The following is a 57,671-nucleotide window of genomic DNA, read 5'->3' on the forward strand; positions in this document are numbered from 1 at the left end:
ACCCGGAACGCATGCGCCGCGCCTTCCTGCGCATATTCGGCTATCCGCCGCAAGCGATCAGGCGCGCACAGCGGCGGCAAGAAGCTCTGTATCTTTGAAGTTGAGGCGGGAGCAACGCCATCGAAGAAAGAAAAAACCAAGTTACCTAAAGAAAAAAGTCGGAACAAAACACAAACACAAAGCCATCAAGCCCGCACCAACCTCACCCGAGTAATCTCCGAAGGCGCCAACAACCGCTTAGGCGGCCCCCAATACCCCGTCCCCCGGCTGGTATACACCCACAAATTGCGCAGTTTGTTAAGCCCGGCAACGTAAGGCTGCTGCAACGGCACAAAAAAATTCCACGGAAAGAACTGCCCTCCGTGGGTATGTCCCGACAACTGCAGATCGAACCCTGCATCGGCCGCCGCAGCCGCCGAACGCGGCTGATGCGCCAGCAGTATCCTGGCGCCGCTGACCGGCGCGTTGCGGATCGCCGCATGCGGATCGCTGCGATGGCTTTCGTCGAAATGATGCGCGGTGAAATCGGTCACGCCGGCCAGCACCAGCGCCGCGCCGCCGTGGTCGAGCACGACATGCTCGTTCATCAGCACGGTCAGGCCGAGGCGCCGCACTTCGGCTATCCACGCGTGGGCATTGGAATAATACTCATGGTTGCCGGTAACGAAATAAGCCCCGTGACGCGACCGCAACTGCGCCAGCGGCGCGGTGTGTTCGGACAATTGCTGCACGCTGCCGTCGACCAGATCGCCGGTGATCGCCACCATGTCCGCCTCCAGCCCGTTGACCTTATCGACGACGGCACGCAGGTAACTGCGCTTGATAGTCGGGCCGATGTGGATGTCGCTGATCTGGATGATGGTGAAGCCGTGCAGCGCGTCCGGCAGATTGGCGATCGGCACGTCCACATCGACCACCGCCGCCAGCCGGCGCGCATTGACATAACCAATCGCCGTCAACAGCAAAGCGCAGCCGATCACGGCCCAGGCGGTGCTTTCGACGATCTCCGGCATCGCTGCATGGAAGAGCGGCAACGCCAGCAAGGCGACCTCGCGCACGATAGTCAGCAGCAACAGCGATGAAAACAATCCCATTGTCAACATGCCGATCCACGACAGCCGGTCGGCCCAGCGCTGGTTGCGCATGGCGCGCGACAACAACGCAGCCGGAATCAGGAAATACGACAGCACCAGCAACACGCCGCCGACAATCTGCCAGCCGGTATCGACGTCGAGCGCGGGCAGGATGCGCCAGCCTATCCACGCATGCAAGGCGCCCAGTATGGAGAGCACAAGAACGATGGTGAAGCGTGACGGCATGGGAACTCGCAAAGGAATGTGTTGGCGTGCATGTTGGTATGCATACGGCGTTTTCAATGGCTGTCTTGCATTGCTGACGCTAGCCTGAAGAATTGATGATCGGATTGCCATCTTTTCCCGACCCGCGCACCGATGCGGTGCAAGCTCGCAAAAAAATACTTGCAGGAGCACGCAATATCCGAGGCCGACCTCGGTCGCGCTCAGAACCGATAAAGCGCCGCCGGATTGTCGACCAGTATGCGCCTGCGCAGCTCCGACGACGGCGCCCACGCCGACAGCAGATCGAGCAGGTCGCGATTGGACGGCGGCGGATTGCGCCCCGGATGCGGCCAGTTGCTGGCCCACAAGCAACGCTCGGGAAATTCATGCACGAAGATTTGCGCCAGCGCGCCGACGTCTTCGTAGCCCGGCGCACCGGTTTGCGAAGTCTCGTACGGCGCCGACAGTTTGATCCAGCAGCGCCCGCTCTCCAGCAGGCGCAACAAGCTGCGCATGCCGGCATGATCGCGCGCGACCGGCTTGAGGAATTTGCCGTTGTGGTCGATCACGAGCCGGCACGGCAAGGCGCCGAGCACGTCTTCATATTGCGCAAAATCGCGGCCGTCGATTTGCAGGTTGATGTTCCAGCCCAGCGGCGCGATCTTGGCGGCCAGCGGTTCCAGCATGTCCCAGCGCATCACGCCGCCGCCGTTGGCGATCATCATGAAACGCACGCCGCGCACGCCGGCGGCATCCATGCGCGCCAGTTCGCTTTCATCCGTCTCCAGCGGAATGGCGACGATGCCGCGCGCGCTGCCTTGCGCCTGCTCCAGCGCATCGAGGGTGCAGCGGTTGTCGAAGCCGTAGCCGGTCGGCTGGACCACGACGGCGCGCGTCAGGCCGAGCTGCTCCTGCTCGCGGCGATAGTCCTGCCATAAGGCTTGCGGCGGCGTCGAGATTGCCGTCGGCGCCAGCGCGAAGCGCGTGTAATCGTAAATATGGATGTGGCAGTCGCAAGCGCCGGTCGGCGTCGGCAAGTCGGTGGAAGTCATGGCGAGCCCCCTTGGCTGGAACTGGCTGAAACAAAACGCGCCAAGCGACCGGCCCGGTCGGCATTGACGGCGCCGTCCGGCAGGCGGCCGGCGACAATCGCGGCGACCTGGTTGACGGTGTCCATGGCCTGATGCTCGGCGGCTTGCGGCGTCAATCCGCCGATATGCGGCGTGGCGATCAAGCGCGGATGGCGCGCCAGCAGCGGCGACGGCATCTGGTCGGGCGCCATGCCGACATCGATGGCGCAAGCGGCGATGTCGCCGTTGTCGAGCGCATGCAGCAGCGCCGTTTCATCGACCAGTTCGCCGCGCGAAGCGTTGATGAAGATGGCCGACGCCTGCATCTTCGCAAACGCCGCCGCATTGAACAACTGCATCGTCTCGGCGGTGGCCGGGGCCAGGCAGACCACATAGTCGGCTTGCATCAGCAGATCGTCGAAGCCGGTCGCCACATGCGCCGGCTCGACGATGGCGGCGTAGGGATCGGCCACCAGGATTCTCATGCCGAGCGCCTGCGCGATGCGGCACAGGTATTGTCCGATGGTGCCGTAGCCGGCCACGCCCAGCGTCGCGCCGCGCAGTTCTCGGCCCATTCTGACTGCAGGCACGATGCCGTTGCGATACGCCAGCGCCGACTCGCTGACGTTGCGACTGAGATCGAACATGACGGCCAGCACCCACTCCGCCACCGAGGCGGCAAATCCGGGCGTGGCGCGCGTGACCAGTACGCCGTTGCGGCTGCGGCGACGACGTCGATGTTGCGGATGTCGACGGCGCCTCGGCAATAGGCGACCAGTTGCGGCAACCGGTCGAACACCTCGGCGGTCGCCGCCGGAATGCGCGATGCGACGATGATGTCGCAGCCTGCGGCTTCGCGCACCAGGTCGGCCGGCGTCAGCGGCGTCTCGCTCCGGTTCAGGCGCACCTCGCCCAATGCCTGCAGGCGCGCCAGCGGCTTGTCGCCATAGTAGTTGGCGCGTGTCTCGGGCGAGTACGCGAGATAAATGTCGGCCATGTCTCTGAATGAAGAATGATTTAGCGCAGCTTGATTTCGACGTAGCGATTGCGCGGCTCGGGTGCGCCTTTCTTCGCCGGTACGCGCGGCTCGCGAGAACCCTTGCCGATGACTTCGACGCTGATGAGGTCGACTTTAGCACGTATCAGTTCGCGCTCGACCAACTTGGCGCGCCGCACCGATAAGGCATCGTTGAAGGCTTCGTTGCCGATGTTGTCGGCATGGCCGATCAGGATGAACTCGCCGGCCGGGAACTGCCTGAACTCTCCAATCGCCTGAGTAAGGAATCGACGCGAGGCGGGCGTCAGGCGATCGGTGCCCGGTTCGAACAGCAGCACATAGGTGCGCGATCGCATCGGCAGGTTCTGCATCACCGACGCATAGCGCTGCCCGACTTCGGCGTCTGTGAGTGTGAGCGTCTTGCCGGCCTTGCCGCCTTGCGTCTCGACCGAGGTGTAAGGCGTGGCAAGCGGGGTTTCGCCGCTGGCAGTCCTGACCACGATGCTGCTGGACGAGCCGTCCTGCTGCGGCAACAGGACAAAGTGCTCTTTCTGGCCGGCGCAAACGGCAAGAAATGATTCCCAGTCCCATGATCTGCTTCTTGATCCGTTTCTTGTTGTCGATGCGACAATGAACAGCGCACAACCGTTTTGGCAGGATATTATAGTGTCGATGTTGTCGCAAGGAAGTATTTCCGGCCGTCAAGCCCTCCGCCGGAAACCGCCGTGGAAGTGCCTTTGCAAGGTTCTTGCATGGCTTTCATGGCAAATTTTCCCGGCCCACCCTGTCAATCTTTACCCGAGAAGAGGATAATGCAGGGTCAAGCTGATTTATCAAGGGTTGGCCGTCCGGATCGTTGTTTTCCTCCGGGATCCCCTCGCGCGCGGTCGCCATCATTCATTACGGAAGTACTATTTTGACTACGACAAGAAGCAAACGCTGGAGTGGCAACATTGAATCCCTGAAAGCCGGTTATCTGGGAGGAGTCCTCGAACAGATGACCATTTACGGAGAACGCGTACAGTTCGCGCTGGTGACTTCCGGCAACGGTCCGCATTATCAGTTGACCAATACCGCCGGCAAGAAAATGGCTTTCGACGGCAACCATCACCTGCATCATCCGGAAGACGGTGAATTCGTGCCGGGCAACGCCACCGGGGTGTTTACGCTGGACCAGATCAGGCTGGCCAAGGCAGGCGGCGGAAAAACCACCCGCAGCCTGAGCACCGGCCGCGTCACGCGCTCCAGCGGTGTGCGCGCGCCAAGCGCCGCGACCCGCGCCAAGGAACTGGTCGATAGCGAAAAATACGAATACTTCAAGGCCAACCGTGCAACGCTGCCCGACACCATCGGCGAACATTCGGAAGAAATCACCACGCTGATGCGCGGCGGCATGCCGGCAGAACAAGCCTTCGGCGAAATCATCAAGAAGTACTTCTGAACGAAGACTCGCGGACGCCGTTCGCAGATGAAAAACGGGAGCTCTGCGGCTTAATGCCGTTCAATCAAGTGCAGAAGCTCCCTACCGCATTGTCAGTCCATCGCAACCATCGTCCTGACGAAAGTCAGGACCCGGCGTCGTATCGGGCGTCTTCAATAAATTTCCGGCACCACGATTTCGCTTGACACTTCGCGGCGGAAATAATCGTCGTGGCGCACGCGTTCCGGCAGCGAAATCGGCGCATGCTCGATTTCCGCATACGGCATCAGGTTCAGCAGATGATGGATGCAGTTCAGGCGCGCCTTTTTCTTGTCGACCGCCTGCACCACCCACCACGGCGCTTCCGGGATATGGGTGCGTTCAAGCATGATTTCCTTGGCCTTGGTGTAATCCTCCCAGCGGCGGCGCGATTCGAGGTCCATCGGACTCAGTTTCCACTGCTTGAGCGGATCGTGGATGCGGCTCAGGAAGCGCATGTGCTGTTCTTCGTCGGTGATCGAGAACCAGTATTTGATCAGTTGGATGCCGGAGCGCGCCAGCATGCGTTCGAACTCGGGCGCGGAACGGAAGAACTCCTCGTACTGGTCGTCGGTGCAAAAGCCCATGACGCGCTCGACGCCGGCGCGGTTGTACCAACTGCGGTCGAACAGGACGATTTCACCGGCGGCCGGCAGGTGCGACACGTAGCGCTGGAAATACCATTGCGTGCGTTCGCGGTCGTTCGGCGCCGGCAAGGCGGCCACGCGGCAAACACGCGGATTGAGGCGCTGGGTGATGCGCTTGATGACGCCGCCCTTGCCCGCCGCATCGCGGCCTTCAAACAGGATCACCACCTTGTGGCCGGTGGCGACCACCCAGTCCTGCAGCTTGACCAATTCGGCCTGCAGGCGAAACAGTTCGCGGAAATACAAACGACGATCGGCCTTGTCCTGCTCGGTCTTGGCGTCGACGCCGCCAGCCAGTTCTTCTATGGTGCGGTCTTCGATTTCCAGTTCCAACTCTTCGTCGTAGCTGTCGGCCAGCTCGCGGTGTATACGGCGCACCAGTTCTTCGTCGTTCATTTTTTCTCCATCGGGGGGATGACGGCCCGGATCGGTGTCCGGCCTGTCGGTTGGCACCGTTGGAACATACCTGAGGATTATGACCTTCAGGTGACAGAAGCATCGTTTATTGCTTGCCGGAATTATTTATCGTGTCCTGGCGCGCCTGCCATTCCCGTAAGGCGATGCGATAGCGCTCCAGCGCATTCTGGTAAATATCGAAGATGCAGGGATCGCAACCGCTCTGGCAACAGTCCTCCAACTCGGGCTCTCTTGGTGGAACCGGCTGTGGATCGTCGACGGGAATGAAGTTCGGCATGGCGGACAGCGTGGCAAATATCCGGATTATAAAATTCTTTCCAGGCATCAAGCTCATGCGAGCTTCCAGTGTGTTGCCAACGCGTCGCGATACGCAAATATTTGCCGAGAAAAACATACTACCCGGCAGTCCAAACGTATTTTCCAGTAGCATGGGGGCGTAGGAATCCGTTCAGCTAAAGACGCGAGAATAAACGAACACCCTGTTATGAGCGTACCGCAGCAACCGAAGAAAACCATTTCTGAAAACACCGGCCGCGATTCCGCCCTGGTTTTCAGGGCGAAAATATTTTTCGTCATCGTCTGCATCTCGCTGCTCGCGGTCGACGGCTGGCAAGCCTGGAAAGCGCGCACCGAACGACTCAACGAGACCGAAACCAGCATCGTCAACATGGCGCGGGCGCTGGCCCAGCACGGCGACGATACGCTCAAGGCGGCCGACCTGATCCTCTCCGGCACGGTCGACATGCTGGAATCTGAGGGCATCGGCGACGCGCTGAAACCGCGCATGCACAAGTTGCTGAAGAAACGCGTGAGCGAACTGGCGCAACTGGCGGGGCTGCTCATCCTGGACGCCGAAGGCAATGCCATCGGCGACTCCAACGATACGCCGTTCAGCGGTAATGTCAGCGGCCGTGCCTACTTCCGATACCATCGCGACCACCCTGACCGGAGACCGTATGTCGGGCCGCTGATCAAGAATCCCGCTGGCGCCTGGCGCCTGACCGTGTCGCGCCGCTTCGACTATCCCGACGGACGTTTTCGCGGCGTGGTGCTGGCGGCGATCGACATCGATTACTTCCGCAATTTCTATAACACTTTCAATATCGGCAAGAACGGCCTGATCATCCTCGGGCTGAATGAAGGCACGATGCTGGTGCGCCGCCCCTTCTTCGACAGATATGTCGGCGTTGATCTGAACAACGTGCCGATCTTCCGCGACTACGTCGCCAAAAACCATGACGGCACGCACACCACGCCATCCACCGTCGACGGCAAGGACAGGATCAATGCCTATCGGCATTTCAACCAGTTCCCGCTGTTCGTGGCGATCGCATTGTCCAAGGAAGAAGTGCTGGACGGCTGGGCGGAAGACACCCTGCACCATACCGCCGGCATCCTGATTCTGATCCTGATCCTGGCGCTGCTGGGCAACTGGCTGCTGCGTCAGATCAAGCTGCGCCTGGAAACCGAGGCGGAGTTGATGGTCGCGCGCGACAACCTCGACCAGCTCAACAAACATCTGCAAAACCTGGCGCTGGAAGACAGTCTGACCGGCCTCGCCAACCGCCGCCACTTCGATATCGGGCTCAGCGAAGAATTCGCCCGCGCGCTGCGCAACAATGACTCGCTGGCGTTGATCATGCTCGACGTCGACTGGTTCAAGCAGTACAACGATATTTACGGCCACCGTGCCGGCGACGACTGCCTGCGCCGTATCGCCGATCTGATCAATAAGGTGCCGCATCGGCTCGGCGACATGGCGGCCCGTTATGGCGGGGAAGAAATGGTGGTGCTGCTGCCGCAGACGACGCTGGAATCGGCCGCCGTCATCGCTGAACGCATCCGCGCCGGCATCGTCGCGCTCGACATCCGCCACGCCGCCAGTCCCCTGACCGTCGTCACGGTCAGCGCCGGCGTCGCGGCGATCCGCCCGAAGCGGCAATCGGACCAGCCCGAACAACTGGTGGAGCAAGCCGACCGCGCGCTGTATGTTGCCAAAGCCAAGGGGCGCAATTGCGTGGCGCGCCATGACGACGTCGCTATCGACAGCGCTTATCCCTGACCGGCGTGGCACAATGCAGCACGTTCTATGTCAATGAATCACGCAATCCATCACGCCATGAATCAGGAACACCTTCTCAAACTGGTCAGCATGGAAATGCCCTATGGAAAATACAAGGGCCGGCTGCTGGCCGACCTGCCCGGCCATTATCTCGGCTGGTTCGCGCGCGAAGGGTTTCCGCGCGGAGAACTGGGCAGCTTGCTGGCGCTCATGTACGAGCTGGATCACAACGCCTTGCGCCACTTGCTCGATCCCCTGCGCAAAGATGCCCGCGACCCTTGAACGCCGTCAGGGAACGATGGTGGTGAACAGGTAAACCGCAAAGATCACCAGATGCACCATGCCTTGCATGACCGTGGTACGGCCGGTGCTCAGCGAAAAACCGGCGACGATGAACGACAGCATCAGCAATACCGTCGATTTGATGTCCAGGCCGAGCGACAACGTCCAGCCGGTCGCCAGCGACACCACCGCCACGGCCGGAATGGTCAGCCCGATGCTGGCCAGCGCAGAGCCGATCGCAAGATTGAGGCTGGTCTGCAAACGATTGGCGCGCGCCGCGCGCACCGCCGCGAGGCCTTCGGGCAGCAGCACGATGGCGGCGATGATGATGCCCACCACCGACTTCGGCGCACCCAGATTGTCGAGCGCCGTTTCCAGCGTCGGCGCCAGCGATTTCGCCAGCAACACCACTGCGCCCAGGCAAGCCAGCAGCAATAGCGCGCTGGCAATGGCAACCTTGTCGGACGGCGGTTCAGCGTGGACTTCTTCATCGGCGGCGGCGTTTTCGGGCAGGAAATAGTCACGGTGACGCACTGTCTGCACCAGCACAAAGGTGCCGTACAAGACCAGCGAGATCACCGCAATGAAGGCCAATTGGCTGGCGCTGTAAAACGGCCCGACCTTGGTCAGCGTGTAGTTCGGCAAGACCAGCGTCAGCACCGCGATCGCCGCCAGCGTCGCCAGCGATGCGCTGACGCCGTGTTGGCCGAACGATTGTTCGCGATGGCGGCTGGCGCCCACCAGCAGGCAAATGCCGACGATGCCGTTGAGGATGATCATGATGGCCGCGAACACCGTGTCGCGCGCCAGTCCCGTGGTCGCCTCCCCGCCAGCGAGCATCAGAGAAACGATCAGCGCCACTTCAATCAATGTCACCGCCAGCGCCAGCACCAGCGTGCCGAACGGCTCGCCGACCTTGTGCGCCACTACTTCGGCGTGGTACACCGCCGCCAGCACGCTGGCCATCAGGCCCGCCACCAGAAAGGCGGCGAACCAGCCGCCGGGTTGCAAACCGTTGGCGGCATAGACCAGCCAGCCAATGACGGGTGAAACGATGGACCACAACGGCAGCGACGGGGAAATTTTCATGAGATTTTCTATCGTTGTCAGAACGGTGGATGAAATACCGGTGCCGCAGGCGCGTGTCGGCACGCCATACCTGGCGGAAAAAGATAATAACCGATGTGTGCGGCGGCTTCGTTGCCGCCATCACGGGAAAACGCGACGGTCTGTGTCCAGCCTATGCGGACGGCCAGGGCGTCAGGATTTCGGCACCGTCGGCGGTCACGGCGATCATGTGCTCCCACTGCGCCGACAGCGAGCCGTCGCGCGTGACCACGGTCCAGCCGTCGGCCAATTGCTGCACGCCGCGCGCGCCCATATTGATCATCGGTTCGATGGTGAAGGTCATGCCCTGCCGCAACAGCAACCCTGAGTTGCGCGTGCCGTAATGCAGCACCTGCGGCTCTTCGTGATACACCTTGCCGATGCCGTGTCCGCAATATTCGCGCACCACGGAATAACCGGCCGCTTCGGCCAGCGTCTGGATCGCGTGGCCGACGTCGCCCAGGCGTACGCCCGGCCGCACCGCGGCGATGCCGGCCAGCATGGCGTCGAGCGTGGTCTGCACCAGGCGCGCAGCTTCCGGTTCGGGTGTACCGACGAAGTACATGCGACTGGTGTCGCCATGCCAGCCGTCCTTGATCACGGTGACGTCAATGTTGAGGATGTCGCCGTCCTTGAGCACATCCTTGGTGCTGGGAATGCCATGACACACCACGCTATTGATCGACGTACATAAGGTTTTAGGGAAACCGTGGTAGCCGATATTGGCGGGCGTGGCCTTCTGCACCTTGCGGATGTAATCGTGGCAGCGCCGGTCGAGTTCCTCGGTCGTTACACCGGGCGCCACATATTTGCCGATCATCTCCAGCACTTCCGCCGCAAGGCCGCCCGCCACACGCATCATGGCAATCTGTTTTTCGGTTTTGATGGAGACTGCCACGACGATCCTCGGTTGGGAAAAGGTCTCTATTATCCCCGATCAGGTCCATAGTGCGCACGAGGCGGGCTTTTTTCATTCCCATCTCCCTTCATCTCCCCTTCCTGAAGCCCGCGCCGGCACCGCCGATAGTTGCTTTGCGGCTATCAGGAATCGACTGATACCCCAGTGCAAGTTTCTCCAATAAGCTCCGTCTCACATCGGGCATAGCGGACTGACTTGCGCGGTTCCGGAACAACCCCAGTTCCGGCGCCCCGCCGGCATCCCTGCCTGATGGCCAGAAACATTCGCGATGCCGCTGATATCCCGTGCTCGTTCTGCGGCATCGCTGAGTCGTCCGTCGTCAGTCAGGAGAACACCATGAAATGGTTTTACGATCTCAACATCACAAAAAAACTGATCTCAGTCTTTTTCATCATCATCGCCCTGGAGACGGTGCTGGGAACCTTCGCCATCCGCGAGCTGGGCCACGTCAACGAGGCGTCGACCGAGATCGCCACCAACTGGCTGCCGAGCATCCGCTCCCTGTCGGAAATAAAACTGTCGCTGGCCCGCATCCGCAACATCGAGCTGCAACACATCCTGGCGTCCTCGCCCAAGGAATTCGACGAGATCGAGCGCAACGGCGACCAATTTATCGCCGCGCTGGCCAAACAGCAACAGGAATATCAGACGGAAATCAGCGAGCCGGAAGAAAGAGCCGTCTATCCCGAGGTGGAAAAGGCAATCGTCGTGTTCCTCGCCGAGCACAAGAAAATCCTCGACCTCTCACGCGTGAACAGAAACGAAGAAGCCCGCGTCGTGCTGAAAGGCGAATCCACCGTGACATACCGCACCCTGATCGGACAGCTTGAGCGCCTGGTTAAAGTCAACGAAAAAGGCGCGACTATTTCCAATACGAACGCCGACGCCACTTACAACAGTTCGCGTCTGTGGATCATCTTGATGCTGGCGATCTGCATCGGCCTCGCCATGTCCCTGGCGGTCTGGATTTCGCGCGTGATTTCGCGCCCCCTGAACGAAGCCCTGGAAGTGGCGCAGCGCGTCGCCGGCGGCGACCTCACCGCCACGATCAATCCGGCGGGCAAGGATGAAACCGGCCGGTTGCTCGCTGCCCTCAAGGGCATGAACGACAACCTGCTGAAAATCGTCGGCGAAGTACGTATCGGCACCGACACCATCGCCACGGCATCCAATGAAATAGCCAGCGGCAACATGGACCTGTCCTCGCGCACGGAACAACAAGCCGGTTCGCTGGAAGAGACCGCCTCCGCCATGGAAGAACTGACTTCGGCCGTCAAGCAGAATGCCGATAACGCATGCCAGGCCAACCAGCTTGCCGTGACCGCATCCGAAGTGGCGATCGCCGGCGGCGATGTGGTCGGCAAGGTGGTCGACACCATGGGTTCGATCAATGATTCGTCGAAGAAAATCGTCGACATCATCAGCGTGATCGATGGCATCGCCTTCCAAACCAATATCCTGGCGCTCAACGCTGCGGTGGAAGCTGCGCGCGCCGGTGAACAGGGTCGCGGTTTTGCCGTGGTCGCCAGCGAAGTGCGCAACCTGGCCCAGCGCAGCGCCGCTGCCGCCAAGGAAATCAAGGTCCTCATTGACGATTCGGTCTCCAAGGTCGATACCGGCAGCAAGCTGGTCAAACAGGCCGGCGCCACCATGGACGAAGTCGTCAACAGCGTCCGGCGCGTGACCGACGTCGTCAGCGAAATCACGGCTGCCAGCCAGGAACAAAGCCAGGGCATCGAGCAGATCAACCGGGCCATCACGCAGATGGACGAAGTCACCCAGCAAAACGCAGCATTGGTGGAGCAGGCCGCCGCCGCCGCGCAGTCGATGCAAGAGCAGGCCGGCAGACTGTCGGAAGTGGTCGGCATCTTCAAGCTCGACGAACGCAGCGCAGTGAGTAAATCGAGCGCAGCCATATCCAGGCGCACCATCGACATCACGCCGTCCGACGCAGCGGCCAGATCCGGCAAGCAACCCGCACTGGCGAAAAACACCAGGCCGACGCTGAAACCGCCTGCCACGACCAACGATGACGGGACTTCGTGGGTACAGTTCTGATTGCAGGTGAATCCCTGCTCCGCACAACTTAGAGGTATTTCCGTGGACGCATTCCAAAAAGAAATCGACGAACGCACCAACCTGACCGCCAGCAACAAGTTCGAGCTGTTGCTGTTCCGCCTCGGCAGCGCCGGTGGCGGTGATATCGGAGAGCTGTTCGGCATCAACGTCTTCAAGATCCGCGAGATCGTGCCGATGCTGCCGATCACCACGGCTGCCGGCACCAAGCCGCCATTGCTCGGCATGGTCAATATCCGCGGCCAGGTGATCTCGGTGATCGACTTGCCGGCGGTGACCGGTTGTACGCCGAAGACAGGCCTGAACATCCTGCTGATCACCGAGTATGCGCGCAACACGCAAGCCTTCGCGGTGGAGTCGGTGGAAGAAATCGTGCGCCTCGACTGGAGCCAGGTGCTGTCGGCGGAAGCCAGCGCCGGGGGCGACCTGGTCACCAGCATCGCGCGCCTGGACACCAACGTCGACGGCGGACGCCTGGTGCAGGTGCTGGATGTGGAACAGATACTCGACCTCATCTCGCCGGTCAGGCAATCGCTCGACCATAGCCATGCCGGTGAACTCAAGAGCCTGATCAAACCCGGCGCCGTCGTACTGGCGGCGGATGACTCCAAGGTGGCGCGCGCCTTGATCGAAGAAGGATTGCACGCGCTAGGCGTCCCCTGCATCATGACCAGGAGCGGCAAGGAAGCCTGGGAAAAATTGCAGTCGCTGGGCGCGGAGGCGCAACGCGAGGGCAAACAGATCGCCGACAAGGTGGCGCTGCTGCTGACCGACCTGGAAATGCCGGAGATGGACGGCTTCACGCTCACGCGCAACGTCAAGGCCGATCAGCGCTATAAGAGCATTCCGGTGGTGATCCATTCCTCGCTGTCGGGTTCCGCCAACGAAGACCATGTGCGCAGCGTCGGCGCCGACGGCTACGTCGCCAAGTTCGCCATCGACGAACTTGCAGCCACGCTCAGGAAGACGTTGCTGCGTTGACGCCGCCTATTTGCAAGGGATAAGGAATTCCCCGATACCGGAGCAAGGAGAACTTTCCTATCATTCCTGCATCTCCTCCTGCAACCCAGCAGCAACGCACATTGAAAGTAAGTGACCGCCATGGATTTCATCGCCAGCCTGTTTCAGCAAGACATGTTCTTCGCCGTCGTGTCCTATCTCACCGTAGGCCTGATTTTCCTGGCCTATTTCCGGTATCGGGAGAAAAAATGGGAGCATGACCTGGAACAGTATCGGATCAAGGACGTGAAGCCGGCTGGCAACAGTCCGAAAATGCGCACTGCGGAAATCTACGTGCTCAACCGGAACGCCGGCAAAGCACCGTCGCAAGTATCGACGTCGGAAGAAGAAATGCAAGTCGTCGCCGGCGAAACCATGACCCCTGAATCGCAAGAGCAGACTCACACCATGCCGTCGAAAGCAGCTCAATAAACCTTCGCGCTTCAGACGGCGACGCGATCCCTGCCATCGGCTTTGGCGCGGTACAGCGCCTGATCCGCGACATCGATCAGATCCTTGGCTTCCATCCCTTTTTCCACTGTCTTCAGAGAGCAGATACCCAAGCTGACCGTCACGATGCCGCCGGGGTTGCCCGAATGCGGAATCTCCTGCGCGCGCACTGCCAGCCGTATCTGTTCCGCAATCTCCACCGCTCCCGCCATGTCGCAATCCGGCAGAATGATCGCGAACTCCTCGCCGCCATAGCGCGCGGCCAGATCGCCGCTGCGCCGCTCCCCGGACAGAATCGACTGGCCTATCCTGCGTAAGCACTCGTCGCCGGCCAGGTGGCCATACAAGTCGTTGTAGAACTTGAAGCGGTCGGCATCTATCATGATCAACGACAGGCTGTCGCCGCTGCGTACAGCGCGACTTATTTCCCTGAGCAGTGCAGCATCGAACTGGCGCCGGTTGGCCAGGCCTGTCAGGCCGTCCTGCATGGCCATCCTGGCCAATGTCAGATTCAGCCTTTCCACCTGCGCGCGCGCTTCGTTCGCCTCGTTCTCGACAACGACGCGTTGATCGATCTGCGCCACCACGCGGCGCCCCATGAACGCAAAGCCGATCACCAGCACCAGAACGCCCGCCATGTGTATATAGGCATCAGTACGCCACCCGGATAGAACCTCGTCGTTGGACAGCGCCGCCGCCACGAACATCGGATAGTTCTTCAGGCGACGATAGCCGTTGATGCGCAGCACGCCATCCTGCGAAGATTTGATGAGCGCAATGCCACTGGCCTTCTTTGACGCGTAATCGCTAAAAATCACCGTGCCCACCATGCTTTTACCGATCGAGTCCTCGCGCAGCGGACGCCGGAACACCATGGTGCCGCTGTCGAGCGCCAAGATGATGGCGCCAGACTTGCCGATATCGAAGCTGTCATAGAAGCGTTGGAAATACGCCATGTCGACAGTGGCCAGCACCACCCCGCCGAAACTGCCGTCGGCGCTGGCGATGCGGCGCGTGACGGTGGCCACCCATTTGCCGCTGGAACGGCTCCTGATCGGCGGACCGACATAAGGCCCCGGGTCGGAATGGTCGCGGTGATAAATGAAATACGCACGATCGGCGCTGCTCCGGCGACGATCGATTGCCGGCCGCGAATTGACCACCCAGCGGCCGTCCCGGTCGTAAACGGAGATGCCGTCGAGCTGCGGCAGCTCCAGCGCCTGCAACACCAGCAGGCGATGCAGGCGTTCCAGCGCGGCCGGGCCGACGCCATCCCCCCTGATGCGCTCCAGCACTCCGATCAGCACCGTATCGGCTGCCTTGAACGTATCGTCGGCATGCTGAGCCAGCGCACGCGCCATGTTGGTAACGGCAGTACCCGCCTCGCGCTCCTGGATTACCCGCGCCTGCCAGGTACGCCAGGCATCCAGGCCGATCAGCGAGATACACGCCATCAACACGAAGGCAGAAGCCAGCAACGCGGTGGGAGAGCGCTTGTAGTAATGCATGGGTCTCCGGCTTGTTGTGGCTGCAGTCTCAGACGCTTGCTTGCCGTTTGATGACATTCTTGCGCGTATCCACTTGAATATCGGTGTTTTCATCACTGGGCCAGCTTGAAGACACTGACGTTTTCGACCAGCTTTCCCGTCTCGCGCCGCAGGTTGTCGGTAGCGGCGGCGGCTTGCTCCACCAGCGCGGCGTTCTGTTGGGTCATCTGATCGATCTCGCCGATGGCGCGCGTGACTTCGCCGATGTCTTCGCTCTGGCCGGCACCGGCCGCGGCAATATCGCGCATGATGACGGCCACGCTGCCAATGGCGGTTTCGATGCTGGCCATGGCGCTGCCGGCCCGGGTCACCAGTTGGTCGCCGTGGTTGACGTTGGTCACGGATTCGGCAATCAGCGCCTTGATTTCGCGCGCTGCCTCGGCGGAACGCTGCGCCAGATGCCGCACCTCGGTGGCCACGACGGCGAAGCCGCGTCCCTGCTCGCCGGCGCGAGCCGCCTCCACCGCGGCGTTGAGCGCCAGGATATTGGTCTGGAAGGCGATGCCATCAATCACGCCGATAATGTCGGCCACCTTGTGCGAACTGGCGCGGATCGATCCCATCGTCGCCACCACCGAACCGACCACCTGGCCGCCCTGGCCTGCCTGCGACGATGCGTTGTCGACCAGGCCGCCGGCTTCGCGCGTGTGGCCGGCGTTGTTGCGGATGCTGGCGGTGAAATTGTCCATCGTGGCGCGCACCTGCTCCAGCGCACTTGCCTGCGATTCGGCACGCGCGGACAGGTCGCTGTTGCCGGCGGCGATCTGGTGCGAAGCGATGTTGATGCGTTCGGCGCCGGTGCGCACGTTGCCGACGATGGCCGCGAGCCCCTGCGCGATGCCGTTGATGGCCTGGGTCAGTTGGCCGATTTCATCGCGCCGGCCCACATGGATCATGGTGGTCAGGTCGCCCTTGGCCAGTTGCTGCGCTGCCGCCGTAGCCTCGACCAACGGCCGCGTCACCATGCGCTGCGCGAGCAAATACATGCCGGCGATGCCGGTCGCCAGCAGCGCCAGCGCAATGGCGCCATAGCGTAGCGGCAGCGCTGCAATGTCGACCGGCCTGCCCCCGCCGGGCAGCGCCGCAATCGCTGCCGAACATGCCCATGCATATGCGCCGAGCACGGCACCGGCGATAACGAACGCCAGTATGCTGATGCGTGCGCCAATGCCGATCTGGAACCGCTTGCTGACGTCAATGCCGACATACAGCACCGCCACCACGCGTCCCTGCGCATCGCGCACGGGATCGTAGCGCGTCATGTATTGGCGGCCGAACAGTTGGGCGAAGCCGGTATAGCTGCGCCCGGCCAGCAGGTCGCGATAGCCCGCGTGCGCATGGTCGAGCAGGGTGCCGATGGCGCGCTCGCCGTTTTCTTTTTTGACCGAGGTGGACACGCGCACGAAGTCCTTGCCGCGCTGGACGAAAATGGTGGCGCTGCCGCCGGTGGCGGCGGAGAAATGGTCAATATGGCGGAAATCGAGATTCAGGACATCCGCACCGTTGCGCAAGACCGGCGTCATCTCCGTGCCGACCGCGACCTGTTCTTTATCGTCCAGGACGAAGACACCCGGAAAACTACGCGCCAGTTTGCCGGCCAGTTGGTCGATTTGATAAGCAAGCGGCAGAAAGCTGTTCATTACTGAAACTCCCTTCCCGTAGTTGCGATTCTTGTTCTGATTCTACGATGGCCGATTGTAGACCAACGCGGCGCTTCCGCCGCAACTCCTGCCTAAAAACGAAAAAAATTGTTTGTGCGGATGTCTGCTTGTCCGTGCCTCAGATGTTGGAATGTGCGACGCCGATATCCGCATCGCTCGCGGCTGCGGCAGCCGTCGCCCACTTCGGAAAAACAAACACGATGGCGGCCGAGGGCACGCTGATGATTGCGAGGATGTGCTGCAAACCCTTGAATACATCCGCATAGACATCAACCGACGCGACGCAGTTTTCCATTACGACGAACGCCGGCGTATCGGTTTCGTCGTTGTATGCGATCATTCCGGTCGCGCCGCGTATGCCATCGAAAACGCGCGTGGTGCAGAACCATCTGGTCGCAATATTGCGACCGCAAGGAGCCTGGTCATGAATCATATTGATTGCATCGTCATCGGCGCCGGCGTCGTCGGCCTGTCGATCGCACGCGAGTTTGCGCTGGCGGGACGCGAGGTCGTCATCGTCGAATCAGCCGATAGCATCGGCAACGGCATCAGTTCGCGCAACAGCGAGGTGATCCATGCCGGCATTTATTATCGGCCCGGTTCACTCAAGGCGCGCTTGTGCGTAGAGGGACGCGCACTGCTGTATCGCTATTGCGAAGAACACCATGTCGCCCATCGCCGCTGCGGAAAGCTGCTGGTCGCCACCGGCGCCTCCCAATCGGATCGGCTGCACGCTATCGCGGCGCATGCCGCGCGCAACGGCGTGCACGACTTGCGCCCCATCGACGCGGCACACGCGAAAGAACTGGAACCCGCGCTGCATTGCACGGCCGCACTGCTGTCGCCGTCCACCGGTATCGTCGACAGCCACGCGCTCATGCAGCAACTGCTGGCCGACGCCGAAGCCCACGGCGCCATGCTGGCGCTGCAAAGCGAGGTAGTCGCAGCGCGTCTGACAGCAGCAGGCAATGAGCTGGACATTGCCACTGCCGACGGCGAAAAAATGAGCTTGTCCGCAGCCCTGGTGATCAATGCGGCGGGACTGGCCGCACCGAGACTGGCACGCCGTTTCGAAGGCTTATCGCCAGAACACGTGCCGACTGCTTTTTTCGCCAAGGGGAACTACTTTTCGCTGAGCAGCAAGACGCCGTTTTCTCGATTGATCTATCCGCTGCCCGAAGACGGCGGCCTCGGCGTGCATCTGACTTTGGACCTCGCCGGCCAGGCGCGTTTCGGTCCCGATGTGGAATGGCTGGACATTCGCGACGACCGCGAGATCGATTTCGCCGTGGACGCCCGCCGCGCGCAAAACTTCTATGCGGCGATCCGGCGTTATTGGCCTGCATTGCCGGATGCCGCCTTGCAGCCGAGCTATGCCGGCGTACGCCCCAAATTGACGGACGGAGGCAAGGAAGAGGATTTCCTGATCAGCGGTCCGGCGCAGCACGGCTGCAAGGGATTGATCAATCTGTTCGGGATCGAATCCCCCGGCCTGACGTCGGCGCTGGCCATTGCGCGCCACGTTCTCGTCACCAGCAAAGGCTGATCGAAAGCGTGTGCCGTCGCGGCGTCACACCTTGATTCCGGGCAAGGCAGCCGTTTAACAACACCGCCGACATCCGTCGGCTTGACATTTAAGATGACCGGTCATATTATATCGCCATGTCCAAGCCCAATACCCGCGACCAGATTTTCGATGCCGCCCTGACTCTGCTGTCGGAGCGCGGTTTCAATGCGTGCAGCGTACAAGACATCACGACTGCCGCCGGCGTGCCGAAGGGTTCGTTTTACAACCATTTCGACAGCAAGGAAGCGCTCGGCGCCGAGATCGTCCGCCATTACGCCGGCAGGAGCAAGTTGCGCGAAGTGCTGGCCGACGACAGCATTCCGGCGCTGGAGAGGTTGCGCCGCTACTTTACCGGGCTCAACGACAGGATCGTCGATCGCGGTTTCCAGCACGGCTGCATGATCGGCAACATGAGCGCCGAACTGGCGGAACAGAGCGACATGATTCGCGGCCAGTTGGCCGAGATTTACCAGGCTTGGTCAGACAAGCTGGAATATGCGATAGCGGCCGGGCAGCAGGAAGGCGCCATTCCATCCAGAATGAGCGCCAAGGTACTCGCAGGATTTCTGCTGAACGCCTGGGAGGGCACCGCGTTGCGTGTTCGCGTCGAACGCACGCAGGAGCCGTTCGATCAGTTCATGGAACTGGTGTTCAACGAGGTCCTGAAGTGACAGCATCATCTTGAAATCGGCAGCACGCCGCCTGAATGCAGGCGGCATTTTTTTACACTGAATTAAGACGACCGGTCATTTTAAAAATTCTGTGCAGCACCTGTTTTTCCACATTCAACGACAACTTCGCCAGAGAGAATCTCATGGATACGACAACCTCCTCATCCGCGCCGGCCTCCGGCAACGCGCCGCTGTACTGGATGGCGCTGGGCACCTTCGCCGTCGGCGCTGAAGGTTTCATGATCGCCGGCATTTTGCCGACGGTGGCCGCCGATCTGGGCGTCAGCGTCGCCGTCGCGGGCCAACTGGTGGTGGCTTTCACCGCCGCCTACGCGCTCAGTTCACCGGTCCTGACCGCGCTGACCGGCGCCATCAGCCGCCGCGGCCTGCTGATCGGCGCCATGACGGCGTTCACGCTGGCCAACCTGCTGGCCTGGCAAGCCAGCGGTTACTGGTCGCTCATGACGGCGCGCATTCTGCTGGCCTTCGCTGCCGGTTTATATGTTCCCAACGCCATGGCGCTGGCCGGCGCGCTGGTGGCGCCCGAACGGCGCGGCGGCGCGCTGGCCCTGGTCGGCGGCGGCATTACGGTGGCCGTGGCGCTGGCGGCCCCGCTGGGCACGCTGATCGCGGACAAGCTCAGTTGGCGCATGACCTTCGCCGGTGTTGCACTGTTGGCGGCGCTCGCCACCATCGGGCTGACGCTCGGCCTGCCGCGCGGCATCGGCAGCAAACTGCCGGTCGCCAGCTTGCGCGAACGCATGTTGGCGGCGCGCGATCCGGCCGTGCTGCGCGCCTTGCTGACGACCCTGCTGTGGGCTACCGGCGCCTATGCAATGTATACCTATTTTGCGCTGTATTTGAATCAGGTCACCGGCATTCACGGCGCGCATGTCGGCTACGTCCTGTTCGCTTGGGGCATCGCTGCCGCCATCGGCGTCATGTCCGGCGGCAAGATCGCCGACCGCATCGGCTTCCAGCGCGTGACCGGTCCGGCCCTGATGTTCCTGATCGCAGCGTTCCTCTCGCTGGCCGCCATCGCCTGGCTGCTGCCGCAACACTTGGCGATACTGCCGGTGTTCGTCAGTGTGATTGTGTGGGGCATATCGGGATGGGCATTCTATCCGGCGCAGCAGACCAACCTGATCCACCTTGCCGGCATCAGACTGGCGCCGATCGCGCTGTCGCTTAATGCCTCGTTCATGTACCTGGGCTTCTCGCTCGGCGCCAGCGCCGGTGCGCTGACCGTGGCCGACAGTTCAGTCAGGAACCTGGGATTGGTGGCGGCCGCCTTCGTTTCCAGCGCTCTGCTGCTCAAGCGTAGCGTTGCGCGCAGGACAGCCGCATCGGCGGCCTGAAGGAGCGTTGCTTGTTCTTGCATGAAGTCGCCCGTGCCGGCAAATCGGCGCGGGCGAAGAGGATGCCTTACTGCTGAGGCACTTCTCATATTTGATATTCAAAAACCGATTGCCGCATCCGCCGACAATCGCATATACCTATGGCAACTTGCCCTTCTCCCGCTTTCAGTCGGATGCCGAAAACTCCATCGTCGAGATGCGCTGCATCACTTCTACACATTGCGCGCGCATCCTCAATGCCAAATTCTTTCTCGAACTGTTCTTTGGCCCTAGACCACTGCGCCATTCCTTCAGCCTCGCGCTTCCGCCCCAAGGTCTGACAAATCAATTTCCCGCTCGCAACATCCGTGAAATCGGCCAGCCGGCATCATAAAATCCCGTCAAGTGCCGGGCAGCCTTGCGAACGACTGCGTTGTTACATGGGCCCGGCTGCTCGTTGGACAAAACAATTACCGTAAGTTGGTCTGGTAGTGCAAAGGTACAGAATCAATGCTTCGCAACGTAGTCTCATACGAGACGATATGCAAAATTTTTATTTAATCAGTCGCTTATCTTGGATCTATATGCGTCATCAGATTCAGCACGCGATGACGTTGCAACACGCGCTGCCTGGCGAGGACGGCAATGTCATGGCCCGCCTCCACAGTGATTTTGGCATCGACTTCAATATGGGCATCAGCCACGATCATATCGCCCATCTTTCGGGCCCGTACGTCGTGTACGCCGCTCACGCCAGGCGTCGCCAGCAGCGTGCTGCGAATGGCATCGACTTCCTCTTGGTCAACTGAACGGTCCATCAGGTCATGCAGCGCATCCCAGCCAAACTCCCATCCCATTTTTGCCACCATGAAACCGACGATCAACGCGGCGATAGGGTCCAGGATAGGATAGCCGGCCAGATTGCCGATAATACCGACGCCCACAACCAGCGAGGACGCGGCATCCGAACGCGCATGCCAGGCATTGGCCACCAACATGCTGGACTTGACCTGCTTGGCCACGCGAAGCATGTAGCGAAACAGGAGCTCCTTTGCCAACAGCGCAGCGCATGCCACCCACAATGCAATGACATGCACCTGCTGCACGCTATCGGGATTCTCCAGCTTGATAATCGCTGACCACAACATGCCGATGCCGACTGCGAGGAGCAACATGCCCAACACCATCGAGGCGGCAGTCTCAAACCGATGATGGCCATAGGGATGCCCTTCGTCAGCCTCCTTTTTGCTGTGATGATTCGCAAAGAGAACGACAAAGTCCGCAACCAGATCAGACAATGAATGCACACCATCGGCAATCAGACCTTGCGATTTCGAGAATATCCCCGCGATGATCTGTAATAGCGTCAGCAGAAGATTGACTCCGACGCTTACCCAAGTGCTTCGTGAAGCCGCTTTGGCGCGAGCCAGTTGACTATGTTCCGGGTCTTCCGTATCGTCGGGAAAATCGTTGTAATTCATGAATAGTGATAAATGATGACCGGCGCCATGTGCATGACCCAATGGAATAGCACACGGTTCATCTGAAGACGATCACCGGTATTTTGCTATATACCAATACTTTTTGCGCCTGGCTGCCCAATAGCAATTTATCGAGGCCCGTGCGACCGTGCGATGCCATGAATATACTGTCGCAGCCATAGGTCTGCGCGGCAGTTAAAATCTCGTCCGATGGATTGCCGCTCTCTGTCGTATGTACCTCGCAAGGTACACCTGCTTTCTCGGCAAGGTTCTTGATGATCTCTACATTGTCTCGTGCCTGTTGACGGATGGAGTCGGCCAGCAAGGTAAAATCACCTCCCCCGCTGATCAGAGAAATAGGGAAATACCGCGATATCTCCGCAACCGACAATCCGACGATCGCACTGCCGTTATCTTTGGCAAACTCGATTGCCGCCCTCGCTGCCCTGTTGGATAAATCAGATCCATCTGTCGGTACTAGCATCTTCTTGAACATACACGCTCCTGACTGGGGAATATTTTTCTTATCGTACGCGCAATAAGCAGTCAGTCGCTGATCTGGATCAAGTCAGCCGAATACCATGATGAACAGGAGATATATTTCGGAGGTGTCGTCGCCACGGGACGCCTGAAGAAAGTTGCGAGACTTATAACATCAGTATGTCTGGCGCCATGGCGCGCCAGACATACCTGACCAAGCCGACTTGAAGCAGCTCCGTCGGCAGACAGGTTTAAGCGGTCGTATTGACAATACTGCCAACGTTACCGCTCATTGGACGAGCCTTTTCCACTTCGCCCGGCTTGCTGCCGTCATGATCGCCATCGCTGTCGACGCGCCCTGCATTGGCTGGGGGCGTAGCCGTCGATGGTGGAATGTATGCCCTGCTTGTTGCGCTGCTGATTGCGGAAGTCATGTCCTGCTCCTTAATATTTTCAAAGAAATGGCAAACCTTGTATCTGTCCGCAAAATACTGCCGACCGGGTAAATAGTAGTGGCGCACACTTAGGCCAGACTTAGACGGGCCATATTCCCCATGGAAATCAATGCCATGCAGCTATGTCTTTCCTAAGTTTTGTCAGGCATATTGCAGGTCTCGATTATCCGCGCACCGAGACCGATGCGCTACGGGATGCTGGAAACGAGAGGCGTTTGTGTTTGCGATTTTTTTTGCAGGCCTGGGCCGATTCAATTAACCTCAGGAATGCCACATAAGCAGATGCGGATCTTACTAGTTGAAGACGATGCAATGATCGGAGAAGCGATCTCGCAAGCACTTAAGGACGCCAGCTACGCTGTAGATTGGGTATGTGACGGACAAGCCGCGCTGAGTGCAGTGAGCAGCCAGCGCTATGACGCGATGCTGCTCGACCTGGGATTGCCTCAAAAGGACGGTGTCGAGGTGCTTCGCGTATTACGCGCAAACGAAAATTCGATACCGATCTTAATTGTCAGCGCGAGAGATGCCGTCGAAGACCGTATCCAGGGTCTCGACAGCGGTGCAGACGACTACATATTGAAGCCATTCGAAATGGCGGAATTGCTCGCCAGGATCCGCGCCACCGTTCGCCGCAATGCGGGTGTTGCCGCACCGACGCTGTCAAACGGCATCTTGTCGCTTGATCCGGTCAGTCGCGAAGTGACGATCGACGGCATGACGACACAATTATCAGGTCGCGAATTCTCGTTGCTGCAAGCCTTGTTAATCCGGCCTGGAGCGATTCTTTCGCGTGTTGAACTGGAAGATCGGATTTATGGCTGGAATGAGGAAGTCGAAAGCAATGCTGTTGAATTCCTGATTCATTCGCTACGAAAAAAACTTGGCAGTTCCACAATCAGAAATGTCAGGGGGGTCGGATGGATGGTCGCCAAAGGAAAATGAATCGCTCTTTGCAATTTCGGCTTTCCATCTGGCTGGCGGCGTGCATCATCCTCGTTACGTCGGGTGGCGTGGCGCTGTCTTTCGCACTGGCGTTTCATGAAGCCAATGAATTCCAGGACGACCAGCTCAGACAAGTCGCAGCACTCGTCGAATATCAGCACCTCAGGCAGACTCCACTCAACGCCAAAAGTGTATTGACCGGAGACGATGACACCCGCGTCATCATACAGATGCTGCACCCGGAAAATGCAGGCAAGGAATCCGGCGCAACAGAATCAGGCGAAAGCGCTCTGCCTTTGCCGCCTGGCCTCCCGGATGGCATGCAGACAATCTCGATCGGCAACGTGGATTGGAGGGTATTTATCAAGCCTGCGGCCAACGATGTACGCATCGCTGTTGCCCAACCCACCGCAGTGCGCGACGAGATTGCGAAAGACAGCGCGCTGCGAACGCTGATTCCATTGTTGTTGTTGGTGCCGTTGCTGATTGTCCTGGTCGGCATATTGATAAAGCAAATGTTCAAACCGGTGAAGACACTTGCCATGGATCTGGATGCGCGCCCTGAACAAGAGCTTGGCCTGCTGGACGAGAGAAATCTCCCGCTCGAGATCAAGCCGTTCGTCGCCGCAATCAATCGACTTTTGGCCCGCGTCGAACGGTCGGTTAATGTCCAGAGACGATTCGTCGCCGATGCTGCACATGAATTGCGATCGCCTTTGACCGCCTTATCGTTACAGACTGAGCGCCTGTCAGAGACTGACATGCCAACAGAGGCGAGAGAACGCGTCGCCACCTTGAGGCAGGGCATCGTCCGGACGCAGGCATTGATCAATCAATTGTTGGCGCTGGCACATATCCACGAAAGCAAGACTGATCGGCATAAGTCCGTGTCCTTACAGCGCGTGATACGTCTTGTATTGGAAGACCTGATCCCCCAGGCTGAACAGAAGCAAATCGACTTGGGAATGGCCGATAGCACTGACATCGACATCACCGCAGACGAAATGGAGTTCAGGATGCTGGTCAAGAACCTGATCGACAATGCCATTCGCTATACGCCCGCAAACGGTCGCATCGATCTGGCGATCAGTGTGTCGGAAGATTTAGCGACATTGACAATCATCGACACGGGCCCCGGCATTCATGAAGATGACCGTCAACGCGTGTTTGATGCTTTCTTTCGCGTTCTCGGAAATGAGCATGCCGGCTCCGGACTTGGCCTGTCCATCGTCAAAACCGCCGCAGACCACATTGGCGCTTCGATTGAACTCAGCCATGCCAATCCATCTCCGCCCTACGGCTTGAGCGTTGCCGTGAAATTCAAGCGCTTTGTTGCACATCCATCGACCAAGTCTTAGCATCACTACCACCCAAGAAGGAAAACACCATGAAATCAGACTATCCAGACGAAAAAAATCCAAGCAACCGCTATACGGCTCCCGCGAGACTGCTGCATTGGACACTGGCAATACTGCTCATCGGCATGGTAGGACTCGGTTGGTACATGATGTCCATAGAGGATGCGCCGGGAAGCGACTGGTACTTCAATCTGCACAAGTCAGTAGGGCTTTTAGTCCTTCTTCTGGTGTTGCTACGCGCAGTATGGCGCCTCCTGCATCAACCTGCGCCGCTTCCCCTGGCAACACCTCCGTGGCAAATCATTGCCTCCACCGTCAGCCATTGGGTCCTGTACGCTCTGATGCTGGCATTGCCTCTGATAGGCGCTATTGGCGCAGCATTCAGTAAGTCCGGCCTGATTTTTTTTGGGACGCCGCTGCCTCGTCTTGTTGCCCCCGATCATGACGTCGCCGAATTGTTTTTCTCCATGCACTCTTTCGCAGCCTGGATTCTCGTCATACTCGTCTCCTTGCATGTGCTTGCGGCATTGAAGCATCTGCTGATCGACAGAGATGGCGTGTTTCAGCGCATGTGGTTCTAAGCATCCCTACCAATGTATGGAAGTTTCGAGATAACCACACGAAGAAATGGGAAAGCGATCCGCAATTGGATTTTTTGCTGCAGCGAATCCGCGAATCGCTTCCACCTACACTAGAACGCATCTCAGGCCTATTTATGAAATGAGTTCTAGATGGAACGAATACTGACGCGTTTTGCCAGCTCTTCAGCAGATTCTCGACGCTCACTGTAACGATCCACGAGGAAAGGAGAGACGTCGCGGGTCAGCAAAGTGAATTTGACCAGTTCCTCCATCACATCCACTACACGCTCATAGTAAGATGAGGGCTTCATACGGCCTTCATCGTCAAATTCAAGATATGCCTTGGCGACAGCCGATTGATTTGGAATGGTGATCATCCTCATCCAACGACCGAGGATGCGCATCTGATTGACGGCGTTGAAGGATTGAGAGCCTCCTGAGACCTCCATGACCGCAAGTGTTTTTCCCTGTGTCGGACGAACCGCACCTTGCGTCAAAGGGATCCAATCGATCTGCGCCTTCATGATGCCTGTCATGGCGCCATGGCGTTCTGGCGAGCACCACACCATGCCTTCGGACCAAACGACTAAATCGCGCAGTTCCTGCACCTTGGGATGCGTTTCAGGTTCGCCATCAGGCAGCGGCAAGCCACGCGGATCGAAGATCTTGACTTCGCCACCCATTGCCTCCAACAGGCGAGCCGCTTCCATTGTCAGCAAACGGCTATAGGAGCGCTCGCGCACCGAACCGTACAGCAGCAAGAACCGCGGCGCGTGCGTCGAAGTGGCAACGTTGGCGAAATCTGTCGCCACAGGCGCCTTAAACAGATCGCCGGCGACGTTAGGCAGATCATTTAGTCGGCGTGACACGCTGCCCCTCCGCGTTGATGACAACCTCGCCGTCTTCCTTGGTGAACGGCCCCTTTTGAGGATGAGGCAGAATATCCAGTACCGCTTCGGACGGACGGCACAGAAGCGTACCTTTGGAAGTGACGACAAACGGACGATTGATCAGGACCGGATGCGCCAGCATCGCGTCGAGCAACTGTCCATCTGTCAACGCAGGATTGTCCAGGCCGAGCTCTGCATAAGGCGTACCTTTTTGGCGGATCGCTTCACGCACGGCCAGGCCGGCGTCCTTGATGAGTTGAATCAAGGTTTCGCGCGACGGCGGATGCTGCAGATACTCGATAATGGTCGGCTCCTCGCCGCTATTGCGAATCAAGGCCAGTGTGTTGCGGGATGTGCCGCAGGCGGGGTTGTGATAGATCGTCGTCATGGTTATGTCCTCATGTGAAGTCAGGCAGTCAAACGCAAGGCCAATGCGGATAGCGTCGCCAGCAAAACCGGAATTGTGAGCATGGCGCCCACACGGAAATAATAGCCCCAGGATATCTGAATGTCCTTGGCGGCCAATACATGCAACCACAACAGCGTCGCCAGGCTGCCGATCGGCGTAATCTTCGGTCCCAGGTCGCTGCCGATGACATTGGCGTAAATCATGGCTTCTTTGACGACGCCTTGCGCCGTCGCTGCGTCGATTGATAAGGCTCCGACGAGTACCGTCGGCATGTTGTTCATGATCGACGACAGGAATGCAGTCAACAAGCCGGTACCGATCGCCGCGCCCCACACGCCATGTTGTGCAAATCCGTTTAGCAATCCAGTGAGATAACCAGTCAGCCCCGCGTTTCGGAGACCATAGACCACCAGATACATCCCCAATGAAAAGAAGACGATCTGCCAGGGTGCGCCCTTGATCACTGCACGCGTGGAGATGATATGGCCTTTTGCGGCAACAGCCAGCAAAATGACGGCGCCCATAGCAGCGACGGCGCTAATCGGCACCCCCACGCTTTCAAGCCAGAAGAAGCCAACCAGCAACAACCCAAGCACCCACCAGCCGGCGGTGAATGTGGCGCGGTCACGGATTGCATCCGTTGGTTTCTTGAGTTGTTCAAGGTCGTAGTCGACAGGAACATCGCGACGGAAATACAGGAACAGCACTACGAGCGTCATGATCACCGACACGATATTGACCTGCACCATGACGGCAGCGTACTGTGCGAAACCGATTTTGAAGAAATCGGCAGAGACGATATTGACCAGATTCGAGACGACCAGGGGCAGGCTCGCCGTGTCGGCAATGAAGCCGGCAGCCATCACGAATGCCAGGGTGGCTTGCGGCGAGAAGCGTAACGCCAGCAACATGGCAATAACGATCGGGGTAAGAATCAGAGCTGCACCGTCGTTGGCGAACAAGGCGGAAACGGCGGCGCCAAGCAACACCAGCAAAACGAACAACTTGCGGCCGCTGCCGCCGCCCCAGCGCGCAACGTGCAACGCCGCCCATTCGAAGAAACCGGCTTTATCGAGAAGCAGGCTGATGATGATGATCGCAATGAAGGTGCCGGTCGCGTTCCAGACGATATGCCACACCACCGGGATGTCGGATAGCTGAATGACGCCGAATGCCAGCGCCGCCAGCGCCCCCGCACAAGCACTCCAACCGATGCCGAGCCCGCGCGGCTGCCAGATGACGAAGACGAGGGTCAGCAAGAAGATGATGAATGCGGTGAGCAAGTTGTTTTTATCCTTGAATCTATTATCTATTGGCGGTCCGGAAGCGTCGAACCATTTGATGCGAAAAGAAGCACAGACCCAGAATCGGTCCGCACTCCTTCTGCAACGACTAAACCTGGCTGGCGCCGATGGCATCCATTTCGCGTTTGATGGCGGTCTTCTCCAGCGTGTGGAATGGCAAGCTGTTGAAGATATTCACGCGAGTGGTAATTTGACGAGCGACCTTGGAAAACACGGCGCGCTTCTGTTCCTCAGTACCGGTCGCGGCGGCAGGATCTTCAAAACCCCAGTGCGCAGAGATAGGCTGGCCCGGCCAGATCGGGCAAACTTCGCCGGCGGCGTTATCGCAGACAGTGATGATGAAGTCCATCTTCGGCGCGTCTGGAGCCGCAAATTCATCCCAGCTCTTGCTGCGCAGCTTGTCCAGCGGATAGCCGGTGCTCTTGATTTGCTCGACGGCCAGCGGATTGACCGTGCCGCCAGGGTGACTGCCGGCGCTGTAAGCATTGAAACGACCTTTGCCCATGGTGTTAAGCAGAGCTTCCGCCATGATGCTGCGGGCAGAATTCCCCGTACACAGGAAGAGAACGTTATAGGTTTTTTCGGCTTGAGAGGAACTCATGGAAAATCCTTATTCGAGTAGTGACGGGATAGTTGGAATGATCGAAGCAACAGCTTAAGTCGCCAATCTTTCCGTTGCGTGACATGCGCTGCCAGGGGAGCAAACGTTGCCTCCACAGCAATTTTCAGTGAGAAAGCCAATCAGGCCGTTCATGGTGTCGAAATTGGCCGAGTAGATGACAAATCGACCTTCGTGACGGGAAGTTACAAGCCCGGCATGTGAAAGTTCTTTCATGTGGAAGGACAATGCTGAAGGCGTAACCGCAATTTGCTCGGCTATCTTGCTTGCGGCCAATCCGGCGGGGCCCGCCTGAACCAGCAAACGAAAGACGGCGAGACGGGATTCCTGGGCGAGCGCGGCGAGCGCGGCGAGCGCGGTAATTGTGTCCTTGGTATCCATAGCTTCCCACATTAGCTCAATATTTCAATTATTATTGAAATATTGAGCTAATGCAAGCCTCTTTGCGGTCACTTAGGCTTGCCGCCCGATACGGTCACCGGATTTTGATCACATCGTTCAATACGCCGTCCAATCGACGCATGAGATTGTCTATTTATACTTAAAGCTGCCAGACTGCTAGAGCCCCGTGGTCGGCAACTTTCTATGAAGGTTTCCCCTTCTCTTTTTTAATATCTAATTTTTGTGTGATGCAACTTGATAAATAGATCAGCGTTAAGCGAGATCAAGCTGACTTCATATGATCAATAAAATTCATGCTCAGTCCCTTAAGCTTGAGCCAGTCTTCACCGCCTCGCTCAACGACACTATCCGTGGCTGCCGGACAAAAGAGATCAACCAGTTCGCTGTCAAGCACTTCAAAGGTGTCGGAAATGGTAAAAGCCTTGACGACTGGCTTGGTTAGGTCCTGACAATTTTGCTTGACTACAAGGCCGCGCCGGCCTGATCGAAGCTTGACTATCGATCCGACAGGATAAATACCCAAAGTCCTGACGAAAGCAAGGAACATGGGACGATCAAAATGCCCTTCCCAGGAGGCCATTTGTGCAATCGACTCTGCAGGATCCCAGCCGTCCTTATAGGGGCGATCTGATGTAATTGCATCATAGACGTCACAGATTGCGGCCATGCGTGCATAGACGGAAATCACGTTGCCTTGCTGCTTATCCGGATATCCGCTTCCATCTAGTTTTTCATGATGATGAAGACAGACATTCGCTGCATAGTCCGGGATTTTCGGATCTCCCCGCAGGTATTCATAGCCTAAGCTTGGGTGGCGCTGGATGACGCGGAACTCCTGATCAGTCAATTTTCCCGGTTTGTTAAGCACGTCCAACGGAATAAAAGCCTTCCCGACGTCATGCAGATAACCTGCCAATCCAGCCTCCTTGCAAGAGGTTTCATCCATTCCCAATGTCCGTCCCAAGGAAACCATTAGGGCACACACAGCTACGGAGTGAATATAGCTATATTCATCGGCATGCTTGAGACGGGCAACGCTGATCAACACACTGGAGCTACGCATCACCGATGCCGTAATTTCGTCCACTAACCGAAGGCATGCTGCAGTATCGATTGCTTTTCCCAAGCGAACCTGCTTGAACATGGTTTGCGTGATGACTTTCGCATTTTCATAAAGACGCTGAGCTTCTTCCATTTCCTCCAATAAATCCGAGCTCTCTTCTGAAAGGCGAGGCGCCATGTCGCTCAAAGTCGTATGTTCTTCCTTGGAGAAAGCGTTATCGCGCACATCTTTCCCCTTGGAAGTATCAATCCAGCAATATTTAAGTCCCGCAGACTGCGCCTGCCTGATATCCGCAGGGGTATTCATTCGGAACTTTTTCTTCCAAAAAGGATTGTCGATCCAAGGACCATCGAAGCCACAAAAATACATTCCGGGGATGAGATCGCTGACACTGATTTTTTTTAGATGGCTCATTGTTACGCATGTACTCAAGAAAATGAGGTGAGTCGGCTTTAATTGTTCCTCTGGCGCGATTATCCGGATTGGCGCTCGCTGTTCAGTTAAAAAAAGCAAGCCTGTGGAGATGAAACGTATGGACAACGACGCTTGCGGCGATCAAAAGAGATTACGCCGTGAGAAGTTCTTTCGTTTTTAAAACCGATTGAAGCGTCGCGGCCAGTTCCTCGACGGAGAACTTGGCAACATATCCGTCCGCGCCAACATTTTTCACGTGGTCCTCATTGGCGGAACCCGACAATGAAGAGTGAATGACGACTGGTATATCCTTCAAGCGCTCATCTGCTTTGATGTTACGCGTGAGCGTAAACCCGTCCATTTCAGGCATTTCCAAATCAGTCAAGACCAGAGCCACTTTGTCGCTGACTCGCCCGCCATTGCGTTGCGCCTCGACGCAAAATGTCTGCAACTTTTCCCACGCCTCTTTACCGGTTTTTGTCATGATGAAAGGCAAACCCAGTATGTCCAATCCATTCTCGATCAGCGCACGGGCAACTTTGGAGTCATCCGCAGCCAGCACAATAGTGCCTGGCTTAATCATCAATTGATGTCTATCGACGAGACTCTTCTCAACCGTTTTCTGTAGCGGGGATACCATCTCCAGGATCTGCTCCACATCCAGCACCTGCACTAAATTGCCACCGTCTGTTCCAGAGTCGAGGCGAGCAATGCTGGTGACAATATCGGCGCCGGCTCGCGATTCGGCAGAAAGCACCTGGCTCCAGTCCAGACGCACAATTTCCTCGACAGACTCTACGGCGAACGCTTGCGTATGACGTGCAAATTCAGTGATCAATAGAATATTGTGTCCGCTTCTTGGTACGCAATCCGCTACCGCAGATAAATCAATCACAGGGATAACCTGACCACGCATATTGATCATGCCCATCATCGGCGCTTGCATTCCGGCCGCCCTGGTGATCTGCATCATCGGCACAATCTCGCGAATCTTGAATACGTTGATACCGAACAATTCTGCCGGAGCCGATGCCGCAATGGAGGGACTGCCGAGACGAAACAGCAACAACTCGAATTTGTTGGTGCCAGTGAGATTCGTACGCTCATCTACTTCTTTTTGAAATGGATCCATGATTTTCTTTCAAATCTGTAAATTCGGAGCTGCGTTCTGAGTTGCATTAAGAGAGCGCCAGCACACACCGGTCAGGACTATTCTTGCAATCTGCCGCCGGCATTGGTGTTTTCGCGACGACTGTTGTCTTACGCGAAATGGCCCTTAGGGTATTTCTTGCGCTGCAGTGCAGGCGGACGCGGAGTGATGTCGATCGGTTCCGGACGAGCCGAGGCAATCGACGCGTCGGTTGCACTTAACCTGAAGACGCTCACGGTCTCGCTCAAACGGCTGGACTGCTCCTGCAGGGATTGCGCAGCAGCCGCAGCCTCTTCGACCAACGCGGCATTTTGCTGGGTAGCCTCGTCCATTTGGGTAATCGCCAGATTGATCTGCCCGATGCCTTCGCTTTGCTCACGGCTGGCTGCAGAGATTTCGGCAACCACATCCGTGACGCGCTTGACGCTGGAGACGACTTCACTCATGGTGGCGCCAGCTTGTTCAACCAAACGACTGCCGTTGCCGACGTTGTCTACCGAAGCGTCGATCAATATCTTGATTTCCTTCGCTGCCGCTGCGCTGCGCTGCGCCAAGCTACGCACTTCCGAGGCGACAACGGCGAATCCCCGACCTTGTTCGCCGGCACGCGCTGCTTCAACGGCGGCATTCAATGCGAGAATGTTGGTTTGAAATGCAATGCCGTCAATCACGCTGATGATATCGACGATTTTCTTGGAAGATTCGTTGATGGCGTTCATTGTCTCGACGACTTGCCCAACCACACTGCCACCCTGGATGGCCACGCTCGAAGCGGATTCTGCGAGCGTATTGGCTTGACGCGCATTATCGGCGTTTTGCTTGACCGTGGATGTCAGTTCCTCCATGGCTGAAGCCGTTTCCTCCAAAGAGCTCGCCTGCTGCTCCGTACGGCTGGACAAATCAAGATTTCCTGTAGCTATCTCAGCCGATGCTGTTTCAATGTTGCTGGTACCCGTACGCACTTGCGTGACAATCGAAGCAAGATTTTCGCGCATGGTGCGGATTGCAAACAGCAGACTGGTCTTGTCGCTTTGTTTGGTCTCGACATGAACGGACAGGTCTCCTTGCGCGATCTTGTTGGCAATCTCCGCCGCATAGGTCGGCTCTCCGCCGAGTTGTTGCAACAAGCCTCGGGTGATCATCAATGCCACGCTGATACAAACCACAAAGGCAAACACCGCAAGGCTGATGATGATGACCGATGAACGGCCCGCGACCTCGTCCGCGGCAATACGGGCGTTGTCATTTTCCTGCTTCACGGCGGTGAGGACCACATCGATATCCTTCACGATCTGGCGACGCAGGGGACTGCACTCATTGACCAGAAAGTCGCTGTACTCCTGCATCTTTCCGGCTTCGCGGTACGCTCTTGGACGACGCAACTCATCGGCCATTTTCAGCAAACCATTGCTTACCTTCTCAAAATCCTTGTTTCCTGCAAATACAGACTGCATTTTCTGCAGCGCATCCAGGTAGATTTTCTTTTGCTCGTCAACAATGGCCAGTTCCTTCTGCGCATCTGCGTCGGATTTGAAAACAAACGCATTGCGTGCCGCGAGACCTGTCTGGTCCAATGCTTCCCGAGCGATATAGAGCGGATCCAATTTCTCCAACTGCACGTTATTGCCGTACTGCATCGCGTTGGAAACAGACGACATACTCGATAAAGAAATTGCGGCCAGTATCGACATTAACGCCACTAACGTACCGAAACCCAGGCTCAGTTTGGTACCGATTTTCATATTTTTAAATGCACTCATATATCCGTCCCAGGCGTAGATCGCCATTAAGTTAAATAGACTTCTCGGGAGGAACTCATGTCTCTTATCCCTCGCAACACATACTACTCAGAACCATCAAGTATGTTTATAGGGATTATCCTGATTGGCCGGCGGGGTCTGTGCTCGCTGACGATCCGCTCTGCAGCAGAGTGTTCGCGTTTCGCGGACGGAGTGGCAAAGTCACCAATTTGCGGCCAGGCAGAGACGGCGTACCGGGACCATGGGAAGGCAGATATTTGGCTTGTTTGTTCGACAAGTCGATACAAGCCCCTGGCGGTTTGATCCTGGCAAGAAGCGAAGTGAGGCGCCAAGTCGTCCTGCACTTAAGCTTTGGTTGCTGAAAGCGGAAGCGAAAGTCGGGGTAGTTCAGAGTTAGACGAACAAAGTTCAGAAATGAATGAATTCCGACATTATTTATGGCTGCGGACACATCCCACCCTTGAAAAACCCTCATCCCGCCCCTATACTTAGCACTCGTCAGGGGAGAGTGCTAACAACTCCTCCTGGCCTACCCACTTTTCCGATGTGGCACGGATTTCATGCTGCAGGGCTTAAGTACACTTTGCAGCCGATGCCGCAATTATTTATAACTTATTGAAATTTAAGGAGTTTGTATGAGTCTTCGTCCTTTGCACGATCGCGTTATCGTCAAGCGTCTCGACCAGGAAACCAAGACCGCATCCGGTATCGTTCTGCCTGACGCAGCCGCCGAAAAGCCGGATCAAGGCGAAATCCTGGCTGTCGGCAACGGCAAGATCCTGGACGACGGCAAGGTCCGTCCGCTGGCCGTCAAGGTCGGCGACCGCGTTCTGTTCGGCAAATACTCCGGCCAAGCCGTGAAGATCGACGGCCAGGAACTGCTGGTCATGCGTGAAGAAGACCTGTTCGCCGTCGTCGAAAAATAATCGACGCCCTTGCATCGGCGCAAGATGAAACGTCATGTGCCGGCAGCGAGCAATTCCGATCGAAGCTGATCAAGCCAATTCAAACGAATTTTTGGAGAATCCAACATGGCAGCAAAACAAGTAATTTTCGGCGATGACGCACGTGCAAAAATCGTCAACGGCGTCAACATCCTGGCAAACGCAGTGAAAGTCACCTTGGGTCCCAAGGGCCGCAACGTGGTTCTGGAGCGTAGCTTCGGCGCCCCGACCGTCACCAAGGACGGCGTTTCGGTTGCGAAAGAAATCGAATTGAAAGACAAGCTGGAAAACATGGGCGCGCAACTGGTCAAAGAAGTTGCCTCCAAGACTTCCGACAACGCAGGCGACGGTACGACAACCGCAACCGTGCTGGCTCAAGCGATCGTTCGCGAAGGCTTCAAGTATGTTGCCGCAGGTTTCAACCCAACCGACCTGAAGCGCGGCATCGACAAGGCTGTCACCGCCATCGTCGCTGAAGTCAAGCTGCTGGCCAAGCCAACCACAACCAGCAAGGAAATCGCCCAGGTCGGATCGATCTCCGCTAACTCCGACACCGACATCGGCGACATCATCGCCAAGGCAATGGACAAGGTTGGCAAAGAAGGCGTCATCACCGTGGAAGACGGCAAGTCGCTGGAAAACGAACTGGATATCGTCGAAGGCATGCAATTCGACCGCGGCTACCTGTCGCCTTACTTCATCAACAACCAAGAAAAGCAGGTTGTTGCCCTGGAAAATCCATTCGTCCTGCTGTTCGACAAAAAGGTTTCGAACATCCGCGACCTGCTGCCGATCTTGGAACAAGTCGCCAAGGCCGGCCGTCCGCTGCTGATCATCGCGGAAGACGTCGAAGGCGAAGCGCTGGCAACCCTGGTGGTCAACAACATCCGCGGCATCCTGAAGACTGCAGCCGTCAAGGCCCCTGGCTTCGGCGACCGTCGCAAGGCAATGCTGGAAGACATCGCCATCCTGACCGGCGGCCAAGTGATCGCTGAAGAAGTCGGCCTGACCCTGGAAAAAGCCACTCTGGCTGAACTGGGCCAAGCCAAGCGCATCGAAATCGGCAAGGAAAACACCACCATCATCGACGGCAACGGCGAAGCCATCGCTATCGAAGCACGCGTCAAGCAAATCCGCGCGCAAATCGAAGAAGCGACTTCCGACTATGATCGCGAAAAGCTGCAAGAACGCGTTGCCAAGCTGGCAGGCGGCGTTGCTCTGATCAAGGTCGGCGCTGCCACCGAAGTCGAAATGAAGGAAAAGAAAGCACGCGTGGAAGATGCCCTGCACGCCACTCGCGCTGCCGTTGAAGAAGGCGTTGTGCCAGGCGGCGGCGTTGCCCTGCTGCGCGCTCGCGCCAATGTCAAGGATCTGAAGGGCGATAATCCCGATCAGGAAGCCGGCATCAAGATCGTTCTGCGCGCTATCGAAGAACCGCTGCGCCAGATCGTATTCAACGCAGGCGACGAACCTTCGGTCGTGATCAACGCTGTGCTGGCCGGTACCGGCAACTATGGCTACAACGCTGCCAACGGCACTTACGGCGACCTGGTTGAACTGGGCGTTCTGGATCCAGCCAAGGTCACCCGCTCCGCGCTGCAAAACGCAGCATCGGTTGCCGGCTTGATCCTGACCACCGACGCATTGGTTGCCGAACTGCCGGAAGACAAGGCAGCCGGCGGTATGCCAGGCGGTATGGGTGGCATGGGCGGTATGGGCGGCATGGACGGCATGATGTAATTCGGCTGCGCCCGCTTTTCCTGGATGGCGGGCGCACCGGAAAGCAATTTGTTTTCCACACTGGCTTCACCAAAAGGCCTCGATCATTCGAGGCCTTTTTATCGTCCGCACCCTGCCGACAAAAGCGGTGAGTATCTGCAATTTTCCCCAGGAAAGCGCATGGTTATGCCTTTTTCTCATTAAGGAATATGCAAAATGTAGTTCCGCATGTAACGAAATCCTCATAAAATCACGGCTCTATATAAAAATATAGGCAGCAGGTTGCCCACGAGGCCGGCCTGCTGCCTTTTTCATTGCACCATGATCGAAAGCAATATGATCGAAATCCAAGGGGTGACCCAACGCTTCCAGAGCGGCAGCGGGACGGTCGATGCAGTCCGCGACGTCAATCTGTCCATCCGCAAGGGAGAAATCTTCGGCATCATCGGCCGCAGCGGCGCCGGCAAGAGCACGCTGGTGCGCACCATCAACCTGCTGAACCGTCCGACTTCCGGCCATATTGTCCTCGACGGCAAGGACATGACCATGCTGTCGGCCGACGACCTGCGCGAGGCGCGCCGCCATATCGGCATGATCTTCCAGCACTTCAACCTGCTGTCGTCACGCACGGTGTACGACAACATCGCCCTGCCGCTGGAACTGGCCGGCCTGTCCAAGGCCGAAATCGCCAAAAAAGTCGAACCGCTGCTGGAACTGGTCGGGCTGACGGCCTTGAAGGATCGCTACCCGGCGCAAATCTCCGGCGGCCAGAAGCAGCGCGTCGGCATCGCCCGCGCCCTGGCCAACAATCCGAAAGTGTTGCTGTCGGACGAAGCCACCTCCGCGCTCGATCCGGAAACCACACGCTCGATCCTCGAACTGCTGCGCAAGATCAACAAGGAACTGGGCCTGACGATCGTCCTCATCACACACCAGATGGAAGTCATCAAGGTGATCTGCGACCGCGTTGCCGTGATGGAGGCCGGTCAGGTTATCGAACAGGGCGAAGTACTGGACGTGTTCCGCGAACCCAAGCATGAAGTCACGCGCGCACTCATCGGCGACGTGATCGCGCACGAACTGCCCAAGGGCGTGCTGGAGCGCCTGCGCGTGCGTCTGGCCAATACCGGAACCGAGGGCACCGACCACTTGTTCCGTTTCGCCTTCACCGGCTCGGGCGTGGACCAGCCGCATTTGTCGGAAGCGGTACGCCGCTACAACCTGGATTTCAATATCCTGCACGGCCAGATCGATGAAATCCAGGGCCAGGCGTTCGGCTCGCTGGCGATCCTCGCCAGCGGCACCGCCGATAACATTGCCAATGCCATGAATTACCTGCGCGCCCAAGGCGTCGTGGTCGAGGAGCTGAACCATGTCATCTGAACTGATCGATCTCTTTATCAGCTCTTTCGGCGAAACACTGATGATGGTCGGCATCTCCGGCATCCTCGGCGCCCTGCTCGGCGTGCCGCTCGGCATCGCGCTGCACCTGACCGAGCGCAACGGCATCCTGCCCAACCTCGCGTTCAACCGCATCGCCGGCCTGCTGGTCAATGCGGTGCGTTCAACCCCGTTCATCATCCTGCTGGTGGCGGTGATTCCGTTCACACGCTTTTTTGTCGGCACGTCTATCGGCACTGCCGCAGCCATCGTGCCGCTGACGATCGCCTCGGCGCCCTTCATCGCCCGGCTGGTCGAAACCGCCCTGCGCGAAGTCGATCACGGCCTGGTCGAGGCGGCGCAGGCCATGGGTGCCACTACCTGGCAAATCATCTACAAGGTGTTGGTGCCTGAAGCGTTTGCTGGTATCGTCGCTGGTCTTACGATCACCTTCGTCAGCCTGGTAGGCTACTCCGCCATGGCGGGCGCAATCGGCGGCGGCGGCCTGGGCGACCTCGGCATCCGCTACGGCTACCAGCGCTTCCTCCCGGAAGTCATGCTGGCGGTGGTGCTGATCCTGATCGTATTTGTGCAATTGGTGCAAACGCTGGGGGATGTACTGGTGCGGCGTCTGAGCCACCGCTAGAACCTGTTCGCGATCTTACTGCGAGGCCATGATCCGGCGTCGGGCGGTGCTCGGAATCCTCATGTACTCAAGTACACTCCAAGTGCTCCGGCCGCCAGCGGATCATGGCCTCTCGCGACAGATCGCAAACAGGTTCAAAAATAATTAATGCAGCTATCCGCTGCTATCTTCAAGAATGAAAGGAAAACAATGAATCGTCGTCAATTAATCCAGTTTTTCGCAGGTCTCGGCATTGCCGCCAGCCTGGCATCCGCACCGGCCTTGGCGCAAGACAAGCCGATCAAGATCGGCGCCACCGGCGGCCCGCACGCCGAAATCCTGGAACAAGTGAAGAAGCTGGCCGAGAAAGACGGCCTGAAGCTGCAAATCGTTGAATTCAGCGACTACATCCAGCCGAACGCCGCGTTGGCCGCCGGCGACCTGGACGCCAACAGCTACCAGCACCAGCCGTACCTGGACGCGCAAATCAAGGATCGCGGCTACAAGCTGGTCAGCGTCGGCACCACCATCACTTTCCCGATGGGCGTGTACTCGAAGAAGATCAAATCGTTGAAGGACCTGAAGAACGGCGCCCGCATCGGCGTGCCTAACGATCCGACCAACGGCGGCCGCGCGCTGCTGCTGCTGCAGGCGCAAGGCGTGATCAAGCTCAAGGCCGACGCCGGCCTGAAGGCAACGCCGCTGGACATCATCGACAACCCGAAGAAGGTCAAGATCGTCGAACTGGACGCTGCGCAACTGCCGCGCTCGCTGGATGACTTCGACGCCGCCGCCATCAACGGCAATTTCGCCGAATCCGCCGGCCTGTCGCCGACCAAGGACGGCATCGCCATTGAAGCTGCCAAAGGTCCTTACGTCAACGTGATCGCCGTGCGTGTCGAGGACAAGGACAAGCCTTGGGTCGCCAAACTGATCAAGGCTTACCACAGCCCGGAAATCAAGAAATTCGTGCTCGAAAAGTACAAGAGCTCGGTTGTGACGTCCTGGTAAATCGTCAATCAGCAGTTTTTCCCCTGAAAGGCTTTCTTCGGAAAGCCTTTTTTTATTTCCGTTGTTTCCACAAAGCAAAAAACAAGAGGCAAAAAACCCTTTTAATAAAAGGAAAAACATTACCAAAAAGACAATATATTCCAAGGGATAATTTCCCGGTAACGCTCCAGTGGAGAAACGACCATGAAAAAGATTCATTGCCTCTTTCTTGTCCTCCTCTTTGTCTGCCGGTTTTCTCTTGCGGCCCCAACTGTCGACGAAGTGCAAACCATCTTTATCGGCTACGCCGCGCCATTCAAATGGGCCTTGTCGCTGCATTCCCTCCAGGCCGCTCAACAGGCGATCCTCGACGCCAACATGAAAAACATCTGGATCGGCGGCAAGAAACTGCAGTTCCGTCTGCTCGCCAAAGACGACAATTCCGATCCGCGCACGGCGCAATTCGTTGCGAAATCGCTCGTCAGCGCTGGCGTGACCGCCGTGATCGGCCATTGGAACAGCGACACGACGCTGGCGGCAGCTCCGATTTATGCCGAGGCGGATATAGTTCAGATCACCACATCCGCAACTGCCGAGCGAATCCCGCAACAAGGATATCCGGGCAGCTTCCAGATGATGGGAAGCGATGGCATCAGCGCGCAATGCGTGACGGATTATCTGGTGAAGGTCATGCAGGCCAAACGTATTGCGCTGATCGATGACGGCACGGCTTTCGGCAAGAACCTCGCGCGGGAGTATGTCGACAAGATGAAAGAACTGAACGGCAATATCGTGGTTGTCGAATCGGTCAGCAGCAAGACCTCGGATTTCAACGCGCCTCTCAAGAAAATCAAGAATGCGGGCGCCGACGTCATTCTGTTTTCGGGATCGCTGCTGCATAGCGACGATCTGGCGCGCGCCATGAAACGATTGCAAGTGCCGGGGAAACTTTTCCTTCCCGGCGGCGGCACGAGCAAACCATTCCTGGATACCGCAGGAACCGATCTTGCACATCTTCTGACAATCGAACCAGGCTCGCCCAAGGAAAAATCCGCGACCTGGAAAGCGTTCCAGGCGAGCTATAGGAAAATGCCGACCTGGGACGTATCGCCCTACACTATCCTCGCCTACGACGCCGTCAACCTGATCGTCAAAGGAATGCAGCTTGGGAACTCCACCGATCCCAAAAAACTCGCCGCGACCCTGCACAAGATGAAATTTGAAGGCCTGTCGGGGAAGATCGCATTTGACGACAAGGGCGCCAGGGACGGCCCGCTCTATACGATCTATGCTTATGATGAGGATGGCTGGGTTCCGGTCAAGACTTATGGGAACTAAGCCGCCCCCGGCGTTCAAGGAGACCGGTCGGCATGCGTCAGGACTTTTCGTTCTGACCGGTCAATTACAGGTCGTCGTTTGCCTCCAACTTTCCATGCAGGCCATATTGGCCTGACTCACACCAACCTGCTCCTGAGCAACCGGGGCGATGCGGAACTCTCAGGAGCAGATGAATGGTAAAGCTGAAAGATCGAATTCAGAAACCCAATAACGAAACGCAGAAGAGAAATAGAAGAACCGAAAGATTTCATCAAATCATGTTCAGCAATAGCGGCGGCGGAAATGGCGGCGGCGATCCGGACGAGAACGCGTTGAACGGCAACCTTTCTCAACATAACGCGCGCAGCAGACTGGAGTACGGCCTCCAGTCGTATAAGAAAAAGCGGCTGAGACAACCTATCACGCCGCTTAACGTCCGCTCGCGCCTGCATGCGATTCTGGTGCTCCTTTATTTCCAGCATGGGTTATATGGAAGCGACACGCTGGATAAAGTTCGCGGAAACCGTCGCGCCGCGCGCCAGTCTGGGGGGATGCGACGATATGAAGCAGCCAGCGGCATCCACCAGCACAGAGAAAGAGATCGCGAACGACAGGAACGCAAGCGTTCCCGGCAAGCGCCATTCGAAGAAAAAATGAGGCGACAGGCGCAGGATGAAGCCTTTCGCGCAGGCGCCAGGTCCGTCCAAAAAAAGCAGCAAAAAGAAGCCCACAAGAGCGAACAAGAGGATTTGGATCAGACATATGCACAGGCGATGGAAACCCTATGGGAAAAAGAAAGCCGGCAGGAACAAGCGGCGCTCAAACGGCAAAAAGATCTGGATCGCCAGGCGCTCACCGGCACGATTGTCGAGGTTGAAAACGAGAGTACTTTTTCCCCTTCCCGTGAGCCGGCCGGCGACACGCTCATCGAAGTTGAATCCGACCTGCTGACTTTAGTGAACGAGCCCACGCCATCGACACAAAGCTTGCTTGACATCGCCCATCGTCTGGAAAAAGAAATACTGGATGCAAATTCTTTTCATAGCGACGAAAATTGGAGAGATGGCGAAAACGCGCCCTCCTCTGGCTCGTTCAGTTCCCTTGCATCCGACATCAGCAACTTCGAAGACAATCTTCCTTCCTGGCCGGGGATGACCGGCGAGAGCGCCAGCAGCCGGGAATGGCATCTTCCCGACAACAATACTGTGTCGGCTCCTGTCGCTTCGGATGGATGGCCGTTTGGCGCCGCCGCCGGCTATGATCTATTGCCGCAACAAGAGAACGGACCCAACGTCGGTCAGGGCCTGAGCGGATTGCTCTGGTCCGCCATAAAAAAATTCGGGCCTGCCGTGCCCGGACTGACAACGCTTGCATGGGTATGGTGGCCCTCCTCCGGGAACAATGCCGGTGAACATAGCGAAGACAATGAGATCAATGAAATTGTCCGGCGTCAGGTGCTGCACGCGCATCGCCTGAGTCAATTGCCGCCCGCTACTGAAGAAGAATGGGGAACAATAGAGATCGACGAAGCAACAGAAAATGACAACGAAAGCGAAAGCACGACGGAAAACTGCATGGCGGCATCAACGAGCAAACCGCGACGCCGGCGCTCCGTCGGCTCTGGGCCGGGAGCTTCAACCGCGCAAGAATGGGGACGCCTAGAAGACTGGCCGAATATCATACGACGGGTAAAAGGCAATTATGTCTTGCTGGACTCCCTGAATCAAAAACTGAACATTGACGGCATTCCCAATGTTTCAGTCATTACGGTTGAAGCGGCACTCCTGTTGCTACGAAGGAGTCTGGTTCGACTGACAGATGAACGTTTCGTCAATTTTTACTACCTGTTGGCAAACGGTTACACCTATAAAGTGCTGCCACATTTTTTTTATGACAATGGAGCGCGCAAGGCACAAAGTATCGAATTTTACAAAGACAATGAGCTCAAGCTCACGGTCAACCTGCGAGGTGCCAAGGAAGTCATCGATAAATCGGTCAGAGATCTTCCGGTGATAGAAAAAAATCTCGCTGCCCTGAAAGCGAAGGTGGCGCAAGAACAGAAACCGGATGGCGCAGCCGCCAAGCCGCCTGTCAATGCAGTGCCGCGAACAGGACCTGGCACGATATGGCGGGTGACGGCAAAAAATACAGAGCGGAGCAAAGAGATGACAAAACACGATGACATCGCAATCTTTGACGAGGTTCCCGATTCATCATCGTACTCCCTCAATTTTCCATTCCTGTCTCAGGGCTTGATGACCGATACGCGGGATGCCGATATCAGTCCATTGTTGAACGCCGGCTTCATTGCGTCATACAGCATCGCTACCGCCAATCATATTTCCCGGGCCAAGATCACACTATCCAAGGATGGCGTAGTCAAGTCTGAAATCGATCTCAAAGGTGACGAAAAAACAGTTAAACGCATCATACAAACCAACCAGGTCAGAAGCGCACTCATTGAAAATGACAGCTCCATTGCCCAGCAGAGCAAGTCCATGAATGAGCAATTGTCAGAAGAAAATGTGCTGAAACAGGACAAATCGTCGGATGCCGAAAAAATGATCTTTCATACTTCGCCGCACATCAGGTCAAACATACAACCATTGCCTTACGCAACGCCACCGAAAAAAACAATTTCAATCACTCTCGATAATGCGAACGATAACTTCACCCTTCCCTATGGAGCCAACGGACATTGGGAACTCGTCATACCTGAACTGGAGGACGAATCCGGATCAGAAAAACCGGGCAACGGGATAGTCGATACAGAAAATATTCGTGACGTCAGCGGCATCCAATCGGGCCTGAAGCTTGTCGATGAAGGAATTGACAGACAAGGAGAATCGTTTGTTCTATTCAAATCAAACAACAAGAATTTTTCACTAAAAATGATAAGCAAAAATGGGAATAGAAGATTTAATACCACTGCCAGACACGTCTTGTCGAAAATTGCCGATGCGAATCAGAGATCATATGAATCATTCAAGTCTGATACCGACCTGTTTTCTGATGCGTTTTTCATACCGAATCCGAGCGTCAACGGCACTTATAAAATTGAAAACTCCAATAGGCCGATAAAGATAGTTTCAAGCAATGCGGAAGAACATTTTTTAATCAACAGTTTTAATCATGATGCTGAGATATCGGTCAGTGGAGCGTATCAAAAATCGATGAGGTTGGTGACAGTATCTGACTCATTGTTTATGTCAGAACTGGAATTTATCGAAGACAGCTCCAAACCTTACACAGCGAGATTTAGAAACCACGTCAACGGCAAAATATTGACGATACGTGCCGAAAATAAATTATCGAACGCCACTGCGCGACAACTTGCCCTCAGCCTCAGGTATTCACTGGGAGGGAATGAGAATGAATATGCAAGACAGATGACCAAGCTCTCGACCATCTACGCCACTTCGGCAGCCAATCAGCCCGAGCACAGGGACTGGGCCATTCGGCGCTGGAATAAGATATCCCGGCCTGCACAGGACAGAGCGGTGGATTTCAATAACCGCAGACGCGTGCCGTCGGAATTCTATGTGCGACGACACTACACGCCTAGCAGTATAGTCTCCCCGCCATTCAAAATCCTGCGCGATGCACTTATCATCGAACATGACGGCACTTGCCCGGGAGAGAAAGGAAATATCGCTTGGGAGGGAGTCACCTGGGAGAAAGCTTCCACACGGCCGAGGGATAGTGATTCGTCCTTATATCGCAGCCACTTTAAAGAGTCCGACAAAAAAGCAGCTACGCCGACGGCTTGGAATTGGCAGGCGGCGTCGTTTGTGGACGCAGTCATCAACAATAGCCGCGACTCTTCTATTGAGTTTGCCGTGGAGAATGACATCAATAAAGTGAAAGAATATGATGCTTCCATAAAAAAGAAAGCACGGGATTTCGAGAAACTGGCCGAAGACATTCAATCCGCCTATCCTATGGACGCTGCGGCACTTCTGTTGTTCGTGAAATGGATGACTGGCGAGAATATCGAAGGCCTGGATTTTTTTCCTCCGCCGTATGCAGCACATGATGTCGAGAGGTCGAAGCTGATTTTCGCCGCATTCTCCAAGGTGAATGCGGCCAATCTGAAGACGGACCATTCCGCACGCAGACGCCTGATCGAAAGCTTGGCCTACCTGCTTCCTGACACGGTTAAATTTTCGACGTCGGACACGCCACCGAAGGCGCCGGTGACTAAGGCGCCGGCAACCGAAGCGCCGGTGACAAAGGCACCTGCGACGAAAGCACCAGTGCCGAATACACCCGCGGCCAAAGCTCCTGCAACGAATGCGCCAGCAACTAATGCGCCAGCAGCGAAGGCACCGGCAACGATCCCCAAAGTCATCTACATCACCAATGAAGATTCATCAGAGTCTGATTCGGACTCTGGCGGGGTCGCCGCTGCTGCGCTTGGGATCGCCGGCGGCTTTTTGGTTCTCGTTGGAGCGTTAGCCGCTTGGCTGGTGAAAAATGCCGCGCCGGCAATCATCAGTGCAGTTGGCGAGTTTTTAGGCGCGTTAGGGGAAGGCGCCGTGCTCTTGGTGGTACCGACGTTCCAATCTGCAGCAGGTACGGCAGCGGCCGGCATGAGCAGCGCGTCAGCTATTGCGAATGCAATCAATCAACTTGCGGAATCACATCCGGAAATATTCCCAGAAATTGGGGAAGATGCGATGAGCAAGATTCATATCGTGGAATTGGGAGGCTGCAGCATCATGATTGTCGTTGAAGGCGCCAGAACCAAGGAGTCAATAGACGAAGTGATGAATGATCCCTCCACGAAGAACGCACTGGACGCGCTCGGGAATATCCTCGTTGAAGCTGGAACAGTTGCTGCATGCGCGGGGGTAGGAGCAAATGTCGCCGCAGAAAACCCGAAGATTTATCGCTATGTGTCGGCTAGCACGCTGTTCAAACGATTGAAAGATCAAGCGGATAATATTGGCGTATTAGGTTCCATCCTGACTTTATTTGGCGGATCGATTTCATTGAGATCCAGCTATATGCATGATGATGACCCTGCTGATCCTGATGCTGTTGCTCCTGATGTTCCTGCTGCCGTCAATCCTCATGTTCCTGCGGTCCCTGCTGCTGTCGACCCTGCTGCTGCCAATCCTCCTAGAGTCGAGAAAGAGAATCCCTGGTGGAAAAAGATACTCCTTAACCTGCCGTGGCGAGGTGCGCGATGACGGTCGCCAGATTGGCGGGCATGCCGATCGCTCTCTCCCGAGCCATTCAGCAGCAGTGCGACATTCGCTCTTTCCAGTTCGGGAGCCTGTTTTTTGGGCGGTGCCGCAGCCTATACGCCATCGCCGTCCTCATTGTCCTCGTCCTCCTCAGCCGCTTCCAACACCCGGGCAGCGTCATATTCGGCCAGCAGCGCCGCACGCGATGACGGCGTTTCCAACGTGATGCGACCCAGCGCGCCGGTGCGATAATCCTGCAAGAACGTATGCGCGGCCTTTTCATAGTCGGCGTCGCCGCCCTTCAGGCGGAAACCGCGCTTGGCCGCAACCCCCTCCACCACGGCCACGCCATCCATGCCTTCAGTCTTGAAGCCGTAACGCGCCGTCAGCAGTTGCGGATAACGCTGCAGCAGCAGGTCGGCCAGAAAGGTGGCGACCTCCTCTTCGATCAGCGCATTGCTGCCGACGGCATGGCTGGCGGCCAGCATCAGACCGTCGCTGGGATGCATGATCTTGGGCCACAGCATGCCGGGCGTGTCGATCAGCACCATGTTATTGCCAAGATAAAGGCGCTGCTGCGTCTTGGTCACGGCAGGCTCGTCGCCGACGGCGGCTACGCGCTTCTTGAGCAGCGCATTCATCAGCGTCGACTTGCCGACGTTGGGAATGCCCATGATCATCATGCGCAAGGGCTTGAGCGCGGTGCCGCGATGCGGCGCGAGCGCCAGCGCCAGCTTGGGCACCTTGGCGACGTCGCTGGGCTTCTTGCAGCTCAGGGCGACGGCGTTGACGTTCTTCTGGCTGTTGTAATGGGCGATCCAGGCTTGCGTCGCGGCCGGGTCGGCAAGGTCGCTTTTATTGAGTATCTTCAGGCAAGGGCGCTGCCGAAACAGGCGGATCTGCTCGATCATCGGGTTGCAACTGGCCTGCGGCAGGCGCGCGTCGAGTACTTCGATGACCAGGTCGACCTTTTCCATCGCCTCCGCCGCCTTCTTGCGGGCGGCGTTCATGTGACCTGGGAACCATTGAATAGACATGCGGGATTCTTCTTGTTGGCAAATAAGCCGCTATTTTACGGCCTGCGGCTTATTTACCTTCAAAAGAACCCGCATTCGGCACTTATTCCCCTGCCGGAGCGACGGCTGTGGGACTGGCCGCCGACCTCGCATTGACGTATCGCAACACCAATACCAGCGCCAGTACATAAACGATGGCGATCACGCCGTAAGCCAGCGCGATACGCGTGATCCAGCCGGTAAACGTATGCAGGATCGCCCCCATCAGCGCCACGCCGACCAGTGCGCCGATCTGGCGGTTGGCGTTGAGCGCGGCGGCAGCGCTGTTGGCGTTGCTCTTGCCGGCCACCTGCATCACGGCAGTAGTCATGGCCGGAATCGCGGTGCTGATGCCGAGATTGGCAAGCGCGCCGGCCAGCGCCAGCATCCAGTACGGCGTCGCCGGCGTCATCGCCATCAGCAACGCCGAGAACACCGCGCCGACCGTCAGGCCCAGGCGCAGCGGCAGGCGCGGCCCCCAGTGCGCAGTCATGCGTCCCGACATCAGGTTGCCGATGAAGATCACCGCCATCATCGGCAGCATCTGCAAGCCGGTCTGCAAAGCGTCGGCGCCGCGCGCCTGCTGCAGGAACAGCGCGAGGAAAAAGAACTGGCCGTAGATACCGAAATTGATCAGGAAACCGATGCCGTTGGCGGCGGCGAATTGCGGCGTGGCGAACAAGGCGCGCGGCAGCAGCGGCGCGGAGCCGTTGCGCTCGCGCTGCACCAGCATAGCCAGCGCCAGCAGCGCCACGATCACGGCGCCGATGATAGGGACGGAAGTCCAGCCGTAGACCGGCCCCTGGATCAGCACGAAACTCAGCGCCGCCAGCATCAGCACGCCGAGGACGTGGCTGGCGATGGTCAAGGCGCGCATGTGCCGTTCCACCGCCGGAATCATCTTGACGGCCATGAACAGGCCGAGCAGGCCGACCGGCACGTTGATCAGGAACACGCTGCGCCAGCCGAACGAATGGATCAGGATGCCGCCGACCAGCGGCCCCACCGCCGCCGCGCCACCGACCGTGGCCGACCAGATGCCGAGCATGTGGACACGCACGCGGTCGTCTTCATAGACGTGGGTCAGCAAGCTCAGCGAACTGGGCATGAAGAAAGCCGCGCCCAGACCTTGCAGCAGGCGCGCCGCCACCAGCATGCCGCCGTTGGGCGCGGCGCCGCACAGCAGCGAGGCGACCACGAACAGCACCAGTCCCAGCAAATAGATGTTCTTGGCGCCGTAACGGTCGGCCAGCGCGCCACCGACGAGCAGCATGGCGGCGAAGCTCAGGGTGTAGCCGTCGACGATCCAGACCAGCATGCTGAGCGGTGTCGCCAGGCTTTTTTCTATCGACGACAGGCCGACATTGACCACGGTGACGTCCAGCATTGCCATGACGAAGCCGATCGCCAGCGTCACCAACGGCAGCAAGCCGGTGTGGTCTTGCTTCTTGATGCCGGCCGGCGCGGTCTGCGCAGTTTGCGACGGACATGATGTTGACATGATTGCACTTCTCTTTCTGTTGGAACTGCCGGCCTGGATCGCAGGCGAGGCAAACGGGAATGCGAACGAGGATGTCATTTTAAGCGCCTTGCTCGATGCAATAAATAAGCATAACCTCATGACTATGATGCAAAAATGCATCGCACCGCATCACCCTTTTGCTATCTGAAAGAACCGTCATGGATTGGGACAACGCCCGTATTTTTCTGGCCATCCAGCGCGCCGGCACGCTGCGCGGCGCCGCCGAGCAATTGCAGATCGACCAGGCCACCGTCGGCCGCAGGCTGAACGCGATGGAGAAATCGCTGGGCGCGCGCCTGTTCCTGCGCACCCCGGCAGGTTACGTCGCCACGCCGGCGGGCGACCTGGCGGTGACGGCGATCGAAAAAATGGAGCAAGCCGCAGACCAGTTGCAACGCCAGATGCAGGGCATCGACGAGCGCCTGTGCGGCGTGGTGCGCGTGGCCGCGACCGACACCATGGCCAAACACGTGCTGATACCGGCCATACGACAAGTGGCGGCCGATCATCCGGCCATTCGCGTGGTGCTGACCACCTCCACGCAGGTTTCCAACCTGACCCGACGCGAAGCCGACCTGGCGGTGCGCAGCGTGCGCCCGACCAGCCCCGACCTGATTTCGCGCCATCTAACGCGGCTTGCAGTCGGCCTGTATGCGTCCAAATCCTATCTGAAGAAACGCGGCATGCCGCAACCCGGCTCGGCGCTGGCGGGACATGACGTGGTGGTTTACCAGCGCGCGGTATATGCCTCGCAGTTCGAAGCCATCTGCGGCGAATCGATCGCCAATGCGCGCGTCGCGATGGAAGTCAGTTCGGGATTGATGCTGATCGAAGCCGTGGCCGCCGGGCTGGGCATCGGCGAGTTGCCCACGCACATGGCCGACGCCGAGCCGCAACTGGTGCGCGTCTGGCCGGAACGCCACCAAGCCTACGACATGTGGCTGGTGCTGCATGACGATCTCAACCGCACCGCGCGGGTGCGCGCCGTGGCCGATGCCATCATCGCCGCCTATGCCGATCTCGCGAGCAGTTGAAATACATCAGTCGATATCGGCCAGCACCTTGAGGTGCGCCACCACGCTGCGGCCCAGCGCCGACAGGTTGTAGCCGCCTTCGAGGCAACTGACGATGCGGCCGTGCGCGTGCTGGCGCGCGACATCCATGATCTGCTTCGTGATCCAGGCGTAGTCGGCTTCGACCAGCGCCATCTGACCCATGTCGTCTTCGCGGTGGGCGTCGAAACCGGCCGAGATGAAGATCATCTGCGGCCGGTGCGCATGCAGCGCCGGTAGCCATTTTTCCGTCACCAGCCTGCGCACCACATCTCCCGCCGTATACGCCGGCAGCGGCTCGTTGAGAATGTGCGGCTCAGTCGAATCGGTGCCGCTGAAGGGATAGAACGGATGCTGGAAAAAACTCACCATCATCACGCGCGGGTCATGCCTGAACGCCTCTTCGGTGCCATTGCCGTGATGCACGTCGAAGTCGACGATGGCCACACGTTCCAGTCCGTGTATATCGATGGCATGGCGCGCGGCGATGGCGACGTTGTTGAACAGGCAAAAACCCATGGGCGTGGTTGGCGTGGCATGGTGGCCGGGCGGGCGCACCGAGCAAAAGGCGTTCTCCAGCTCGCCGGCAATCACGGCGTCGGTTGCCGCCACGGCGGCGCCGGCGGCGCGCAAAGCGGCTTTCCAGCTATGCGCGTTGATCGAGGTGTCGGCGTCAAGCGGATAATGTGCCTCCTTGCTGACGGCCAGCGCTTCGGCATGATCGCGGATCAGGGCCACGGCATTGGCGGTATGGACGCGCTCGATATCGGCGACATCGGCCAGCGGCGCGTCGCGGCGCTCGATGAACTGATCGATGCGGCTGGAGATCAACTGGTCCTCGATGGCCTGCAGGCGCAGCGGCGTCTCGGGATGCCAGTCGCCCATCTCATGGCGCTGACAGTCGGAATGCGTATAGAAGGCAGTAGTCATTGTTATTGAACCCGGTCTCGCTCATTTTCTCCCGGCGCGCGTCTCGGTGCCAGAACCCTTTGGACGCCGCACGTCTGGCTAGTGTACTCCCAAGCAGCGGGCGGGCGCCGGACCGCCCGGCTGATCATGTATACTGGCCGACTTGTCTGTCTGCCACCTTACACCTTACGCATAGCCGTTGCGCCTATCCATGTCGATAAAACCCAGCCTTCGTTTGTCTCGCCTGCTCGGCCTGCTCGCTCTTTCCCTCGCCTGCCTGGCGCCGGCAACAGTCTCCGCTGAATCGACTTCCGTCACACATCAGGGCAAAACAGCCGCCAAAGCAGCCAAGGCCAAGCTAAAAAAGAAGGCCGTCGCCGACGACGACGGCGAGTTCGCCAATTTCAGCCAGTGGAAAGAAGTCAACAGCTTCATCGACGAAATGGTCGCCCGCGATGGCTTCGACAAGGCGGCATTGCAAGCCGCCTTCAGCAAGGCGCGCTACCTCGACACCGCAATCCAACTGATCAAGCCGGCTCCGAGCGGCAAGCCGAAGAACTGGCAAGCCTATCGCGCGCGCTTCGTCGAACCCAAGCGCATCAACGCCGGCGTCGACTTCTGGAACGAGCATGAACTGGCGCTGTCGCGCGCCGAAGCGCAGTACGGCGTACCGGCCGAGATCATCGTCGGCATCATCGGCGTGGAAACCGTGTACGGCCGCAACACCGGCAATTTCCGCGTGATGGACGCGATCACCACGCTGGCCTTCGATTATCCCAAGACCGCCAACCGCGACGCCCGCATGGCCTTCTTCCGCGGCGAACTGGAAAGCACGCTGCTGTTCGCGCGCGAATCCGACATTGATCCGTTCTCGCTGATGGGCTCCTACGCCGGCGCCATCGGCTGGCCGCAATTCATGCCGAGCAGCCTGCGTCAATACGCCGTCGATTTCGACGGCAACGGCAAGATCGACCTGCGCAGCTCGCCGGTGGATGCCATCGGCAGCGTCGCCAACTTCCTCAAGATCCACGGCTGGCAGCGCGGCGAACCGACCGTTTTCCCGGCCACCGTCGCCGACGTCGGCAAGATCGGCGACCTGATCAATCAGGGCCTGGAAGCCAAGTTCAGCGCCGACGAACTCAAGGCCGCCGGCGTGGTTCCCGGCAGCGAGCTGCCGGCCGGCATGCGCTTCGGCCTGGTCGACCTGCAAAACGGCGAAGCGCCGACCGACTACTGGCTTGCGACCAATAATTTCTTTGCCATCACGCAGTACAACCGCAGTTATTTCTACGCCATGTCGGTGATCGATCTGGCGCGCGCCGTGCGCACCGCGCGCGGACAGTAACCTGTCCGCGCCGTCTTCCAGAAAGCCCGCCGCAACACCGATGAAACGCTTTTCCCCTCTCGCCATTTCCCTGACGCTGGCCAGCGTCGCTCCGAGCGCCGTCCGCGCGGAAGAAATCGGCGATGCCGGTACGCTGCCGACCATCAACGTCACCGCCGAAGATGCGCGCACCGACGTTTACCGCGCACGCTCGTCCAGCATTGCCGGTTTCGGCGAGATGCCGCTGCTGGACACGCCGGCCTCGGTATCGGTGGTGACCGAAGCGCAACTCAAGGACCAGCAGGCGCGCCTGCTGAGCGACGTCATCAAGAACGACGCCAGCATCGGCGAAAACTACGCGCCGGTCGGGTATTACGAAAATATCAGCGTGCGCGGGTTTCCGCTGGATCTGGCGAGCGGCTACCGCATCGACGGCCTGTCGGTGGTCGGCGAACAAAACATCGCGCTCGAAAACAAGGAGCAGGTCGAAATCATCAAAGGCCTGTCCGGCTTGCAAGGCGGCGTGGTCAATGCCGGCGGCCTGGTCAATTACGTAACCAAGCGTCCGGCCGATGTGCGCTCCGTCACGCTCGGCACCGATTCCAACGGCTCGCGCTATGTGGCGACCGACCTCGGTGTGCTGTTCGGCGAACAGAAACAGTTCGGCTTGCGCGTGAATGCCGCGCATGAAGACATCAACTCCTACGTCGACTACAGCAACGGCTACCGCGACTTTGCCTCGGTGGCCGCCGCATGGGACATCTCGTCGAAGGCGCGCCTGCAGTTCAATATCGAATACCAGAAGAAATCGCAAAAATCCGTCGCCGGCTATCAACTGCTGGGCGGCACGACCGTGCCGTCGAACGTCTCCCCGACCGCCATGCTGACGCCGCAATCCTGGGCCCAGCCGGTGCGCATCGATTCGCTCAATTTCAACACGCGTTTCGACCTGGAATTCAATGCCGACTGGCGCGGCCATGTCGTCGCCGGACGCAGCCGCGCCGTCATCGACGACTATCTTGCGTTCCCCTATGGAAGCAACTTTGCAACTGTTTTTTCACCTACGTTTGCAGCCAACGGCGACTACGACGTGTATGACTATCGCAGTCCGGACGACACGCGCCGTAACGATGAAGCTCAGGCTGTGCTCCAAGGGAAATTCAATACCGGCGCCATCAAACACGATCTGACAGCCGGTCTCAGCATGTCGCGGCGCGTCATCGATAAATCGGACGGCATTTCGAGCTGGGTCGGCAGCGATAATATCTATAATCCGGTCCCGCTTGCATTTCCCGCCTCCGGCGCCGGTATTCCAGCGTCGTATCGCAACCTGGACAGCCGCCAGCAAGCGATCTTCTTCACCGATCGCCTGCAATTCAACGATCGCTGGCAAGTGCTTGCAGGTGGCCGCCAAGTCTGGCTGAAAGAACAGACCTACGACCCGGCCGGCGCCGTCACGCGCGACACGAGCCGTTCGCTGTTCCTGCCGCAGGCGGCGCTGATCTTCAAGCTGCAGCAGAACATGTCGCTGTACGGCAGCTATGCGGAGACGCTGACGATGGGCACTTCCGCCGCATTCTGGCAAAGCAATTACCCGACCATCCTGCCGCCTTCCGTGGCGCGCCAGCTTGAAGCCGGCTTCAAATACGACTGGAACAAGGACCTGGGCTTTACCGCCGCGGTGTTCCGTATGAAGAAGGCTTATGAATATCCGAAGCCCGATGCCGCAGGGACCAGCTTTGCATACATCCAGCAAGGCACGCAAACCCACCGGGGCATCGAACTCGGCGCCAACGGCAACGTCACCCGGCAACTGCGTCTGGCCGCGAGCGTGGCCTTCATCCAGGCGCGCGCCGACGATACCGGCACCCCGGCCTACGACGGCAAGCAGGCCATCAACGTGCCGCGCATGCGCAGCGCGGTGTATGCCGACTATGCGGTGGCCGCGCTGCCGGGCTTCAATCTGCTGGGAAGCTGGCTCTATAGCGGCAGCAAGGTCGCCACGCGCGACGGCAGCGCCGCTGTGCCCGCATACCACATCTTCAACGCCGGCCTGCGCTATCAGACCAGGATGGGTGGGCATCCGACCACCATGCGCCTGACCGTCGACAATGTATTCGACAAGCGCTACTGGAAGGACACCGGCGAATCACTGGGCGACAGCTATCTGCATCTCGGTGCGCCGCGTCTGGCGCGTCTGTCCGTGCAATACGATTTCTGACGCCAGGACTCGCAGACGCTCTCATGGAAGCCGCTTCCCATCACCTGACCCGCGTGCTCAGCCACGGCATGAACGCCGATGCCGTGATTTCCGACTGGCCTGCGCTGACCTCTTCCGAAGTGACGCGCGTGCTGCGGCATTATCCGCAAGCGGGCGCGCCGCAACGCCTGATCTGGCATAGTCCGCGACCGTTCTCGGCGGGCTGCGTGATGACCACGTCGACCATGGATGTATTCGTCAAACGCCACCATCTGTCGGCGCGCGATGTCGCGGGCCTGAGCGAAGAACACGGCTTCATCAATCACTTGCGCAGCCGCGGCATTGCCGTGAGCGAAGTCCTGACGACCGCCGATGGCGCCACCGCGATGACCGACGGCCACTGGACGTATGAAGTGCATGGCGTCGCCCCCGGCGTCGACCTGTATCGCGACGCGATATCGTGGACGCCGTTCAGCAGCCGCGTACATGCGCACGAAGCAGGCAAAGCGCTGGCCAGACTGCACCTGGCCGCGCAGGACTATGCCGCACCGGCGCGCAAGGCGCAGACGCTGGTGTCGAGTTTCACGATTTTTTCACAGCCGGATCCTTTGCCTGCCTTGCAGCGCTACATTGAACGCTATCCGGCCATCGCCGATTATCTGAAGGACCGCGACTGGCGTGGAGAAGCCGCCGATACGCTGTTGCCGCTCCATGCCCGGTTGCTGCCTTACCTCGACGAACTGACGCCGTTGTGGACCCACAACGACTGGCATGCGTCGAACCTGTTGTGGAGCGACCGCAGCGCCGCCGCCGGCGTGGAAACGATCCTCGACTTCGGCTTGAGCGATCGCACCTGTGCATTGCACGATCTGGCGACCGCCATCGAGCGCAACGTCATCGAATGGCTGTCCATACCGGAGGGCGCGCGCAATGTCGTCCATCCCGATCTGCTCGGCGCCATGCTGGACGGTTATCACCTGATCCGGCCGCTGACGGCACGCCAGTGGATGGCGCTGGCGGCCTTGCTGCCGCTGGTGCATGCCGAGTTTGCGCTGGCCGAGCTGGCGTACTTCCACGGCATCACGCGCTCGGCGCAGAATGCCTCGCTAGCCTACGACACCTACTACCTCGGCCATGCAGCCTGGTTCAGCAGCGCAGAGGGGCAGCGCCTGCTCGCGCATATCGAGCAGCGCGCCGACCAAGCTTAGTCTGGAATCACTGCGGTCGCATCCACTTCAACCAGATATTCCGGTCGTGCGAATGCCGTCACCACGATACCGGTCGACACCGGAAAAACGCCCTTGAGCCAGCGGCCGACAACGCGATAGACGTCTTCGCGAAAACGCGGGTCCGAAATATAAATGGTGACCTTGCAGATATGTTCCAGCTTGCCGCCGGCTTCCTTGAGCAACATGTCGATGTTGTACATCGCCTGTTCGGTCTGCCCCTTGACGTCGCCGATACAGACGCTTTCCGAAGTGTCCAGGTTCTGTCCGATCTGCCCGCGCAGGAAGATCGTGGTGCCGCGCGCCACGACAGCCTGGCATAAATCGTTGTCGATGTTTTGTTCGGGATAAGTGTCTTTGGTGTTGAATTTGCGGATACGCGTGTGTGCCATGGCAGCCTCGTTATCAATGGGGTTGGAAATACACAGGTTGGAAATACGTCGTCAGGTTTGCTGCTTACGCCGGCTTCTTCTTGTCGAAGTAGCCGGCGCGTATCGTGGCGCCGATCAGATTGACGATCAGCCTGCCCGCGGTGACGCAGGTCAGTTTGCTGGCGTTGTCCTTGGCCGGCTGGATCTCGACGATGTCCATGCCGACCACGCGTCCCTTCTTCACCAGTCCGTGAATCAGCTTGCGCGCCTGCAGGAACGTCACGCCGCCCGGCGCCGGGCCGTCCACCGCCGGCATGATGGTCGGATCAAGTCCGTCGGCGTCGATGGTCAGGTAGTAATTGCCGCCGTCGGGAATGCGCCCCAACACAGCATCCATGCCGATGTCATGCAACTCGTAAGCGGTGATCAGGTCGGCGCCGTAGGCCTTGGCCGCTTCATAGTCGGCCGGACGGCCGCTGCCCTGCGCGCGCAGGCCGATCTGCACGATATGCTTGATGAACGGCAGTTCCGAAGCGCGGCGGATCACGCTCGACAGGCCGTCGCGCACGCCGTTGACTTCATCGCGCCAATCCAGATGGGCATCGATATGCACCAGCGTCACCGGGCCCACTTCGTCGAAAGCGCGCAAGACCGGATTGGTGATGCCATGGTCGCCGCCCAGCACGATCGGCATGCCGCCGCCGCGCAAAATCTGCCGCACCGCCAGTTCGGCGCGGCGCCGATGATCGCCGGGAACGGCAAGATCGGGCAGCACGTCGCCGCAGTCAACGAAGCGGATATCGTCGCGTCCTTGCAGCAAGGGGCCGTCGATGTCGAAATCGTAGTGTTCCGGCGCGCGCACCATGCGGTCGGTGACATCGCGTATGGCTTGCGGCGCATTGGTCTGGTCGTTGCTGAACTGGCGCGGACCGTAGGCGGAGCCGAACGGCACGCCCAGGACAGCAATGTCCGCCTTGAGGTCGGTCATGTCGGTCACCAGTTCCGAATACAGCAAGGTTTTGTGGCCGGTGCGCGGCGGCACGGTAAGTTGTTCCATGACGTTGGATCCTCTTGGCTAAATGCGGTTTGAAAACGGGGGAAACCCACTGGCCATGCAAGATCTGATCCTGAAACAGCCGAAGTGCTTCCGACTCTAGCAAGCATCGCAGATAATAAAAAATGATTGTTTTGCAGGTATAGTCTTGAAATTCAATACCTTCTCATTTTCCGTTTCGAGGCCCCTCCATGATCCAGCTAGATTTCGACGAACGCGACCTGCGCTCGCTGCGCGTGTTCTGCAATGCCGCCCAGGCCGGCGGATTCGCGGCGGCAGAGAAGCGCCTGCATATGTCCAAGGCTTCCATCAGCCGCCATGTGCGCGAGGTCGAGGAACGCCTGGGCGTGCGCCTGTGCGAACGCGGTCCGGCGGGCTTCAAGCTGACGCCGGAAGGAGAAGTCGCGCTCAAGCTCGCCGCCAGCGCCTTGCGCTCGCTGGAGCGCATCCGTTCCGAAATCGACGCCGTCCACGGCGTGCTGTCTGGCTCGCTGACGATCGGCATCGTCGAGCACACATTGACGCATCCCGACTGCAAGATCCCCGAAGCGCTGGCCATCCTGCGCGCGCGCGCGCCCAACGTGCGGCCGGAGATCAGCGTGATGACCTTTCCCGATCTTAATCAGGCGTTGCGCGAACACCGGGTCGATATCGCCATTCGCGGCAAGTATCCGCGCGAAGGCGAATTCGATTACTTGCCGCTGTTCTCGGAAACGCACCGCGTCTATAGCGCCGCAAAAAAACCGAAGGGCGGCGACGATCTGCCGCTGGTGTATCGCCCCCATCCTTACGTCGACCAGGCGCTGGCGACCGAAGGCTATGCGCGCGGTCCCGATGCCGGCGGGCTGGAAGCCATCGGCTTGCTGGTGGCCACCGGCAGCTATCTCGGCATCCTCCCGGTCCATTACGTGCAG

53 protein-coding genes and 1 pseudogene (2 of these 54 running past the window's edge) are annotated in these 57,671 nt (G+C 58.3%); 27 read left to right on the forward strand and 27 right to left on the reverse strand.

Annotated features, from left to right (window positions below; genetic code table 11):
• On the forward strand, window positions 1-98 hold the 3' end of the coding sequence (locus RV1423_RS06275; RefSeq protein WP_051516514.1) for a GlxA family transcriptional regulator. Its footprint begins 874 nt before the window's first position; 98 of the gene's 972 nt are visible here — the last part of the coding sequence; its start codon lies off the left edge, out of view; its stop codon occupies window positions 96-98.
• Between the two features lie 87 nt (window positions 99-185).
• Here the strand turns inward: RV1423_RS06275 and RV1423_RS06280 are convergent, their stop codons facing one another.
• The 4 genes and pseudogenes from RV1423_RS06280 to RV1423_RS06295 form a co-directional block, all read right to left on the reverse strand.
• The gene (locus RV1423_RS06280) at window positions 186-1,319 is read right to left on the reverse strand and encodes a metallophosphoesterase (RefSeq protein ID WP_034294358.1); all 1,134 of its coding nucleotides are present in this window, start codon (window positions 1,317-1,319) and stop codon (window positions 186-188) included.
• Window positions 1,320-1,519: 200 nt separating this feature from the next.
• Entirely contained in the window at window positions 1,520-2,350 is an 831-nt protein-coding gene (locus RV1423_RS06285; protein WP_034294360.1) for an amidohydrolase, read from the reverse strand.
• Window positions 2,347-3,365 (reverse strand): annotated as a pseudogene (locus RV1423_RS30930) (NAD(P)-dependent oxidoreductase). The gene RV1423_RS06285 and the pseudogene RV1423_RS30930 overlap by 4 nt, the downstream one beginning before the upstream one ends.
• A gap of 20 nt (window positions 3,366-3,385) precedes the next feature.
• Window positions 3,386-3,898, reverse strand: a complete 513-nt coding sequence (locus RV1423_RS06295; protein ID WP_231502071.1) for an OmpA family protein — start codon at window positions 3,896-3,898, stop codon at window positions 3,386-3,388.
• A 383-nt stretch (window positions 3,899-4,281) separates the two neighbouring features.
• Here RV1423_RS06295 and RV1423_RS06300 point away from each other — a divergent pair, with 383 nt between their 5' ends.
• Complete coding sequence (locus RV1423_RS06300) at window positions 4,282-4,806, forward strand: hypothetical protein (RefSeq protein ID WP_034294362.1); 525 nt, start codon at window positions 4,282-4,284, stop codon at window positions 4,804-4,806.
• A 152-nt stretch (window positions 4,807-4,958) separates the two neighbouring features.
• Here RV1423_RS06300 and ppk2 read toward each other — a convergent pair whose 3' ends face one another.
• Window positions 4,959-5,867 (reverse strand): polyphosphate kinase 2, encoded by a 909-nt coding sequence (gene ppk2, locus RV1423_RS06305; RefSeq protein WP_034294364.1) that lies wholly within the window; start codon window positions 5,865-5,867, stop codon window positions 4,959-4,961.
• A gap of 106 nt (window positions 5,868-5,973) precedes the next feature.
• A complete protein-coding gene (locus tag RV1423_RS30590; protein WP_231502072.1) occupies window positions 5,974-6,318 on the reverse strand; it encodes an oxidoreductase-like domain-containing protein in 345 nt (114 codons plus the stop codon).
• 54 nt (window positions 6,319-6,372) lie between these two features.
• Here RV1423_RS30590 and RV1423_RS06315 point away from each other — a divergent pair, with 54 nt between their 5' ends.
• Window positions 6,373-7,950: a sensor domain-containing diguanylate cyclase gene (locus RV1423_RS06315; protein WP_051516516.1), complete on the forward strand. Its 1,578-nt coding sequence runs from the start codon at window positions 6,373-6,375 to the stop codon at window positions 7,948-7,950.
• Between the two features lie 57 nt (window positions 7,951-8,007).
• Window positions 8,008-8,232: a DUF3820 family protein gene (locus RV1423_RS06320; protein WP_034294365.1), complete on the forward strand. Its 225-nt coding sequence runs from the start codon at window positions 8,008-8,010 to the stop codon at window positions 8,230-8,232.
• 6 nt (window positions 8,233-8,238) lie between these two features.
• Here the strand turns inward: RV1423_RS06320 and RV1423_RS06325 are convergent, their stop codons facing one another.
• Both RV1423_RS06325 and map read right to left on the reverse strand, forming a co-directional pair.
• Window positions 8,239-9,321 (reverse strand): calcium:proton antiporter, encoded by a 1,083-nt coding sequence (locus RV1423_RS06325; protein WP_034294367.1) that lies wholly within the window; start codon window positions 9,319-9,321, stop codon window positions 8,239-8,241.
• A gap of 151 nt (window positions 9,322-9,472) precedes the next feature.
• Window positions 9,473-10,243 (reverse strand): type I methionyl aminopeptidase, encoded by a 771-nt coding sequence (gene map / locus RV1423_RS06330; protein WP_197034891.1) that lies wholly within the window; start codon window positions 10,241-10,243, stop codon window positions 9,473-9,475.
• Window positions 10,244-10,594: 351 nt separating this feature from the next.
• On the opposite strand from map, the gene RV1423_RS06335 reads away from it, so the two are divergent.
• The 3 genes from RV1423_RS06335 (at window position 10,595) to RV1423_RS06345 (ending at window position 13,765) form a co-directional block, all read left to right on the forward strand.
• Window positions 10,595-12,316 carry a methyl-accepting chemotaxis protein gene (locus RV1423_RS06335; RefSeq protein ID WP_034294372.1) on the forward strand — a complete coding sequence of 574 codons (1,722 nt, stop codon included), beginning with the start codon at window positions 10,595-10,597 and terminating at the stop codon, window positions 12,314-12,316.
• A gap of 42 nt (window positions 12,317-12,358) precedes the next feature.
• Entirely contained in the window at window positions 12,359-13,315 is a 957-nt protein-coding gene (locus RV1423_RS06340; RefSeq protein ID WP_034294375.1) for a chemotaxis protein, read from the forward strand.
• A gap of 111 nt (window positions 13,316-13,426) precedes the next feature.
• Window positions 13,427-13,765: a hypothetical protein gene (locus tag RV1423_RS06345; protein ID WP_155835036.1), complete on the forward strand. Its 339-nt coding sequence runs from the start codon at window positions 13,427-13,429 to the stop codon at window positions 13,763-13,765.
• Window positions 13,766-13,776: 11 nt separating this feature from the next.
• Here the strand turns inward: RV1423_RS06345 and RV1423_RS06350 are convergent, their stop codons facing one another.
• From RV1423_RS06350 to RV1423_RS06360, 3 genes are all read right to left on the reverse strand, one after another.
• Window positions 13,777-15,291: a sensor domain-containing diguanylate cyclase gene (locus RV1423_RS06350; protein ID WP_051516517.1), complete on the reverse strand. Its 1,515-nt coding sequence runs from the start codon at window positions 15,289-15,291 to the stop codon at window positions 13,777-13,779.
• Window positions 15,292-15,383: 92 nt separating this feature from the next.
• Window positions 15,384-16,970: a methyl-accepting chemotaxis protein gene (locus RV1423_RS06355; protein ID WP_034294379.1), complete on the reverse strand. Its 1,587-nt coding sequence runs from the start codon at window positions 16,968-16,970 to the stop codon at window positions 15,384-15,386.
• Window positions 16,971-17,109: 139 nt separating this feature from the next.
• A complete protein-coding gene (locus tag RV1423_RS06360) occupies window positions 17,110-17,331 on the reverse strand; it encodes a hypothetical protein (protein ID WP_034294381.1) in 222 nt (73 codons plus the stop codon).
• Window positions 17,332-17,415: 84 nt separating this feature from the next.
• Between RV1423_RS06360 and RV1423_RS06365 the strand changes: the two genes are divergently transcribed.
• The 4 genes from RV1423_RS06365 (at window position 17,416) to RV1423_RS06380 (ending at window position 20,960) form a co-directional block, all read left to right on the forward strand.
• Window positions 17,416-18,537: an NAD(P)/FAD-dependent oxidoreductase gene (locus RV1423_RS06365; RefSeq protein ID WP_034294383.1), complete on the forward strand. Its 1,122-nt coding sequence runs from the start codon at window positions 17,416-17,418 to the stop codon at window positions 18,535-18,537.
• A 116-nt stretch (window positions 18,538-18,653) separates the two neighbouring features.
• Window positions 18,654-19,229, forward strand: coding sequence for a TetR/AcrR family transcriptional regulator (locus RV1423_RS06370; protein ID WP_051516518.1), 576 nt, complete (start codon window positions 18,654-18,656; stop codon window positions 19,227-19,229).
• A gap of 143 nt (window positions 19,230-19,372) precedes the next feature.
• The gene (locus RV1423_RS06375; RefSeq protein ID WP_034294387.1) at window positions 19,373-20,587 is read left to right on the forward strand and encodes an MFS transporter; all 1,215 of its coding nucleotides are present in this window, start codon (window positions 19,373-19,375) and stop codon (window positions 20,585-20,587) included.
• A gap of 91 nt (window positions 20,588-20,678) precedes the next feature.
• Complete coding sequence (locus RV1423_RS06380) at window positions 20,679-20,960, forward strand: hypothetical protein (RefSeq protein ID WP_155835037.1); 282 nt, start codon at window positions 20,679-20,681, stop codon at window positions 20,958-20,960.
• Window positions 20,961-21,135: 175 nt separating this feature from the next.
• Here the strand turns inward: RV1423_RS06380 and RV1423_RS06385 are convergent, their stop codons facing one another.
• The 3 genes from RV1423_RS06385 to RV1423_RS28975 form a co-directional block, all read right to left on the reverse strand.
• The gene (locus tag RV1423_RS06385) at window positions 21,136-22,047 is read right to left on the reverse strand and encodes a cation diffusion facilitator family transporter (protein ID WP_034294389.1); all 912 of its coding nucleotides are present in this window, start codon (window positions 22,045-22,047) and stop codon (window positions 21,136-21,138) included.
• Window positions 22,048-22,105: 58 nt separating this feature from the next.
• The gene (locus RV1423_RS06390; protein WP_034294390.1) at window positions 22,106-22,543 is read right to left on the reverse strand and encodes a universal stress protein; all 438 of its coding nucleotides are present in this window, start codon (window positions 22,541-22,543) and stop codon (window positions 22,106-22,108) included.
• 235 nt (window positions 22,544-22,778) lie between these two features.
• Complete coding sequence (locus RV1423_RS28975; RefSeq protein WP_081768713.1) at window positions 22,779-22,961, reverse strand: hypothetical protein; 183 nt, start codon at window positions 22,959-22,961, stop codon at window positions 22,779-22,781.
• A gap of 303 nt (window positions 22,962-23,264) precedes the next feature.
• On the opposite strand from RV1423_RS28975, the gene RV1423_RS06395 reads away from it, so the two are divergent.
• Genes RV1423_RS06395 through RV1423_RS06405 form a run of 3 tightly spaced genes read left to right on the forward strand, consistent with a single transcriptional unit; the run spans window position 23,265 to window position 25,866 of the window.
• Window positions 23,265-23,927: a response regulator transcription factor gene (locus RV1423_RS06395; RefSeq protein WP_034294392.1), complete on the forward strand. Its 663-nt coding sequence runs from the start codon at window positions 23,265-23,267 to the stop codon at window positions 23,925-23,927.
• Complete coding sequence (locus RV1423_RS06400; RefSeq protein ID WP_231502073.1) at window positions 23,924-25,285, forward strand: ATP-binding protein; 1,362 nt, start codon at window positions 23,924-23,926, stop codon at window positions 25,283-25,285. The genes RV1423_RS06395 and RV1423_RS06400 overlap by 4 nt, the downstream gene beginning before the upstream one ends.
• 29 nt (window positions 25,286-25,314) lie before the next feature.
• Window positions 25,315-25,866: a cytochrome b gene (locus RV1423_RS06405; protein WP_034294396.1), complete on the forward strand. Its 552-nt coding sequence runs from the start codon at window positions 25,315-25,317 to the stop codon at window positions 25,864-25,866.
• A 146-nt stretch (window positions 25,867-26,012) separates the two neighbouring features.
• Here the strand turns inward: RV1423_RS06405 and arsH are convergent, their stop codons facing one another.
• From arsH to RV1423_RS06445, 8 genes are all read right to left on the reverse strand, one after another.
• A complete protein-coding gene (arsH, locus tag RV1423_RS06410) occupies window positions 26,013-26,735 on the reverse strand; it encodes an arsenical resistance protein ArsH (RefSeq protein WP_034294398.1) in 723 nt (240 codons plus the stop codon).
• On the reverse strand, window positions 26,716-27,144 hold the full coding sequence (gene arsC / locus RV1423_RS06415) for an arsenate reductase (glutaredoxin) (RefSeq protein ID WP_034294399.1): 429 nt from the start codon (window positions 27,142-27,144) through the stop codon (window positions 26,716-26,718). Before arsC ends, arsH begins: the two co-directional genes overlap by 20 nt.
• A gap of 20 nt (window positions 27,145-27,164) precedes the next feature.
• Entirely contained in the window at window positions 27,165-28,448 is a 1,284-nt protein-coding gene (locus tag RV1423_RS06420) for an arsenic transporter (RefSeq protein ID WP_034294402.1), read from the reverse strand.
• A 109-nt stretch (window positions 28,449-28,557) separates the two neighbouring features.
• Window positions 28,558-29,070 carry an arsenate reductase ArsC gene (locus tag RV1423_RS06425; protein WP_034294405.1) on the reverse strand — a complete coding sequence of 171 codons (513 nt, stop codon included), beginning with the start codon at window positions 29,068-29,070 and terminating at the stop codon, window positions 28,558-28,560.
• Between the two features lie 54 nt (window positions 29,071-29,124).
• Window positions 29,125-29,469 (reverse strand): helix-turn-helix transcriptional regulator, encoded by a 345-nt coding sequence (locus RV1423_RS06430; protein ID WP_081768724.1) that lies wholly within the window; start codon window positions 29,467-29,469, stop codon window positions 29,125-29,127.
• Between the two features lie 283 nt (window positions 29,470-29,752).
• Window positions 29,753-30,967, reverse strand: coding sequence for an HD-GYP domain-containing protein (locus RV1423_RS06435; protein ID WP_034294410.1), 1,215 nt, complete (start codon window positions 30,965-30,967; stop codon window positions 29,753-29,755).
• Window positions 30,968-31,118: 151 nt separating this feature from the next.
• On the reverse strand, window positions 31,119-32,099 hold the full coding sequence (locus tag RV1423_RS06440; RefSeq protein ID WP_034294413.1) for a chemotaxis protein: 981 nt from the start codon (window positions 32,097-32,099) through the stop codon (window positions 31,119-31,121).
• A 128-nt stretch (window positions 32,100-32,227) separates the two neighbouring features.
• Window positions 32,228-33,877: a methyl-accepting chemotaxis protein gene (locus RV1423_RS06445; protein ID WP_081768725.1), complete on the reverse strand. Its 1,650-nt coding sequence runs from the start codon at window positions 33,875-33,877 to the stop codon at window positions 32,228-32,230.
• A 635-nt stretch (window positions 33,878-34,512) separates the two neighbouring features.
• Between RV1423_RS06445 and groES the strand changes: the two genes are divergently transcribed.
• The 7 genes from groES (at window position 34,513) to RV1423_RS28470 (ending at window position 46,047) form a co-directional block, all read left to right on the forward strand.
• Entirely contained in the window at window positions 34,513-34,803 is a 291-nt protein-coding gene (groES, locus tag RV1423_RS06450) for a co-chaperone GroES (RefSeq protein WP_034294415.1), read from the forward strand.
• A gap of 105 nt (window positions 34,804-34,908) precedes the next feature.
• Window positions 34,909-36,561: a chaperonin GroEL gene (gene groL, locus RV1423_RS06455; RefSeq protein ID WP_034294417.1), complete on the forward strand. Its 1,653-nt coding sequence runs from the start codon at window positions 34,909-34,911 to the stop codon at window positions 36,559-36,561.
• A 315-nt stretch (window positions 36,562-36,876) separates the two neighbouring features.
• A complete protein-coding gene (locus RV1423_RS06460) occupies window positions 36,877-37,923 on the forward strand; it encodes a methionine ABC transporter ATP-binding protein (RefSeq protein WP_034294596.1) in 1,047 nt (348 codons plus the stop codon).
• The gene (locus RV1423_RS06465) at window positions 37,913-38,566 is read left to right on the forward strand and encodes a methionine ABC transporter permease (protein WP_034294419.1); all 654 of its coding nucleotides are present in this window, start codon (window positions 37,913-37,915) and stop codon (window positions 38,564-38,566) included. Before RV1423_RS06460 ends, RV1423_RS06465 begins: the two co-directional genes overlap by 11 nt.
• Window positions 38,567-38,755: 189 nt before the next feature.
• On the forward strand, window positions 38,756-39,556 hold the full coding sequence (locus tag RV1423_RS06470; RefSeq protein WP_034294422.1) for a MetQ/NlpA family ABC transporter substrate-binding protein: 801 nt from the start codon (window positions 38,756-38,758) through the stop codon (window positions 39,554-39,556).
• A gap of 261 nt (window positions 39,557-39,817) precedes the next feature.
• A complete protein-coding gene (locus RV1423_RS06475) occupies window positions 39,818-40,873 on the forward strand; it encodes a branched-chain amino acid ABC transporter substrate-binding protein (RefSeq protein WP_034294424.1) in 1,056 nt (351 codons plus the stop codon).
• A gap of 173 nt (window positions 40,874-41,046) precedes the next feature.
• On the forward strand, window positions 41,047-46,047 hold the full coding sequence (locus tag RV1423_RS28470; RefSeq protein ID WP_155835038.1) for a hypothetical protein: 5,001 nt from the start codon (window positions 41,047-41,049) through the stop codon (window positions 46,045-46,047).
• Window positions 46,048-46,157: 110 nt separating this feature from the next.
• On the opposite strand, the gene ylqF is transcribed toward RV1423_RS28470, so the two are convergent.
• Both ylqF and RV1423_RS06495 read right to left on the reverse strand, forming a co-directional pair.
• Window positions 46,158-47,081: a ribosome biogenesis GTPase YlqF gene (gene ylqF / locus RV1423_RS06490; protein ID WP_081768715.1), complete on the reverse strand. Its 924-nt coding sequence runs from the start codon at window positions 47,079-47,081 to the stop codon at window positions 46,158-46,160.
• Between the two features lie 82 nt (window positions 47,082-47,163).
• A complete protein-coding gene (locus tag RV1423_RS06495; protein ID WP_231502074.1) occupies window positions 47,164-48,600 on the reverse strand; it encodes an MFS transporter in 1,437 nt (478 codons plus the stop codon).
• Between RV1423_RS06495 and RV1423_RS29715 the strand changes: the two genes are divergently transcribed.
• Both RV1423_RS29715 and RV1423_RS06500 read left to right on the forward strand, forming a co-directional pair.
• A complete protein-coding gene (locus tag RV1423_RS29715) occupies window positions 48,599-48,769 on the forward strand; it encodes a hypothetical protein (RefSeq protein ID WP_155835039.1) in 171 nt (56 codons plus the stop codon). The two genes, RV1423_RS06495 and RV1423_RS29715, sit on opposite strands and share 2 nt — an antisense overlap.
• Window positions 48,770-48,779: 10 nt before the next feature.
• Window positions 48,780-49,655 (forward strand): LysR family transcriptional regulator, encoded by an 876-nt coding sequence (locus tag RV1423_RS06500; RefSeq protein WP_034294432.1) that lies wholly within the window; start codon window positions 48,780-48,782, stop codon window positions 49,653-49,655.
• A gap of 6 nt (window positions 49,656-49,661) precedes the next feature.
• Here the strand turns inward: RV1423_RS06500 and RV1423_RS06505 are convergent, their stop codons facing one another.
• Window positions 49,662-50,603 carry a histone deacetylase family protein gene (locus RV1423_RS06505; protein WP_034294433.1) on the reverse strand — a complete coding sequence of 314 codons (942 nt, stop codon included), beginning with the start codon at window positions 50,601-50,603 and terminating at the stop codon, window positions 49,662-49,664.
• 190 nt (window positions 50,604-50,793) lie between these two features.
• Here RV1423_RS06505 and mltB point away from each other — a divergent pair, with 190 nt between their 5' ends.
• From mltB to RV1423_RS06520, 3 genes are read left to right on the forward strand one after another with little or no spacing between them, the layout of a single operon-like run.
• The gene (gene mltB, locus RV1423_RS06510) at window positions 50,794-51,927 is read left to right on the forward strand and encodes a lytic murein transglycosylase B (protein WP_034294434.1); all 1,134 of its coding nucleotides are present in this window, start codon (window positions 50,794-50,796) and stop codon (window positions 51,925-51,927) included.
• Window positions 51,928-51,967: 40 nt separating this feature from the next.
• Complete coding sequence (locus RV1423_RS06515; RefSeq protein WP_034294435.1) at window positions 51,968-54,127, forward strand: TonB-dependent siderophore receptor; 2,160 nt, start codon at window positions 51,968-51,970, stop codon at window positions 54,125-54,127.
• 23 nt (window positions 54,128-54,150) lie between these two features.
• Entirely contained in the window at window positions 54,151-55,314 is a 1,164-nt protein-coding gene (locus RV1423_RS06520) for a phosphotransferase enzyme family protein (RefSeq protein ID WP_034294438.1), read from the forward strand.
• On the opposite strand, the gene RV1423_RS06525 is transcribed toward RV1423_RS06520, so the two are convergent.
• Both RV1423_RS06525 and RV1423_RS06530 read right to left on the reverse strand, forming a co-directional pair.
• The gene (locus RV1423_RS06525; protein ID WP_034294440.1) at window positions 55,311-55,724 is read right to left on the reverse strand and encodes a RidA family protein; all 414 of its coding nucleotides are present in this window, start codon (window positions 55,722-55,724) and stop codon (window positions 55,311-55,313) included. The two genes, RV1423_RS06520 and RV1423_RS06525, sit on opposite strands and share 4 nt — an antisense overlap.
• 64 nt (window positions 55,725-55,788) lie before the next feature.
• The gene (locus tag RV1423_RS06530) at window positions 55,789-56,760 is read right to left on the reverse strand and encodes an agmatinase (RefSeq protein ID WP_034294442.1); all 972 of its coding nucleotides are present in this window, start codon (window positions 56,758-56,760) and stop codon (window positions 55,789-55,791) included.
• A gap of 188 nt (window positions 56,761-56,948) precedes the next feature.
• Between RV1423_RS06530 and RV1423_RS06535 the strand changes: the two genes are divergently transcribed.
• Window positions 56,949-57,671, forward strand: partial view of a LysR family transcriptional regulator gene (locus RV1423_RS06535; protein WP_034294444.1) — the 5' portion only. The gene runs 150 nt beyond the window's last position; 723 of the gene's 873 nt are visible here — the first part of the coding sequence; the start codon lies at window positions 56,949-56,951; the stop codon falls past the right edge of the window.

This window comes from Herbaspirillum sp. RV1423, assembly GCF_000577615.1.
Taxonomy (GTDB): Bacteria; Pseudomonadota; Gammaproteobacteria; order Burkholderiales; family Burkholderiaceae_D; genus Herbaspirillum.

Bases quoted from the DNA above. Each gene is read 5' to 3' on its own strand.
- RV1423_RS06520 (WP_034294438.1), top strand. From the start codon at position 54,151: ATGGAAGCCGCTTCCCATCACCTGACCCGCGTGCTCAGCCACGGCATG.
- RV1423_RS06315 (WP_051516516.1), top strand. From the start codon at position 6,373: ATGAGCGTACCGCAGCAACCGAAGAAAACCATTTCTGAAAACACCGGC.
- RV1423_RS06335 (WP_034294372.1), top strand. From the start codon at position 10,595: ATGAAATGGTTTTACGATCTCAACATCACAAAAAAACTGATCTCAGTC.
- RV1423_RS06425 (WP_034294405.1), bottom strand. From the start codon at position 29,070: ATGAGTTCCTCTCAAGCCGAAAAAACCTATAACGTTCTCTTCCTGTGT.
- RV1423_RS06515 (WP_034294435.1), top strand. From the start codon at position 51,968: ATGAAACGCTTTTCCCCTCTCGCCATTTCCCTGACGCTGGCCAGCGTC.
- RV1423_RS06460 (WP_034294596.1), top strand. From the start codon at position 36,877: ATGATCGAAATCCAAGGGGTGACCCAACGCTTCCAGAGCGGCAGCGGG.
- arsC (WP_034294399.1), bottom strand. From the start codon at position 27,144: ATGACGACGATCTATCACAACCCCGCCTGCGGCACATCCCGCAACACA.
- ppk2 (WP_034294364.1), bottom strand. From the start codon at position 5,867: ATGAACGACGAAGAACTGGTGCGCCGTATACACCGCGAGCTGGCCGAC.
- RV1423_RS06495 (WP_231502074.1), bottom strand. From the start codon at position 48,600: ATGTCAACATCATGTCCGTCGCAAACTGCGCAGACCGCGCCGGCCGGC.
- RV1423_RS29715 (WP_155835039.1), top strand. From the start codon at position 48,599: ATGATTGCACTTCTCTTTCTGTTGGAACTGCCGGCCTGGATCGCAGGC.
- RV1423_RS06350 (WP_051516517.1), bottom strand. From the start codon at position 15,291: ATGCATTACTACAAGCGCTCTCCCACCGCGTTGCTGGCTTCTGCCTTC.
- RV1423_RS06365 (WP_034294383.1), top strand. From the start codon at position 17,416: ATGAATCATATTGATTGCATCGTCATCGGCGCCGGCGTCGTCGGCCTG.
- RV1423_RS06360 (WP_034294381.1), bottom strand. From the start codon at position 17,331: ATGATCGCATACAACGACGAAACCGATACGCCGGCGTTCGTCGTAATG.
- RV1423_RS06370 (WP_051516518.1), top strand. From the start codon at position 18,654: ATGTCCAAGCCCAATACCCGCGACCAGATTTTCGATGCCGCCCTGACT.
- ylqF (WP_081768715.1), bottom strand. From the start codon at position 47,081: ATGTCTATTCAATGGTTCCCAGGTCACATGAACGCCGCCCGCAAGAAG.
- groL (WP_034294417.1), top strand. From the start codon at position 34,909: ATGGCAGCAAAACAAGTAATTTTCGGCGATGACGCACGTGCAAAAATC.
- groES (WP_034294415.1), top strand. From the start codon at position 34,513: ATGAGTCTTCGTCCTTTGCACGATCGCGTTATCGTCAAGCGTCTCGAC.
- RV1423_RS06385 (WP_034294389.1), bottom strand. From the start codon at position 22,047: ATGAATTACAACGATTTTCCCGACGATACGGAAGACCCGGAACATAGT.
- RV1423_RS06280 (WP_034294358.1), bottom strand. From the start codon at position 1,319: ATGCCGTCACGCTTCACCATCGTTCTTGTGCTCTCCATACTGGGCGCC.
- RV1423_RS06285 (WP_034294360.1), bottom strand. From the start codon at position 2,350: ATGACTTCCACCGACTTGCCGACGCCGACCGGCGCTTGCGACTGCCAC.
- RV1423_RS28470 (WP_155835038.1), top strand. From the start codon at position 41,047: ATGGTAAAGCTGAAAGATCGAATTCAGAAACCCAATAACGAAACGCAG.
- mltB (WP_034294434.1), top strand. From the start codon at position 50,794: ATGTCGATAAAACCCAGCCTTCGTTTGTCTCGCCTGCTCGGCCTGCTC.
- RV1423_RS06355 (WP_034294379.1), bottom strand. From the start codon at position 16,970: ATGAACAGCTTTCTGCCGCTTGCTTATCAAATCGACCAACTGGCCGGC.
- RV1423_RS06525 (WP_034294440.1), bottom strand. From the start codon at position 55,724: ATGGCACACACGCGTATCCGCAAATTCAACACCAAAGACACTTATCCC.
- RV1423_RS06375 (WP_034294387.1), top strand. From the start codon at position 19,373: ATGGATACGACAACCTCCTCATCCGCGCCGGCCTCCGGCAACGCGCCG.
- RV1423_RS06395 (WP_034294392.1), top strand. From the start codon at position 23,265: ATGCGGATCTTACTAGTTGAAGACGATGCAATGATCGGAGAAGCGATC.
- RV1423_RS06325 (WP_034294367.1), bottom strand. From the start codon at position 9,321: ATGAAAATTTCCCCGTCGCTGCCGTTGTGGTCCATCGTTTCACCCGTC.
- RV1423_RS06440 (WP_034294413.1), bottom strand. From the start codon at position 32,099: ATGGATCCATTTCAAAAAGAAGTAGATGAGCGTACGAATCTCACTGGC.
- RV1423_RS06445 (WP_081768725.1), bottom strand. From the start codon at position 33,877: ATGAGTGCATTTAAAAATATGAAAATCGGTACCAAACTGAGCCTGGGT.
- RV1423_RS06505 (WP_034294433.1), bottom strand. From the start codon at position 50,603: ATGACTACTGCCTTCTATACGCATTCCGACTGTCAGCGCCATGAGATG.
- RV1423_RS06405 (WP_034294396.1), top strand. From the start codon at position 25,315: ATGAAATCAGACTATCCAGACGAAAAAAATCCAAGCAACCGCTATACG.
- RV1423_RS06435 (WP_034294410.1), bottom strand. From the start codon at position 30,967: ATGAGCCATCTAAAAAAAATCAGTGTCAGCGATCTCATCCCCGGAATG.
- RV1423_RS06470 (WP_034294422.1), top strand. From the start codon at position 38,756: ATGAATCGTCGTCAATTAATCCAGTTTTTCGCAGGTCTCGGCATTGCC.
- RV1423_RS30590 (WP_231502072.1), bottom strand. From the start codon at position 6,318: ATGCTACTGGAAAATACGTTTGGACTGCCGGGTAGTATGTTTTTCTCG.
- RV1423_RS06400 (WP_231502073.1), top strand. From the start codon at position 23,924: ATGAATCGCTCTTTGCAATTTCGGCTTTCCATCTGGCTGGCGGCGTGC.
- RV1423_RS06530 (WP_034294442.1), bottom strand. From the start codon at position 56,760: ATGGAACAACTTACCGTGCCGCCGCGCACCGGCCACAAAACCTTGCTG.
- RV1423_RS06390 (WP_034294390.1), bottom strand. From the start codon at position 22,543: ATGTTCAAGAAGATGCTAGTACCGACAGATGGATCTGATTTATCCAAC.
- RV1423_RS06320 (WP_034294365.1), top strand. From the start codon at position 8,008: ATGAATCAGGAACACCTTCTCAAACTGGTCAGCATGGAAATGCCCTAT.
- RV1423_RS06465 (WP_034294419.1), top strand. From the start codon at position 37,913: ATGTCATCTGAACTGATCGATCTCTTTATCAGCTCTTTCGGCGAAACA.
- RV1423_RS06430 (WP_081768724.1), bottom strand. From the start codon at position 29,469: ATGGATACCAAGGACACAATTACCGCGCTCGCCGCGCTCGCCGCGCTC.
- RV1423_RS28975 (WP_081768713.1), bottom strand. From the start codon at position 22,961: ATGACTTCCGCAATCAGCAGCGCAACAAGCAGGGCATACATTCCACCA.
- RV1423_RS06500 (WP_034294432.1), top strand. From the start codon at position 48,780: ATGGATTGGGACAACGCCCGTATTTTTCTGGCCATCCAGCGCGCCGGC.